Raw genomic sequence first — 47,804 nt, 5'->3', positions numbered from 1 at the left:
CGGCAACGCCAGTGGCACAGATAGCCGACCTGTCCGCAGCACCGGGAGACGGAGAAGTGGGCTTGACGTTTACCGCGGCGTCCGGAGCAACTTCCGTAACGGTGGAGCAGTCGTCCAACGGAGGCGCGACATGGAACACAGCGGCGACAGCGGAAACGCTGGATGCCAGCTCCACAAGCGCAACGGTAACGGGATTGACAAACGGAACGGGCTACAAGTTCCGTCTGGTCGTAACGGGCGGAGCGTATGCGGGCGAGTCGAATGAAGCGTCGGCAACGCCAGTGGCACAGATAGCCGACCTGTCCGCAGCACCGGGAGACGGAGAAGTGGGCTTGACGTTTACCGCGGCGTCCGGAGCAACTTCCGTAACGGTGGAGCAGTCGTCCAACGGAGGCGCAACATGGACCACAGCGGCGACAGTGGAAACACTGGATGCCAGCTCGACAAGCGCAACGGTAACGGGACTAAACAACGGACAAACGTATACGTTCAGACTGAAAATTTCAGGCGGACCACATGCAGGCATTTCAAATGAAGTTGCCTCCACTCCGGCTTCCAGACCGGTTCAGCCACAAGGGCCGATTAAGGAATATCTTCCAATAGTAGTAGACGGAGGAAACGATGATAATCAGCTTGCGAATCTCATGGTTGAACGCACGGTAAATTCAGACGGCTCAAAACATGATACTGTCACCTTTAATGTGGATAAAGCGTCGGCTACCATTCAGAAAGCAAAGGAGTCCAGCAAGAGCAAAATTCGTTTAGTAGTCCCAGATATTAAGGATGAAGTATCTCAACTCAACGTCGTTATTCCAAGAGCTACAGTGGATGCCATAGCTTCCGGAAAGGTCGATTTTGAGATTTATACGGATAACGCGCGTATTCTCGTTCCTTATTCTTCTTTTATTGGACTAGAAAAAGACATTTACTTCAGGCTGGTACCGATGAAAAAAGCCGGAGATCGAAAGATTATTGAAGAACGGGCGAGCAAAGAGGCTGTCGTTCAAAAAGAGGCTACTTCCGGAAAAGCCAAGGTCGTTGCCCGTCCGATCATCATCGAAACAAACCTTAACAGCCGGGCAGTATCCTTAGTCTTGCCGCTCAAAGATGTTGAGTTGCCATCCGATCCTGATGAGCGCGCTGCACTGCTGGCGCAATTAATTGTTTACATCGAGCATAGCGACGGTGAGCGCGCCATTGTGAAGCCGGAACCCGTTTCTTATCAAAACGGTGAGCAGGGCATTCAATTTTCGGTTTTAAAATTCAGTACGTTTACAATACTCAAAATAAACGGAAACCAGCATCAATCCTATATTAACGGTTATGCTGACCGCACTTTCCGTCCAGAAAGCTCCATTACAAGAGCCGAGATGGCGGCAATGATGACAAGATTAAATTTAGGTGCGGAACGCAGAAATACCGCGATTAGATATCTGGATGTTTTACCCGGTCACTGGGCGGAGGAAGCGATTCGTCATGTATCTTTAAACGGACTAATGAAGGGCTACTCTGTCAACTTGTTTGCTCCAGGCAAGGCGATTACCCGCGGAGAGCTGGCAACAATTATTACTAGGTTCCAAGGTTTAACGGATGCCGGTACTGCAACTGCTGTGGATATAAATGAGCATTGGGCCAACAAATCTATACTGTTGGTGCTGCAAGCGGGTTATATGACAACTGATTCACACGGCAACTTTCGTCCAAACGATCTTCTTACACGAGCAGAAGCTGTCACGGTGCTCAATCGAGTGTTGAAGCGCGGACCGGAAAAAGTAACAACTGATTTGTCTTGGATTGATGTCCCGGCTAGCCATTGGGCAAATGCCGACATCGCCGAGGCCTCACAGACGCATTTTTTCATGACAGATGCTGAGGGAAACGAAATTGTTCTGGAACAAAAATGAGACGTTTCAATAAATAAAAATGAGTAAAATCAAGCCTGTGACCAGATTCGTTCTTGTTTGAACGATATCCCGGTAACAGGCTCTTTTTGTTACGCATTTTCGCTAGTTATGCGGATTGTAGGCAACCCAACATCCATATTCGTTAGCGGAGAAGAAAAAATCTTGACCTTATCATTAGATCATACTTTAGTTCAAAAACGTCTTTCCTTGTTTGTATCTGCAATTTGCTGCTGTTCATCTGCCCGTAATTGAAGAATAATGTGGAAGTAATATCAGAAGTGGTTCTTGTCGGGCTTAATACGCTTTGCGGCTGTTGCAGTGTGGCCATTTTCGGGTTATGCGCTTGACCGGCTGTCCTTGTTCTCTCTGCTGCGGACAGCTGGACAGCGTTTGGGGCGGCGGCCGTCCTGTATGGCCTTTCCTTTGGATCGGCGCAGCCGTCCATTATGGCATGGACGGTCGGAAGGGTGTCGCCGGACCGACGCGGAGCCGCGAACAGCGCTTTTCTTATCGGCATGGACGGAGGTATCGCTGTTGGCTCGGTCTTGCTTGGAGGCGTTGTGCAGCTATTCGGCTATGCAGGAATCTTCCGCTATTCCATCGTGTTTCTGCTCTTGCTGCTCGTTGTTTTGGCAGTCGGCATGTTAAGGCGGGACAGTATGGTTTCCGTTGAGAAATGATAGATTTTGAGAGAGGCCGCGAAGCGGCTTCTTTTTTTTAAAAATGAGACGGCGGTCTTGAAGGGGGAATGTTAACTTGAATAAAATGGAAATTAGTAGTTGCCTTTGATAAAGTAGAAGTTGCACGGCTTTATGATATTGGGGGGTGATTGTGGAGACGGCTGGTTTGCATTTCCTTCTGCAGCAGTGGAGCGAAGCTCTGGCCTGGATTTCTGTGGTTTTCAACGTATATGCCATTCTCTATATGATTGCCCTGAACAATTCGTTTCGCTGTCTTCCGATTCTGCTAAAAGAAGATCGTCTAATCGTGCGTCTCGGATTTCAAAGCAGACTGGACATACCGCTGAGCAACATCGAATCTATCAGTCAGGCAAAGTCGGTCCTATTCGGAGAGAAAGCTTCGAAGGAAACATTTTTGGCTTACTTTCGAGTAGATACGCCTCAATTTGAAATTCGTTTGAAGAAGCCGCTACTGCTGAAGGGGGCTTGTGGAATGAAAAAAAGTATTTCGGCTGTAATTCTTCGTGTTGACCATCCTCATGAATTCGCAGCTGAGTTGAACCGGCGAATTGAATGAGTATCTTTTAAATAAATAAGATTTTAGGGAGGTTAAATTTAAAATGAGCCAATGGATGAAGTTGTTAATCAGTTCCTTAATGATCGGCTTTGCACTTATGGGGAGTAATACCGTGCAAGCGAAGGCACCAGCAGTCATTGTTAATGGAATTCAAAAGAATGATTCCATTACGATCAACGGCAAAACACTAATCAAATTGCGCGCACTGACCGATCCCGAGTGGCTGGTTTTTGCCTATGATCCTAAAACACGCGTAGCTATGTTTCATACGAAAGACGACAAAATTTACGTTTACTTGCGCGAAGGGGACAAAACAGCCACTGTAAACGGTAAAAAGGTTGCTGTCGGTGCAACGGTCGTAAATAAAAACGGCTTAACCTACGTACCGCTTCGTTTCATAAGCGAGACGCTCGGGGCCTACGTTAAATATGAGAAGGACAACAACCGCGTCATCGTTCGGACGCCTAATTATCAGGCTAAATTCATGACGTTAATGAAAGGAGATCTTACGGAAGCACGGAAAATTGCGCTTGATCTTCCCCAAAAAAGCAGTGCTCCGCCAGTTGAGTTTGGGGAGGGGTATCATTCCACGATGTATACCTTTCCAGAAGGAGAAGCCCTCCGTTTCATTATCAACACAGCCGGATATCAAGAGTATTATTATGAGGTGGACGAACAGGGCTTCGCCATACGAAAATGGCAGTTTGATCATGTAGGTAACCGGGAATGGGGAACGAAGCCTGTCTTTGAGCGCGCTTATTATTTCGACAGCTTATTCATGAGCGACTGGTATTATTATGGGACCGTAGACAGCAATGGCAAACAAGAGGAGTATGGGAGCTTTCGAACGAATAAAGGGTCGAAGCTGATTGTCCCCATTGAAGGGGAAGTTCGCAAGGACGCACGAAATTAATTGACCTTTGATGCTCACCAATTAAGATGAATTTAACAACATAGGAATACAAAGGAGCAAGGTATGGAACGCAACCTGCGTAACGGTTCATGGGGAAAATATCTGCTCGAAATTTTGGCCGTCTCCACCCGGCTTGGCTTGACCTCATTCGGAGGTCCGGCGGCGCATTTAGCGTATTTTCATGACGAATATGTTAAACGCCGCAAATGGCTGGACGAGCGCAGCTATGCGGATTTAATTGCGCTCTGCCAGTTTCTCCCCGGTCCGGCCAGCAGCCAGGCGGGCATCGGAATCGGCATCATGCGGGCGGGGCTCCTGGGCGGGCTGCTGGCGTTTATCGGGTTCACGCTTCCTTCGGTGCTCATTATGGCCTCATTCGCTCTCGTAATGGAAGGGCTGGACGTAAGCCGCGCAGGCTGGATTCATGGATTAAAGCTTGTTGCTGTGGCCATTGTCGCTCAAGCTGTATGGGGCATGGGACAAAAGCTGGCCCCGGACCGAAGCCGGGCAACGGTCGCTATTGGAGCGGCCGCGGCGGTGCTGCTATGGCAGACTCCGGTTAGCCAGATTGCCGTCATTATGGCGGCTGCTTTGCTTGGCTGGCTCTTTTATAAAGAAGCCAGACCTTCCGAGCTGCCTTATACAACGGTTCCGGTCTCAAAAACGACCGCTGCGGTTTGTCTCAGCCTGTTTTTCGGCTTGCTCGTTCTTCTCCCGGCTGCGGCAGAGATTACGGGCAGTAAATGGCTGGAGCTGTACGATATTTTTTACCGCTCCGGCTCGCTGGTGTTCGGCGGAGGCCATGTCGTGCTGCCGCTGCTGGAGCGGGAGCTGGTTCCTTCGGGAGTGGTCAGCGGGGAAGCTTTCCTTGCCGGATACGGCGCTGCGCAAGCTGTTCCGGGTCCGCTTTTCACGTTTGCCTCCTATCTCGGGGCAATAGCAGGGGGCTGGCAGGGAGCCATAGTTGCTACTGCAGCAATCTTTACTCCGGCTTTCCTGCTCGTCGTCGGAGCGCTCCCTTTCTGGGATTGTCTGCGGCGGGTTCCGTCCATCCAAGGCGTTTTGCATGGCGTTAATGCCGCTGTAGTTGGAATTCTCTTAGCCGCGTTATACGATCCGATTTGGACAAGCAGCGTTGCTTCCCCGGCAGATTTTGCGCTGGCGGCTGTACTGTTTATCGGGCTTGTATTCTGGAAGCTGCCGCCCTGGATTATTGTTGCTGCTGGTACCATTAGCGGAAGCCTCATAACTGTCTACTTATGAAGGAGCTGAATTCAGTTTGAAACCAAATCTGCTGCTCATTACCGTTGACCAAATGCGCTATGATTGCTTAAGCCTACTCGGCCATTCCGTAGTGGAAACGCCGAATCTGGACCGCTTGGCCCAATCGGGCGTTTTATTCCGCAACGCCTATTCTGCGACGCCAACCTGCATCCCGGCGCGGGCCGCTATTATGACGGGGATGAGCCAGCGCTCCCACGGAAGGGTCGGTTACCAGGACAAGGTGGCATGGAAGTACGAGCATACGATTGCCGGCGAGCTGGCTAAGGCCGGTTATCATACGCAGTGTGTTGGTAAAATGCATGTGTACCCGGCCCGCAATCTTTGCGGCTTCCATAATGTTGTTCTGCACGACGGGTATCTGCATCACAACCGCAGCAGATCTAACAATACGGTCAACGAGCATTTTGATCAGGCGGACGATTATTTGCAGTGGCTGAGACAGAATGCAGGCGTATCGCTCGATATTACCGATAACGGGCTGGACTGCAACGCCTCCACCGTCGGGCGGCCATGGCATCTCCCCGAAGCGCTTCATCCGACGAACTGGTGCGTCAGCCAGTCCATCGACTTTTTGCGCCGCCGCGACCCGGGCAAGCCGTTTTTTCTGTGGACGTCCTTTGTTCGCCCGCATTCGCCGCTTGACCCTCCGCAAGCCTATTTTGATATGTATAAGGATAGGGAGATGCCTGATCCGCCAATTGGAGATTGGGTGGACGAGGCTGCCGCGGCAAAAGGCGGCTACGACCCGGCAACGATTTTTGGCAGGGTGCCGAAGCGCCGGTTCGACCGCGCCCGTGCGGCTTATTACGCGCTCATTACACATCTGGACGATCAAATCGGCCGTCTGCTGAACGCATTATTCGAGTACGGCGTGTCAGGCAATACAATGGTGGTGTTCACATCCGATCATGGAGAATTAATGGGCGATCATCATTACTTCCGCAAGTCGCTTCCTTATGAGGGAAGCGCCAAAATACCATTTATACTGTACGATCCGACGGGCGGCTTTGGCTTCAAGGCGGGCAGCGAGGTGAACGAGGTTATCGAGCTGCGCGACATCATGCCGACCTTGCTGGACGCGGCTGGCGCAGAAATCCCGGCAAGCGTAGAGGGTCAGAGCCTGCTGCCTCTTTGCAGCGGGCGAGAAGTGCCTTGGCGTTCTTATGTGCATGGAGAGCATCTTGTCGGCCATCTTTCGAATCATTTTGCAACGAATGGTAAAGAAAAGTACATCTGGTATTCCCAAACGGGCGAGGAGCAGCTGTTTCAGCTGACCGAGGATCCAGAGGAGCTGCGCAATTTGGCTGCTGATCCGGCCTATAACGAGCAGCTGGCAAGCTGGAGAAACAAGGTTATATCGGAGCTGGAAGGCCGTGAGGAAGGATACGTGCAGGACGGCCGCCTCGTCGTGGGGCGCCAGGGCAAGCCTTGTTTGAGCCATATTTTGGCCTGACACACGGAAGGATCTGAATCTCAAGTTTGATTGAGATTGCCGGGCTGTGCATTTATAATAAAAATTCTCGTCTAAGGTTAAGCTTTAACCATAATTTAAGAGGCAAAGAGTCTCGATATAGAAAGGGATTTTGCATGAAAACATTAGTTATCGTGGCGCATCCGAATTTGGAGCAGTCGAAAGTTAACAAAGCATGGGCGGAGCGCCTGAAACAAGAAGAGACCGTAACGGTTCACAACCTGTATGCAGAATACCCGGACTTTAAAATTGACGTGGCTAAGGAGCAGCAGCTGCTTCTCGACCATGATCGCATCGTGTTTCAGTTCCCTTTTTACTGGTACAGCTCTCCTGCATTGCTCAAACAATGGCTGGACGACGTTTTGACCTATGGCTTCGCGTACGGCTCCTCCAGCAGCAAGCTGCAGGATAAAGAGCTGATGCTTGCGGTATCCACGGGCAGCCCGGCGGAGGCTTATGGCGACGGCGGCCGCAACCGCTATCCGATGGAGGAGCTGCTCCGTCCGTTTCAGGCAACGGCCAATCTGTGCGGAATGAGCTTCCTGCCTCCGTTTTTGCTGCAGGGGGTTATGGGTCTGGAAGAAGCCGGACTTCCGGAGAAAGCCGAGGCGTTTGTGGCTTATTTGCTGAATTCGGAGCTGCAGACGGCGAAGTGATCCGCAAGGTTTAATTTTCTTGTATCTGAAGTCCTATTGGGACTATCGTTAATGAGATAAATATTTCCTGGCATAAAATATTTCCAGCCCTTCTAAACACCCGCGAAGCCTTGCTGCTGCGCGGGTGTTTTTATTTTCCTCCGTTTTCTTTTCATAATTCTTTTATTCGCTGCAGGTACACTCATAGGGAAAAGCTCTGCATCGGTCTGTGAAAAAAGTCCTATACATAACCGATTGATAGACTAGGAGAAGTGTGGAGAGGGGATGTCTTACGATATGAAGAAACGTCCGGCAACAGCGTGGAACAGGCGGGCGCTCAGCATCATGCTAATCGTCAGCCTGCTGGCGGGCGTCATTGTGCCCGGGCTTGGGCAGTCTGGCCAAGCGGCAGCCGCTGCTGCGGGCTCTAGCGCAGCAGCGGATATATCCGGCCATTGGGCCGAGAAGCAGCTCAAGGAATGGATTGGGCTGAGCTACATAAAGGGGTTTCAGGACGGGAGCTTCCGTCCTGATGCGGCGATTTCGCGGGTGGAATTCATTGCGCTTGTGAATCGGCTGTTTGCTTATGATGGCGAGGCCGCGGCCGGCTTCAGCGATGTTTCGGCTGAAGCGTGGTTTGCGCCCCAAGTGGGAGCGGCGGTACAGGCCGGTTACGTCAAAGGCTTCCCGGACGGCACCTTTCGGCCGAATAAGCCGCTCAACCGGACAGAAGCCGCAGTCATGCTGGCGGGGCTCGTCCCGGCTCTGTTGAAGGATGGAGATAACCCTCTTCAGCCCTTCCGGGATGCCGGCCTTGTGCCGGGTTACGGCCGTGAGGCGCTCGGCGCTCTTTTGTCTGACGGGTATATGACCGGTTTTCCAAACGGGACGGTCGGACCGGTCAAACAGCTCACGCGCGCGGAAGCCGTTGTGCTGCTGGACCGCATTCGGAAGCGGTCGGCCGCAGAAACGGACGGAGGGATATTGCTTCCGGCAAAAACGATTGCTGCGGCAGGCATATACGGCCCGGCCACGGGCGTTTATACCGTTGGAGGAGACCTGACGATTCAGGCTCCGGGCACAACGCTGCGTAATGTGGTTGTCAAAGGGAATCTGGTCATCGGCGCAGAGGTCGGGAACGGGGATGTCACTCTCGACCATGTGACGGTGCTGGGCAGCACATCCATTAACGGAGGCGGCCCGAACAGCATTCACCTGAACAATTCGCAGCTTGAGGCGGTCACGGTAGACCGGCAGGACGGTGTTGTGCGCGTTGTCGTCGGCAGCAGGACGATTGTGAAGCGGCTTGACGTTAAATCAAGCGCGTCCATTCAGTCCAGTCCGGGAGAGGATGAGGGGACCGGCATTCAAGGCGTGGTCATTTCCTCTACCGGCGAGGTCTCTCTGACGGGGGAATTCGGCGTTGTAGAAATAAAGAGCAGCGTGCAGGTTAAGGTGCTTTCCGGCGCTGTCGCCAACCTGATCGTTCAGGAGGGGGTAGCTTCAGCGAAGATTGAGCTGAGCGAGGGTGTGCTGGTGAACCAGCTGGAGCTGCACGGAACGACCCGTATCGAAGGCAAAGGGCAGATTACAAAAGCGCTTGTAGACGCTGCGGGAGTTGTTTTCGCAACAAAACCGGATCAGGTGGAGCAGACCGAGCGCGGCGAATATATTGTCGAAGCGCCTTCCATCGGAGGCGGAGGCGGGGGCTTTCCGGGCGGAATCGGCGGCGGAGGCGGCGGAATAATGACACCGCCGCCGACCGTAACGCCACCGCCAACAGAGCAGGTGGAGGCGGCGGTATCCCAGCCGTCAACGGCAGGTTTCCTGCTCGGCTTCGGCGTGCCGGTAGCGAATGTAACGGCTGCGGATCTGTCGCTTGCCGATGCGTCAGGCCGGGTCGTGGCGCTCACGGTCGCCGGCACGCTGAACGAAGGCCGTTCATACCGGATCGCAGCTGTGCTGCAGGAAGGGGAAGCCTACACGGTTACCCTTGCCAAAGCAGGTTACGCCTTTGGAGCGCCGATTACGTTCAACGTTGCGGCAGCTCCGCCGATTGAAGACATCGCCGTAACCTATACGGTGCAGGATGCGGGCGTATCAGGCTTCCGAATCCTTTTTAACAAGCCGGTGCCGGGATTGCAGCCGTCTCACTTCCAGCTGCTGAACAGCGGCACAGGCGAGTCGGCAGCAGTTAGCAGCGCGGCTTCCAGTGGCGATGGGACCTCCTATCGCATATCCGCAGCGCTTCAGGAGGGCGCGGTTTACTCGCTCTCCGTTATGAAGAAGGGCTACAGCTTCAGCGGCGCGGGAGAGGTTCTCGTTCCGGTCATTGACCCCGAAGCGGTGCCGGTTTCCGCTTCCGTGTATGGCATCGGCGAGTCAGGGTTTCGGGTTGCGCTGGCCCCTGCGGTAGCGGGGCTGACGGCCTCGGATTTTACGCTGATTGAGAGAGGCGCCGGAACGGTTCCGATTGCCGAGGCGGAGACGGCGGATGAAGGCGGAACGTATGCCGTTGCAGCTGCGCTGCGTCCCGGCGGCGTGTATACGCTCGTCATTGAGCGGAGCGGCTTCAGCTTTGGAGCGGCTTTGGAGGTGACGGTGCCGGGTGACCGGGCCGTAACGCCAAGCGTTGCCGATGTATCCGCCAGCGGCTTTACGGTTGCGCTGAATCAGCCGGTTCCCGGTCTGACGGCGGAACATTTTAATCTGCTGGATAGAAATGGAGCAGCGGTTGACGTTGACCTCGCTGTAACCGCAGATGCGGGAAGCACCTACGTCATTTCGGCAAAGCTGGTCGAGGAAGAGAGCTACTCGCTCCTTATTCAGCAAACGGGGTATACGTTTGGCGCGCCGCTTTCCGTGACGGTACCGGCGGCAGAGGAGATCCAGGTTCATCCAACGGTCCGCAAGGTACGCACGTACGGATTTATCGTTACGCTGGATCAGGCCGTTCCCGATCTGGACTCCTTGAACTTCCGTTTGCAGAACAGCTCCGGCGTCAGCGTCAGCATCGATATGCTGAATACAGTCGTTGCCGGCAAGGAATTTGAGGTATGGGCGGCGCTGGATAAAAACGAAACGTACGAGCTGGTCTTGGATAAGGAAGGCTATACGTTCGCGGAACCATTGGATATTGCCGTACAGCCAGAGGAAATTGCGGCATCGGCAGGCTTCCTAACACGGAGCGGGTTCCAGCTTAAGTTCCAGCAGCTGATTCCCAATATTAATCCGGATGAGATTACGCTGCAAAGTCCGAGCGGCAGCGCCGTTCATGTCGATGCGGCCAGTCTGGGCCAGGATGGCTTAACGCTTTCTGTGAAGGCGAGTCTCGCCGAAGCAGGCGGGTATTCGTATCGGATCGACCTGTCTGACGGCCGGTTTGCTCAAGGCACAATTACCGTGCCGGAACTAATCGAGCTGGGCAAATATACGGCGTTTAATGGTTATCCCGGAGGATACACCGGGCTGACGGTTCAGTTCGGCATGAAGCTTCCGGGGCTGCAGGCGTCGGCCTTCGAGCTGCTCAATGCAAACGGAGAGACCGTAGCGATCGACTCCGCAGTGACCTCCGATGAAGGCGGCAGCTACGTGCTTAGCTCGGCAGGCCGGAACGCTGGCGGACCGTTTACGCTTAGCATTACAGCGCCGGGCTACAGCTTCGGCCCGCCAGCCAAGCTGGTGAACGCTACGCTGAACTTGTGGAACGCGGGCCGGAAGCCGACCCAGTTCATGGCGGGACTGAATCCCGGCGTTGCAAATTTGACCAAGCATAATTTCACGGTCAAGGACGCGGCGGGCAACGCCGTTGCGGTGACCGATGCCGTCTGGGACTCCGGGCAGCGAATCTATGTTGTAACGTTTGACGGTTCGGGGGGCCAAAGCTACTTTGTGTCGGTTCAGGCCGATGGGTATGATTTTGGAGCGCCGAAGAAGATTCATGTGTACTCCCAAAATGCAGTTGTTGACGCGTCATATACCGGCTTCACTCTGGTCATGTCGCCTCCGCTGAAAATCAACACGCAGTTCGGCTTTAAGCTGAAAACTGCGTTTGAAGGAACGGAGGTGCCGATCGGACACGTCGTCATGAACGACGACGCGGGAGCAAGTTACGCCATATCCGCAGCGCTTAAGCCGGGTTATTATAGCCTGGAGCTGGATGCGGACACCGATAAGAACATCATTTCCTTCGAGGTTCCTGTCGTAGCGACGGTATCGGTGGACGAGATATCGAATAACGGTTTGACCGCCAAGCTGAGTTACGCGGTTGACGGCCTCGACGCGGCAAGTTTTGTCCTCTTGGATACAGGAACAGGAGAACAGGCTGGTCTCTCAGCTGCGGTCACTGCCGATGGAGGAAAAACATACCGCCTGTTGGCGCAGCTGCCGGGGGGCAGCTACAGATTGAAGCTGAACGGCCATTTGCCGGCGGAGGGCGTCGAGTTTGAGGTCGCTCCGACAACGAATGCTGGAGCAACGACCATTTCCGGCGTAACCCATACAGGTTTTGAGCTGCGTTTTGAGCATCCTGTGCCGGGCTTGCTGCCCGCTCATATTTTCGTTAAGGACTCGCAGGGCCGCAGGCTGAGCGGATTGTCCTTATCCACAGCGGACGGCGGACAAACGTACGGGGTGCGCGTCGCGCTGATGAGCAATGCGGATTACACCGTGGAGCTGGTCAAGGAATTTATTGTGTTCCAATCGCCGGTATCTTTCCATGTGAACCGCACTATTGCCGCGAGCGTGGCGGACGTCACCAAAGACGGATATTTTACGCTCAAGTTCAGCCCGGCTTTTCCCGAAATCGAGAATTATTTGGGCTTATCCATTACGGATGCGGCGGGAACGGTCTATTATCCGAATCTGTTTGAGTCGGAGGACGGCGGGACTAGCTACCGGATCGGAGTTCCCGGCAATCAGCTTAAGCCGGGCCATGCGTACACGATCCAATTGAACAAGGATGAGTTCGCGATGAGCCCGCTTTCCTTCATGCTGCCGCCAGTGCTGAGCGTAGTTGAAGCGAACGCCTCCGTGTTGAGGCTTGCGCTGGATGCGCCGGTTCCCGGCCTTGGCAAACGGAATTTTATCGTCAAAAACGCCTCCGGCGAGTCGGTTGCGCTGGCTTCGGCAGCCACGGCCGATGGCGGAGCAAGTTATGAATTGACCGGCAGTTTTACAGGCGGTCAAACGTACACGGTGCAGATCAAGCCGGATGTCCCGTACCAGATTAATGAGCCGGTTTCATTCCCGGTATCCAAAAACGTAACGGCAGCGATCAGCAATATTACGGTGGAAGGCTTCAAGGTGCAGTTCGGAGCCAAGGTGGCGGGCTTGACGGCGCGTCAGGTTATTTTGCTCGATCCAAACGGCAACCGCCTCCCGGAAGCCAGCTATTCGCTTTATACAGCGGACAATGGGCTGACCTACCGGGTCACGTTAAACGGCGTCATGCCAGGGAAGGGTTACTCGTTTGATTTGGCGAGGGACGAGTTCAAGCTGGCGGCCCCGGTTGCGTTCGATATTACGCCTGCGGCTTCTCTGCATTTGGTGGGAGCCGTGCTCAATAAAATAATTGTGTCGGTATCTCCGCTGCTGGAGGAGCTGACCGCTGCTAACTTTGCCCTGTTCGACAGCAAAGGCCGCAAGGTGGCATTCACGCTCGAATACCAAGGAAACGGCAGCTCCATGTACAACCTGTTGGGGCAGTTCGATCCGGAGGAGACGTTTACGCTGCAGGCAAATGTTCCGGGTTATTTGTTCGGAACTGCTCTGACAATCGGGTTCAAAGTATCGGTGGACACGGTCGTATACGCCGAGTCCCAAAAGGGGTTTAAGCTGGCGATGATGCCGGCGGTGCCGGGTCTGGCTGCATCGGATATTACGATTACGGATGACGAGGGCGGAACAGTGCCGGTGCAATCCCTGATTGCAGCGAACGCTGGAGGAAGTTATACGGTGCTGGCGCCGCTTACTGGCGGGAAAACATACTCGGTGGCAATCGCCGACAAAGGACCGTATCGCTTTGGCACGCTGGACTCCTTTACGCTGAATGCATTGTCGGCGTTTGTAGACGGGCAGTCCGTGAAGGGCTTCACGCTGAACGTGTCGTCGCCGATTCATTTTGCGGCTGGAAGCCTGCTGCTGACTGACGATGAAGGCAGGCCCGTCCGCATCGCAACGCTGGTAAGCTCCGACGGCGGGCGCACCTACGAGGTAGGGGCGTCGTTAACCGCAGGAGCTGCCTACTCGTTAAGCTTCAATGTTCATGGCTACGACGCCGGTGCGGCAATTCCGGTATTCGTGCAGCCGGTTAACGCTGTTTTTGAAGGAATGGAGAGCGGCAGCAGCAGCGCGTTCACGATCCGGTTCGATCATGCCGTGCCGGACATGCGGCCAAGTGATTTCCGCCTGCAGCAGGAGGGCTTCCTGACTACATTCCCGGCGGAGAATGCGGTCACGGAGGATGGCGGCTACAGCTATAAGGTTGAAGCGAATTTTTACGGAGCGGAGCAATACACAGTAATACTTGCCAAAGAAGGGTACGATTTCGGCGAACCGCTCGTCATCGATGTGCCGGTTGTCGTCCGTACCGCTGTTCTGAACAAAGGAGCCTCCTTTGTGGAAATTGGCTTGAGTCCGTCTGTTCCGGGACTGGCAGCGAACAATTACATCGTTAAGGACAGCACCGGCCTCCTTGTGTCCGTCTCGTCCGTCGTTGCGGCGGATGCGGGAGCGGTTTACCGGATTATGGCACCTTTTAATGGGGGCGAAACGTATACGATTTCCCTGTCGCTCGCCGGCTACAACTTCGGGGATGAGCTGGAGGCACAACTGCCAAGCGCCGCCTCCGCCTCCATTGGAGCTGTGAATGAACAGGGAATGACCATCATGCTGTCTCCTGCAATTGGCGGTCTGCAAGCGGAAGGTTTCATCGTCCGCGATTCGGAAGGCCAATCCGTAACGCTCGACTCCGTCACGGAATTAAGCGGCGGGGCCGGGTACCGGCTTGAGGCGAACTTGGAGGAAGGCGCGTCCTACACCGTAACGTTGGCGGCGGCGGGATATGATTTCGGTTCTCCGCTGGCGGCCGTTGTGCCGGTTCCGATTGGCATTTCCTATGGGACGATTGACGGGAACGGGCTGACGGTTAAGCTGAGCCGGGCTGTTTCCGGCTTAAGCGCCGCAAGCTTTAAGCTTCTGGACGCAGAAGGGGAGCCGATCGCTATTGCATCGGCAGCGGCAATCGGCGGAGGCGAGGAATACGCGCTTGGGGCCAGTTTGCTCTATGGCGCAGCCTACAGCCTGAGCATCTCCAGGGAAGGATTTGATTTTGGAGCGGGGCTGCCCTTCACTGTGCTGCGGCCTATAGCTTCATCCGTCGAAGCGCTGTCCAAATCAGGCTTCACCCTGCGGCTGCAAACCGCTGTGGCCGAGTTGAAGACAAACGCCATCATGCTGACGGATTCAAATGGGGAAGCCGTAACGATTGATTCACTGACGACAGCCGACGGCGGCGTTACGTACCGTGCTGCGGCGAAGCTGACGGAAGGGGCGGCCTACCGCCTCGCGCTATCCGCTCAAGGGTATGATTTTGGCCCGTCCGTCCATCTGGATGTGCTGCCGATGCTGGAGCTGACAGCGGCTGGAATTCATTCAAGCGGTTTTACGCTGAGCCTGAGCGCGGCACTGCCGGGCCTGAGTCCGGCGTCGGTTCGATTAACCGGACCTGACGGGATTATTGCGCTGAATGGAGGCAAGTTCTACGACGTCAGTCCGGGAACGGCGGATGCGGGCAAAGCCTACTATGTCCGCATTCCGATTGAAGCAGGCCAAACCTACACACTGGCGCTGCTTGATCCGGCGCAGCCGACCGACGGACCGCTAGAAGTGATGCTTCCAATTGCGGTAAGCGTTCAGGTGACGGAGACTGATGTGAACGGCATCAAGCTGAAGCTTGGACAAACGGGCATCCTGCTGGAAGCCGGGGACGTTAAGCTCGCCACAGCGGCGGGAGAACCGATCGCGGTCACGGCTGTTGTTCCCGGTTCGGCTGCAGGAGAGTTTATGATTCAAGCACCGCTCGTCGAAGGGGGCAGCTATACGCTTCGTTTGAGCAAAAAAGGCTACGACTTTGGAGCAGCCGCAGAGATCTATGCAGCTTACCGTGTAACGGGCAGCATCTCGGGCATTAGCGAGAACGGGTTTACGCTCAGCCTGAGCGCGCCGGTTGCGGATCTGAGCCTGACGCTGCTCGATGCCGGAGTTCCCGTAGCGCTGGATTCCGTTACAACCATGGACTATGGCGCGACCTACAGGGTAACAGCGAATCTGTCCTACAATAAGGAATTTAAGCTGCGCCTTAATAAGTCGGGCTATGAGTTTGGAGGAGAGCTCTCCGTCAACCATATTAGCGCCCCGCCGCAGCTGATCGATGCCTCGACCAACGAAAGCGGAACGGAAATCATGCTGACCTTTGATAAACCGTTGGCAAACGTCACGACCTATTCCAGCTTTTCCGTCAAATTCGACGGCAGATGGCAGAGCTCGGTCGCAGCTGCTTTGATGGGCGATAACACCCGGGTCAAGCTGACCTGGACAAGCAGCGGACAGCTGATTGGCACATCCTCCGCTGTAGCGGTTGCGTACACGGGCGTGAACCGGGTTAAGGCCAGAAACGGAACCTACCTGGCGACCTTTAACGAAGTTCCCGTTGCCAACACGACCACACTGACCGGTTTTGCAGGCAGTTATGTCTATTTAAACGACGCTGCCACTCTGGCTCGCGTGTTTCATAACCAGTACGGCAAAACAGCGATTGAAACGGCCCGTCTGCTGAGAGACAGCGGATTTAAGGCGGCCAATTATTACCGGGCTGTATATGTTGAGTATGGGATGGAGTTCCGCGAGCTGGCTCCGCTGCTGTATGCGATGGATGCGGACGCCTTGACGGTATATGAGGTTTACAAATCGCTGGGCAATTCCTACACGTCGTTTTATCTGCAAGCAGCAGGCCAGCTGCTTGCGGCAGGTTACACAACGGCTGACCTTGGACCAGCTTGGCGGAAGCTCGGCATTCCCGGCAGGGAGCTGTCGGTCTATTTGAAAAATCTCGGCGTCTCCGCCGGCGAAACGGTACGGATACTGAAGCTGAGCTACAGCGAGTCCGAAGAGAGCGCCGCAGGGCTGCTCGTGCTTGCCGGATACGGCCGCAGCGCAATTGCCGGGGCCATCCAGGCTGAGTACGGCTTGAGCCAAGCAGCCGCGCTAGCTGCGCTGGCTGCCGGCAAGCTGTCGGCCGGTGATGCGGCAGCAACGGCTAAAGAGCTTTATGGAGCCGATGCCGTGACGGCCGCAGGCTGGCTGAGCAAGGCCGGCTACCCGGCAAGCGAGGTTGGCGGCGCCATTGCGCAGCAGTACAGCTTCGCGAGCGCGGCAGAGGCAATAGACGCCTTCTTTGGCGCAGGATTTACGGTGTCGTACACGTATGCGCTGCTGCGCAGAGAATACGCGCAGACCGAGGCGGCAGGCGCGCTGCTGGACGCCGGCGTTTCCGCCAGAGAAACGGCGGAGGCGGTCAAATCTGCCGGAGACGGAGCCTCCGTCATCATTAGCGCTATGAAGCTTGGCGGCTACGATACCGCTGGCATCTCCATTCTCGTTCAAGATCTGTGGCTGTCTGCAGGCGTGCCGCTCAGCGATGTGCTGAGCCAGTTTGCCGCCAGCGGATTTACTGCGGCGGAGCAAGTAGTGCTGCTGCGGGAGCAGTTCGGCGCGGATATCGGCACGGCCATTGCGGCGCTGTATCCGGGCTTTACGTTCAATCAACGCAACGGAATGCTGAAGTATTTGCTGGATGGCGGGTATGATTCCGCAGAGCTGGCGAAGTATTACCTGAAACAGGGTATGAACCGGTATGAGCTGTTCCGGCAATTGCGGTCTGCCGGGCGTACCTCCGTTCAATCGGTGCAAAGCCTGCAAGGCGCGCTTGTCCAGCTTGGAGAGGCGTTTGCTCCTAGCGATGCGGTTCAGCTGTTCTATCGCGATTATAACTATCGCTACGAGGCGGCGGATGTGCTGAACGCGCTTCGCACCGCGTTTGCCGGCGATCCTCAGATCGGCGCGGCAGAGCTGGCGGCAGCGATGAGCAATTCCCAGCTGTGGGAAAAGCTTGTCATCGGCAAAGCGCTGGTCAAAGGGATGGGCGTTACGATGCAGGACTGGGTGGAGCTGGAGCGGACGGGCGCATTTTCCCGGTTCGGCTGCCCGTGCGATGTAGGGACGATTGTAAAGGATACCCGGTACCTGTTCACCGGCTCCGATCTTCCGGACATTACGGTCGCCATGAGCTTGTCCAGCCTGTACACGCTTGATTCGATTATTGAAGGAACGATTAACCTGTATCCGTCCGGCGGGGTGAGAGCAAACGCTATGCCGTACCTGATGTCTTCGCTGAAAAATGCCGGCTACTCCTTCGAGGAGGTCGCTGCCGCGTTTGACGGCAAAGGCTGGAGCGAATGGATTGCCGTTTTCAGCAAGTACGGCATCGCGGCAAGCGATGTGGTGGCTTACTTGGACAGTAAAGGTCTGGATATGGAGCAGATTCTGGATAAGCTATCTCCGTATTCGCTGCGGGATCGCGCGCTTGTGCTCCGCGAATCCTATCGTCTTGATGCTGGAGCTGCGGCGGCGCTGCTGCTTCAGCGCACGAATGAAGATCAGGAGGATATTAGCCGTGCGGTCGCTTGGGCTTACGGAGGCGATCCTGTCGCGCTGTGGATTGCGACGCTGCGGGCGCAGGGCGCTTCAGCTTCCTCCGTCATCAATACGCTGGCTGCAAGATACCGTGACTATTGGGATTCGCAAAAGGTGGGGCCGGCGCTAATCCAGGGCGGATTCAGCCAGGAAGAAGTCATGAAAGGGCTGCTTATTCACGCTAATGCACGCAATAATTTGCAGGAAACCATTCGGCTGCTGCAGTCGCTTTACGGCCAACAGCAAGTAACGATCGCTCAGCTGCTGAGCGCAGGTTCGATTCAGTCGCCTGAGGCGGGGCTGCAGTTTCTGCAGCGCGGCGGTTATAAGCTGCCGGACATCGCGCGCGCCCTGAAGGATTATTACGGGCTGACGGCCGGGCAATCGGCAAAGCTGCTGACGGCGGCTTATCCGAACAGTCAAAGCATGATTTTATCCGGGCTGGCCTCGGTATATGGGCAGACGGTAGGCTCAACGGTAACGGAAGCTTTGCAGGAGAAGGGCATCACCGAAGTGAACGCCGCGCTGGACTACTTATGGAATGCCGGATTTTCACCGAAGGAGATTGCGGCTGCGGCTAAAGACTCCTTTGGTCAGTCGGTGGGCCAGGCTGCGCTGATTTTCCAGCAGAAAAATTTCATCACGGATTGGAACGTGCTGATTACAACGATGGCGTCCGTATATGGCGAGTCCGTCGAAAAGACGATTCGAGCGCTGCTTGTCCAGCAGGGCCGAATGTCCTTCTCTGATGCGATCACGTTTGTGTTCCAGGCCAGATTCAGTCTGTCCAGCAGCATCAAGCTGGCGAAAACGGAATACGGGCTGTCGTCGGGGGATGCGCTGCATGCTCTTACAAGCTCCATGCTTTACCGCGAAGCGGATATCATCGCTGGCATTAACGACATTTACCAAACCTCGGCGCGGGACAGCATCATTGATTCCTTGACGGCCCAAGGGCTTGTGACGCTGCGTTCGGCTGTGCTGTTCCTGCTCAACATGAAGTTTGACCTGAACGGAATGGTGCGGGTCGGCAAGGAGCACTACGGACTGGAGGCCGGGGAGACGGCGGCGGAACTGCTGGCGGACGGCACGTTTGGCCAAAATGACATCCAAAACGCCGTAGCCTATGTGTACGGACAGACGCTTACTCAGACGGCGCTGGATACACTGACCGCGCTTGGCATTACCGGGTTTGGCGCTGCCGTGCCGCAGCTGAAGACGGCTGGACTGACACTTCCTGAGCTGGTGCTCGCAGGCAAACAATACTATGGACTGTCCGCCGGTAAAACGACGTATGATCTGCTGCAGTCCGGTTTATACCGGACGCCGGAAATTTTGGCGGCTGTGGCAGAACTGTACGGCAAACCGACCGAGGTCAGCCTGGAGGAGCTGCTGAGGAGCAGCGGCATCGCAACAATTGGCGATGCTGCGCCATATCTGCGTTCCATGGGATACAGCCTGCAGGATGTAGTGGAAATTTCCAAAGGTTACTACGGGAATTCGGCATTGGCAACGGCGGAAACGCTGAATGCTCTGCAATTTGCAGAAAGCAGCATCGTGGAGTGGACCATCCAGCAGGTTTATGACGCCGGTAACGGTTCCGCTGACGGTACGCCGCAGGCATTGCTGCAGGAAGCGGGCATTACCGATATCGGAGAGGCGATCGCTCATTTATGGGCAGCGGGCTTCCCGCTCTACGATATCGTCAAAATGCTGAAAGAATACAACGGCAAATCGGCTGCGGAAACGGCGGAACTGCTGCTCGCGGCAGGCTCCTTCGACGCTTCGGCGCTGCTGAGCGGAATAAGCGCTGTATATGGCGCGGATTATGATTCGGCGTTAATCGAAGCGTTCAAGAGCAAGGGAGTTTTCGCCAGCGCGGATAACGCGGCGCTTCAATTAAGCCGCGGCGGTTACCGGCTGTCGCTCATTGCCGAAATGCTTAAGAAGAGCTACGGCAAGACGGAAGCGGAGGCCAAGGCGCTGCTGGGAGGTCTCGGCATCTACGCGGCCGAAGCGGTTCAAGCGGCGGTTGACGGCGTGTATTTCTCGGTAGGCACTTCTTCCGGCACGCTTCAGCAGGTGCTTGATCTGTACGGGATTACGACCGCCGAAGGAGCGGCAGCGCTGCTGCACAAGCAGAACGCTCCCGTTGCGGATATCGTTCAGTACATGAAAGACGCGTACCGGCTGGGCGCCGATGAAGCAATGGCGCTGCTGGCCCCTTATTACAAGGGTTCGGAGCTAGGCTTGGCCGTTACGCTCGTTTATTACAGCGGCACGAACATCGCCTATCTGGCCAAGACGATTCCGGACGGGTACGCGGGATCTCCGGGTACGGTAGCGAATTATATGAAATCCAAATTTACGGATACCGATATTGTGCTTGCGCTGAAAGTCATCTTTAATCTGGATGCGCTTGGCATCCAGGATGCGATCACCTCGGCGATCATGCCGGCGGAGCGCGTCCGCAAGGCGGTAACAGCGGTATTTGGGAACGATCCGCTGTTGGCGTACCTGCAGCGTATGAAGGATCGCGGCGCAAACGCCAACGATATTAGCGCCGAGCTGGAGCAGAGAGGCCTGCTGGAGCTTGCCCCGGCTCAGTATCTGATCGATACGCTGCTCGCTCTCGGCTATGATAACGCCAGCATATTGAAGATGCGCTATCAATACTTTAACGTATCGCGCCGGAATGCCGGTACGGAGCAGGAACAGGGAGTGCAGCTTGCGGCGCTTGGGATGGACACGCCGTCCGGCATTGTGCAGCTCCTGAGAAAATGGAGCCTGAATCCCTATCAGCTCATCGTCATCATTCAGGCCGGCCTGCCAAACGCCCCCATCAAGGATGTCGCTCTTGCTCTGCGGGAGCACGGCTACAGCGGCTCTGCTATTTTTGGAGCGTTGAACCTCGCTGGCGAAGAGGGCGATTCTATTGCCGCCATCCTGAAGCAGCTGGGCTTGTCCGCAGGCGAGGCAGTCACCTTCCTTCGCAATCGTTCCTCGGATGAGGAGATGCTGTGGCTCGTCCGCAACGGCTATGAGCCGAGAGAATACCTCCAGTATCGGGACGTTCTCGGAGACAATACGATTGCGGTTTTGAGGCAGCAGGGCATGTCGGCGAACGAGATTGCCAAGCTGCTTGTTGAATACAAAAGAGGCATGGGCTACTACTCCATTGCCAAAGCGCTCTATGAAGGAGGTTTCACCGCTGTTAGCGACGTTGCCGGGGCTTTGATAACGGCGCGGTACCGTCCGGTATGGATTCCCGGTATTCTTGTCGGCATCGGCGGATGGACGCTGAAAGATGTCGCCCAGGGCATGCTGGATTCTGGCCTGATCTCGCTCGTGGAGCTGGTTGATGCGATTCAGATGGCCAACGGCGGCGTGTTAAAGCAAACTTACACGATTATCCGCGATATTTCCGGCAAGGAGCAGGAGCAGTTCTACGATGGTCTCGATTCCACGGAGCGCAAGCTGCTGGACAACAAAGAGATTGCGATGATCATCGCCGTTTCCGCTCTGCGCAACGCATCGATTAATCTGGATTCGATTACGAATCAGCTGAAGGTAACGGAAACGATCCAGCCCGAGGATGCGCTGAAGGTGCTGATCGTGTCCGGCGTGAACGCTTACGATTCCGCAGGCTCCGTATGGGATGTGTACCGGGATTACATCGGCGCTATGATCGTGATTAAAATGCTAGAAAAGGCGGCGGGGAACTATATCTCCGACTTCAAAAACTATTACAAGCTCGTTAAGCTGGTCGCGAGAATCGTTTACAAGCTGACTAGCTAGGCATAAGCGAGACAGATTGGCCGGCCCGGCACCGGGCTGGCCTTTCTCTTTTTCGGAAAGGAGAATCGGCGTGGACACCTCATAGGCTTGATGCTATTCTAGCGTAGAACAATTTGTCGAATTTCCTCGATATGGGGAAGCCGGGCATTGCTTAGTTGAAGGTCAGGGGAGACGCGCGGATATGGACATTAAATATGGCATGTCGATTATGCTTTTTGCCGCTACGGCGCTTATGCTGTTTGTCTCTTTCCTGTCCTACCGCAAGCGCCGGCTGCCTGTTGCCAGAACGATGGTGCTCATCATGCTGGCGGCGGCTTTTTATTCGTTCGGATACGGTCTGGAGGTGCTGAGCGGCACCCTCGGCGGAGTGAAGCTGGCCCTTCAGATTCAATATATCGGGATTCCTTTTGTATGCACGCTTTGGCTGTATCAGGTCATTCAATTTACCGGAGCGGCCCCCCGCTGGCGAAAAAGACTGGCCGTGCTGCTTTTTGCCCTCCCCTTCCTTGTGTTCCTCCTTCATCTCACCAACGATTGGCATCATCTGGTTTACGAGCAGTATTACCTGAATGAGGAATCTCCCTTGTCCTTGTATAACACGGTGAAAGGGCCGTGGTACAACATTCATGCCGCGTACAGTTACGCCGTGTTAATAACCGGAATCGCGCTGTTTATTCCGATGTATATCCGGGCGCTTCCGGTAGTGCGCAAACAAATTGGGGTGCTGCTGCTTGGCGCGGTAGCACCGATGCTGCTCAATCTGATTTTGTGGACAGGGACGAGCATCGACTTTACGCCATTCGGCTTTGCAATATCGGGAGCCGCATACGCCTGGGGCATACTCCGTTTTAATCTGCTTCGCCTTACGCCGCTGGCGATGGCCCGCGTCTTTGAGACGATTCGGGACGGCGTTATCCTGCTTGATTACGATAATGGGATCGTCAGCTACAATCGGGCCGCGGAGCAGGTCATGCCGGAGCTTGCGCAGAACAAGCGGTATCCGGCTCCGATGGCCGATGTGCTGCCGGACAGCCAGGAGCTGCTTCGGCTTGCGCTGGCGGACGGCGTCTCCGGCGAGCGGTTTCCGTTCAGCCGAAAGCGGGGTGAGCGGCAGATGTATTATACATGCAGCCTCTCTCTCATCTATGACAACGGAAACACGCCGATCGGCAAAATAATTTTGTTCAACGATATTACGGAGCTGAAGGAGAGCGAGGCACGCCTGCGCGAGAACGCTCGCCAGCTGTCCGAGCTGAACGCGTTCAAAGACAAGCTGTTCACCATTGTCGCCCATGATATCCGTGATCCTATCGCTCTGCTGGTCAGTCTGACGGAGCTGCTGGAGGATGAGCTGTCCGCTGCGGATGCTGAGCATACGGAGCTGGTTCGCGAGCTGAAAGGCCAGGTGCAGAGCACCTTCCAGCTGGTAGAGAATTTGCTGGACTGGTACCGCAGCCAGAATGGCAAAGTGTCCTTTCATCCGCAGGGCTGGAACGTGCATCAGGTTGTGCGTCAAGCTTTGATGCTGTCCGGCGCAAAAGCTGCCATGAAAACGATTCATTTGGCGGATCAAATCAACGAGCATTTGACCGTGCAGGCCGACAAAGAAATGCTGGATCTGATTCTGCGCAATCTGCTGTCCAACGCAATCAAATATACCGGCATTGGAGGCAGCGTTCTCATCAGTGCTGAGCGCAAAGACGGCATGATTGTTGTGTCCGTGCGCGACAATGGCATCGGCATCGACGACCGTACGGCGGAGCTGCTGCTGCTGGAGGAGCCGATTCTTAAAGCTCCTGTACCTGGGGACGACGCGGCCGATACGCGATTCGGCCTTGCGTTGACCCGTGAGTTTATCCGCATTCAAGGCGGCCGGTTGTGGTTCACAAGCGAGCCCGGTCAGGGCACCGTCTTTTATTTCTCCTTGCCGGAGGCGGCGGGGTATAACGATTCGGAAGGAAAGGAGGAGAGAGATGAAGGTTATTCTGATTGACGATGAGCGGGCTATGCATCTCATTATGAGCAAGATGCTGCTGAAGCTTCCCGAAATCGAGATTGCAGGCGCGTTTACGAATACATCATCCGCCGCCGCTTTTTTGAGCGAGAATCCCGATGTGGAGCTGGCGTTTGTGGATTTGTCCATGCCGGGCGAGACGGGGATGGAGTTCGCGGCGCGGATGGAGGCAGCCGGTTGTGCGGCGCAGCTCGTATTCGTGACCTCGCATAAAGAGTACGCCCTGGAAGCGTACGACTTATCCGTGCTGGACTATTTGGTGAAGCCGGTTACCCAGGAAAGGCTGCAGCGTGCAGTCTCCCGTGCGCTCAAACACCGGAGAATTCCATCTCGCACGGAAGAGACGGTGAAGGACTCCGGCTTGCAGGCCGGCACGCCCACCGTCATCTTAACGATGCTGGGGGATGTTGCCGTAAGCACCGAGGCTGGGCGCGTCAAATGGATTTCCCGCAAATGCACGGAGCTGTTTGCCTACCTGCTGCTGCACCGGGGCAAAAGAATTCCCCGCTCCCGGCTGGTCGCCGATATTTTTGCTGGGAGCGGCGCAGACAGCTATCTGAATACGACCGTTTATCAGCTGCGCAAGTCATTGGAGCCGCTAGGTCTGCGGGATGCGCTGCGCTCGGAAAATGACGGCTATGCGCTTGAGCTGCAGCATGAGCCAGCCACGGATTATATGGAATTTGCAAGAAAGACAGGCGAGCTGCGCGTCATTCACGAGGGTAATATAGAGGCGGCTCTGCAGGCGGAACGGTTGTACACCGGTGAGCTTTTTGGTGATAGAGCCTATGTGTGGGCGATTCATGAGACCGAGCGTTACTCGGCTATGCACGCCTCCTTCGTCCTTAGACTTGCGGAAGCGCTGATCGAAATGAAGGATACGGTAACCGCCTCCCGGCTGCTGCTTAAGCTGAATGAACGCAATCCATTGGACGAAAATGCTGTTCGTATGCTCATGGCGATCCATGCCTGCAATGGAGACAAGAAGGGGCTGAACGCCGTCTACACCGGGTTCGTCAAGGTGCTTGGCCGGGAATTGGGCATCCGTCCTTCGAGCGAGCTGATCTTGTTTTTTGATTCTCAACTCAAACAGGTATCGGAAAAACGTTAAAAATCAAAATTGTCCGGGTCCGGGCCTACGCGCAAATGCTGGTCCAGCGCGTTAATTGCGGCCATTTCCGCTTCCGACAGAGAGAAATCGTACAGCTCCGAGTTGGAACGGATGCGCTCGGGATGAACCGACTTCGGAATCGTCGCCCAGCCGCTTTGCAGCTGCCAGCGAAGAACAACCTGAGCGGCCGATTTGCCCTTGGCGGCGGCAATAGCCTGAACAGTCGGCTCGTCCAGAATTTGGCCCTGCATCAGCGGAGCCCAAGCGACAGCGGCAATGCCGTTCCGGTCCATATAATCCTTCAGCTCGTTCTGCACCAGCCTTGGATGGCGCTCTACCTGATTGATTGCCGGTTTCACCATGGCGTTAACAAGCAGCTTTTCCAGATGATGAATGTGGAAGTTGCTCACCCCGATAGCGCCGACGCGCCCTTTGTTGTAGAGATGCTCCAGCGCTCGCCAGCTGTCCGGAAATTTGGCTTCAACAGGCCAGTGGATTAAGTAGAGGTCAAGACGGTCCAGTCCCAGCTTCCGAACGCTTGTCTCGTACGCGGCAAGCGCGCTGTCATAGCCTTGATCCGCATTCCAGAGCTTGGATGTTATATATAAGTCCTCGCGTTTAATTCCAGTGCGCTCCAGCCCGCGGCGGATGCCTTCACCGACTCCTTCTTCATTGTCGTAAATGGCGGCGGTGTCGATATGGCGGTATCCAAGCACGATGGCCTCCTCGACGGCCTTAATGACCGTATCGCCATCCTCTACCTGGAACACGCCAAGGCCTAGTCTTGGAAAAGGTTTGCCGTGGTTCAGCGCAATTGTATCTTGAAGTGATTTCATCGGTTAGTACCTCCTGAATAAATGGTTATTTGCCATGCGGCTGATAATGCGGCAGCACATACTCGCCCAGCTCGTGAATCACTTCACCGGCGGGCCGCTCGCTGTCAAATAGCGCAAAAAAGAGATGATTTACGCCGATTCCTTTGTACTTCTCCAGCATGCATCGGCATCGAGAACGGCCGGAATGCCGTCTTGTTTTGCGCGGCAGCGGAGTCCCGCCAAGCCTGAATCAGTTCGGCTTGCCGGAGCGTGCCTTGCGGATAGTACATCCAGCCGTCGCCGTTGCGGCCAAGCCACTCCATATTCTGCTGGGCCATGCCGGTAATCATCGTCGGAATTTTTTGCTGCAGCTTCGGCACAAGCGTGGCTTGCTCCAGCTTCCCGTACCGGGAATCAATGAACGGATAATGCTCGTACAGCGCTTTTTCCAAAAAAGCCAGCGCCTCGCGGAACTGCTCTCCCCGGCTCGGATGATCAACGCCCAGCCCTTTGAAGTCGGCTTGCCGGTCCCCGGACGAAACGCCCATGATGAGCCTTTCGGGAAACAGCGCCTCTATCGTTGCAATCTCTTTGGCAAGCCGCAGCGGATGGCGGAGCGGAAGCACAAGCGCAGATGTGCCGATCGCGATTTTTTCGGTCTGGCTGAGCAAAAGAGTCGCATAGATGAGAATGTCATATATCTGGCCAACGGCCGGATCCCCAAAATGGGGGTCCTCCAGAATGACATCGCGCAGCCATAATGCGGTGAAGCCGTAGCCATCTGCTGCCCGCGCCAGCTCAACCGTATCCTGCATCGTCGGTGTGTTCATCCGGTAATTTTCCAGCGGAATATGCAGACCAAGCGTCAGTTCGCCTTCCTTGTACGTCCGTCCGTAAGTCTGATGCTGCTCAAACATGGACATCAAACTCCTTCCTAAACCTTTTATTTACTCCGTTTAGCGGAGATTCCGGCTAGCACAACCGCCAGGATAACCATAATTCCGCCGATCCAAGGCGTATGCACAAGTCCGATGGAGTCAATGACGGCCCCGCCGACAAGCGAGCCGACAGCAATGCCGACATTAAAGGCGGCAATGTTCAGAGCGGAAGCAACGTCAACTGCGGAAGGAACATATTTTTCGGCTAGCTGAACAATATACAATTGCAGGCCAGGCACGTTCATGAAGGCGAAGACGCCCATCAGCAGAATGCCGATGATGCCGGCTACTTTAAACGGAATCAGGAATGTGAGCAAAATCAGAACCGCAGCTTGCACAACGAACATCCAGAACAGAGCGCGGATCGGATTCCCGTTGGCCAGCTTGCCGCCGACAGAGTTACCAAAGGCCACGGCAACGCCGTATGCAATGAGCAGAACGTTGACAAAACCAGAGCTAAGGCCCGTCACATCTTCCAGCAGCGGAGTGAGGTAAGTGAATGCGACAAACGTTCCGCCGTAACCAAGAGCGGTAATCAGAAAACCGAGAACAAGAGGACCGTTGGAAAGAATGCGGATCATGTCCGAGAACTTTGCCGGCGGAGACTGTTTAAGGTTTTTTGGAATCAAAATGAACAGAGCCATAATCGAAATGACGCCAAGCAGGGCTACGCCCCAGAAGGTTGCTCTCCAGCCGAAGGCTTGGCCGATAAAGGTACCGAGCGGTACGCCAGTTACTGTAGCAATCGTCAAACCGGTAAACATCATCGCAATGGCGCTGCCCTTTTTCTCAGGCGCGACCAGCTGAACGGCAATTGTTGCACCGATGGAGAAGAAGACGCCGTGTGAAAAGGCGGTTATAAAACGCGCCACGATTAACAGCTCAAATGTAGGAGCTATAGCTGCAATGATATTGCCGATGATGAAAACGACCATGAGCGACATTAGCAGCGTTTTGCGGCTTATGCGGTTGGTCAACGCGGTCAGAATCGGAGCGCCGACCGCTACGCCGATGGCATAACCGGAAATGAGCAGACCGGCTAATGTAATGCCGATATTCAGGTCGTCTGCAACCGATGCAAGCAACCCGACAGGCACAAATTCCGTTGTACCGATACCGAAAGCGCTGATTGCAAGAGCAATTAATGACCATATTCCTTTCTTTGGATTTTCTTTTGTTTTAGTGGCGGATAATGCGGCTGACTGACTCATAATAATCCTCCCTATATAAATGATTATTGATTTGTAATTAACTTTACTTTTTGCTTACGAGTGTTATTATAAAACCATTCATACGAATTTGATAAGTACGTACTTTCAAGTAACGTAGGTACTAAAAAGTAACTATGAACGGAGGAGGGGCTTTAATGGGGTATGCGATTCCCGTCGGGGCTACGCTTGATGTGATCGGAGGCAAGTGGAAGGTCGTTCTTATGTGTCATTTAATTGATGGAGAAAAACGGACTGGCGAGCTGAAAAAGCTTGTGCCCGGAATTACGCAAAAAATGCTTACCCAGCAGCTTCGCGAGCTGGAGCAGGACAATGTGGTTAGAAGGGAAATAATTGAGCAGATTCCGCCAAAGGTCATTTATTCGCTTACTGATTATGGCTGGTCGCTTCGGCCCGTCCTGGACGCTATGCGCGTTTGGGGAGAGCAGCATATAGATCTTTCTGCCTCTGAAAAGGCTCAATAACAATAAAGAGCCCTCGCCGTCCATTTGGATGACGAGGGCTTTGGCAATGCAATTAAAGCTGCCGGTAGAGCGATGAGAGCAGGAGCAGCAGTTTTTTGGCATTCCGCGAGGAGATGCGGCCGCTACACAGCAATGCTTGAACGCGCTTTTTCATCAATCTAATCGTCGTTTTAGCGCTGCTGCATTTGCCGAATTTAATTTGCGCAACCAATTTGTCAGATTCATAGGTCAGAAACTGGAGAGAGGCTGTCGGCATTGGCGTAATTCGAATCGAATTACGAAGCTCGATTGCACGCCGGAGCCCGCAAGGATTGGAGACCGGTCTTAAAGGCTCGCGGCAAGGAATTGGTCTTTTTGGATGGCATGTTTTTCTGGGGGCGGTGTGGTTGAAGCTATTGTTGATGTTGATAATGTTGTAATTAATGACTTGACCGTCTCCTTGAGGCCCCGTCGCGCCTGTAGCCCCAGGGGCTCCGGTTGCGCCTGTCGCTCCGGTGGGCCCCGGCACTCCCTGCGATGGGGGACCGGTTGGTCCGGCCGGTCCGGTCGCTCCTGTTACACCCAGCCCAGCAGGACCGGTTGCGCCAGTCGCACCGGGATCACCTGACGGTCCCGTCGGCCCGGTTGGTCCTGATCCGGAAGCGCCTGTTGGCCCTGTCGGTCCGGTAACGCCTGCTCCTGCTGTCCCGGTTGCACCTGTTGCGCCTGTCGGTCCTGCAATACCGGTGCCGCCTGTTGGTCCGGTAACCCCAGTGACGCCAGTAGACGGTCCCGTTGGTCCGGTAACGCCGGTTGCGCCGGTGCTGCCCGTTGCGCCTGTCGGGCTAGTGATTCCGGTTGGGCCTGTTGGCCCGGTATTTCCCGTAACACCTGCCGCTCCAGTAGACCCGGTAACACCGCTGCTTCCCGTTGCTCCTGTTGCACCGGTAGCTCCAGCGATACCCGTCGCACCAGTATCCCCCGTGAGCCCAGTACTGCCTGTTGCTCCTGAAACGCCTGTCGTACCTGTAACGCCAGACGCGCCGGTTGTTCCAGTCACGCCGGTAGCGCCAGTAACTCCGGTTGCGCCGGTTGCTCCGGTCCCGCCAGTAGCACCTGTAAAGCCCGTCGACCCTGTCACCCCGGTAAAACCAGTCGCTCCCGTTGGCCCCGTAAAGCCGGTGTCGCCCGTAGATCCGGTAACGCCAGTAGCACCTGTAAAGCCCGTCGCTCCTGTAACGCCAGTAGCTCCAGTAATCCCCGTTAAACCTGTCGCTCCCGTAATACCTGTACTACCCGTTGCTCCTGTTGCCCCCGTGCTGCCCGTTGCTCCTGTTGCCCCCGTGCTGCCCGTAGCGCCAGTTGGTCCTGTAGTTCCAGTAGGCACAACAGCAGTATCGAGAATTTTGGATACAAAAGCATCGCCATTTCCGCTATAAGTCGGTTGAAAGGCATTCAAGACGGGAAAGTTTGAGGATGAAGTCTGGCCCGTTATATAGGCGCTGCCTGCCGAATCGGAGGCAATGCCGAAGGCCCGATCAAAATTCGATCCTCCCAGATAGGTGGAGTAAATAAATGTTCCAAAAGAGGTCATTTTGGTGACGAAAACATCGCCCGAACCGGAATAGCCTTGAATAGAGTCTACTACGGGGAAATCCGCTGACTGCGTAACGCCCGTGATATAGGCGTTTCCTACTGTATCCGTCGCTATGCCAAAGCCTTCATCGCTTCCGGAGCCGCCCAGATAAGTTGAATAGATGAAAGACGTTCCGGATGGATTGAGTTTAGTTACAAACACATCATCCGACCCGGCCAGAGCAGATTGAACGGGATTAAACGTAGGAAAGTCCGCGGAGTCCGTTGAGCCCGTAATGTAAGCATTCGTAAAAGAATCTACGGCAATGCTCTCGCCAATTTCACCGCCGCTGCCTCCAATATAGGTACAGTAAACAAGAGCGGAACCGGCAACGTTGAACTTGGCCACATAAGCATCCAGGTTTCCGCCGCCGTAAACAGGCTGAACCGCGTTTGCGGAAGTGGGCAATCCGCCACTGGTCGATCCCATAAGATATGCTTGTTGGAAGCCGTCTACGGCAACGTCGGTGCCATAACTGAGGGTGCCAAACGGACCGCTAAAATAGGTGGAGAATACGAGCGTATTGCCGGCAGGACTAAACTTGGTCAAAAATGCCGCTTGACTGATATAGGTGGATTGAAAGGCGTTTAGTATGGGAAAGTCAGAGGAAGTGGTAACTCCGGCTACATATGCGTTTCCCAGCGAATCCACGGCAATGCCGAAGCCTTCGTCAACAAACTCTCCACCCAGATAAGTGGAATAAAGCGGCAGATTGCCGGCAGGATTTAGCTTAAACACAAATGCATTACCGTTGGGCGGCGCGACGTTTTGAAAAGCGTTAATCGTGGGGAAGTTGCCGGAGCCCGTGGTCCCCGTCACATAAACATTACCCGCTGCATCGACTGCGATGGCATTACCCGAGTCGTTTCCGGTGCCGCCTAGATAGGTGGAATAAATCAACGTATTTCCCGCGGGGCTCAGCTTTGTTATAAACACATCTCCATTACCGGCATTGCTTGGCTGAAGAGCTGCCTGGGTCGGGAAGTCCATGGAAAATGTTTGACCGGTCACATAGGCATTCCCGCTTGAGTCGACGGCAATCGCATTTCCATCGTCTAATGAAGAGCCGCCTAAGTAAGTGGAGTAAGCCAGTACGGGGTCGATAACGAGAGGGAGAGCCGCATTATATTCTTCGGTTAATTTGAAGCCGACTTGATTTCCTTCCAGGAGCACGTACTGTCCGTTCAACTGCTGTTTTCCATCTGGCAAACTCTGATAAATAAAAGGCATTTGCAATGTTATCGGATGGCCGTTAGCGGTGACGACAAGATTCCCGCCCTCTTCAATCTCAATGGAATCGGCGCCTTCGAAATTCAGCGCAATGTTTGCCGGATTTCCTCCGGGAGCAACGATAAAGTCAAACTCCAGCAAGTTTTCGTTTCCATAAAAAACCATATCTATTCCCGGATAGATACCGGTGTATTTCACTTTTTCAAAAGTGGGAATGTCGGTATGCCACTCTGAAAAATCGTCGCCGAGGATATAGTTCTTCGTGCCGGGCAGCAGCTCGAGGCCGTTTATGGCGGGTTCGGAATCTGAGCCTGAGAAAAACATCCGCAGCCCCCAGCTCTCGCACCGTTTCTTTTTGTCACCGGCCTCAGCCTCAATCGGCTTGGCAAACATCATTGCAACATGAGACGGCGTGAAAAAAAAGGTTGCCCCCCGGGCTTTCATCAGATAAGCGACTTGGGAATCCGACTGGCCCGCATTTAACTCGAAATGAATCGGAATTTTTCCATATGACTGGGCTAGACGTTTATGTTCCAGTCCTAACGCTCTAGACATAGCCCCACCTCCTGCAAATATTCTTTGGGTATGATTTGATATATTCCTTGGGACAGTATCCAGTAAGGGCAAATATCCAGAGCCGCTTAATTTAGGTGTTTGTACGTAGGGATTTACGTTAGAAAAAGCGGATCGGCGATTGCAATCATAGAGCCCGTCTTATATCCTAATCCCGCAGCGTCGTCGAACTGGCATTTGTATCGGTTCGGCTTGTTAGGCACGCCGTCTATGAGCAGAGGCGGCAAATCTTTGCTCACGCATCGGCAAATTGTTGAGGAGGATATTCATTGAACGGAGCATACTGGTTAACGAATGTGAAGCTGGAAACCGGATATGAGGTTGAGGAAAACAACGTGACGGGCACTTTGACCGAGTTGTTTCATATCCGCATCGGAGACGGGAAAATTCAAGAAATTGAGGCGGGCAGCGCCGTAATTGCAGACGAGCTTCCGCAGTATGACGCCAAAGGTTTGCTGCTGCTGCCCTCCTTTAAAGACGCGCATATTCATTTGGACAAAACGTTTTATGGCGGCCCGTGGAAGGCCGTTCGCCCGGCCCGGACGATATTTGACCGGCTGCAGCAAGAACGGGAGCTGCTTCCAGAGCTGATTTCGGTGTCCCGGGAACGGGCCGAGAAGCTGCTTGAACTGCTGCTGTCGCATGGCTCAACCCATGTCAGATCCCACGTTAATATCGATCCGGTGAGCGGGCTTCGTTTGCTGGAAGCGACCAAAGCCGCCCTCTCCAGCTATGAGGGCAAAGTAACAGCGGAGCTGGTGGCGTTCCCCCAGCACGGGCTGTTATTGTCCGATTCTGCTGCTAGCGTGAAGGAAGCCGTTTTAAACGGAGCGGATTTTGTCGGTTCGGTTGATCCTGCCACAATTGACGGGGATATCGAGCGCTCGTTGCAAAAGCTGTTTGATATCGCGGTCGAAACGGGAGCCGGCGTTGACCTGCATGTTCATGATTCAGGGGAAGCAGGATTAAACACGCTTAAACGGGTCGCGGATTTAACGGATGGAGCCGGCTGGCAGGGGAGAGTTACCGTCAGCCATGCGTTTGCGTTTGCCGCCAATCCGCAAGAAGAGATCCAGGCGCTTTCACAGCGTTTCGGCAAGCTAGGCATCAGCGTCGCTTCCGCTCTGCCGATCGGAAAGCTGCACATGCCGATTCCGATGCTAACCGCCGACGGCGTGCGGGTTGAGCTCGGCACGGACAGCGTTACGGATCACTGGTCTCCATTCGGCAACGGCGACAATTTGGAAAAGGTCGGCAGGCTGGCGGAGCTGTATGGCCGCAGCAATGAGCTTGGCTTGTCTCAGTCGCTTCAATACATTACACGCGGTATTACGCCGCTTGATGCTCAGGGAAACCAGGTGTGGCCTGCAGCCGGGGATGAAGCCAGCATCGTTCTTGTGAAAGCCAGCTGTTCGGCGGAGGCTGTAGCAAGAAGAGCGGAACGGGTGGCGGTTATTCATAAGGGTACGCTTGCCTGGGGAACGATCTGAATTATGCTGGAGGCCGCGAGCCGAGCTCGCGGCTTTACCAAAAAAACATGTGAAGGGTTGTCAAATGAAGTGACAAGGTTTATACTGACCACAATGACATTCCTGAAAGCGATATCATGAACAAATTGCAATCTGGTATCGATTCCAGTATGTTGTAATGATGGTAAGCAGATGATAAGTGTTCTTTTTTTCAGTTGTTCTGGTATCGATTCCAGAAAGTTGTCGCATACGGATCTTGTTGTCAAATCATACTAACGGAACATCCCAAGGGTGGTGGTGAAGTTTTTAGGCAAGTCGCATAAAAGACATTGGAAGTTTGCTCCGAGATTGGCCGAGAACCTTATGTGGTACTTATTTCTAATCTTTAAGAAACCGGGGGAAAACAACATGAAGCGTAAACGTCTATCCGTCGCCCTGCTGGCACTTAGTCTTGTTCTGGTCGTATCTGCTTGCGGCAAATCCACATCAAACAACTCAGCTGGTAATGAAAGCGCTGACGGAAAAATAAAACTCAAATTCTGGTATTGGAACGGTGCGGTCTCGGATTCCACGATTGAAGCCGCCAAAGAGAAATTCCCGAACATTGATCTTCAAGCCGAGAAGCTCCCATCTGGCGGAGACTTCCTGACGAAGCTGAAAACGACCATTACCGGCGGCGGAAGCGGTCCGGACATCGTTACGATGGACGGCTGGATTTCCACCATGCTGAGCTATAAGGAAAAGTTCGTTAACCTGTATGATCAAGGCGCGCGTGATATCCAGCCTCAATATCTGGATTGGAAATGGAAGCTCGGCACTTCCGCCGATGACAAGTATATGATCGGATTGCCAATTGACGTTGCTCCGGTTGTCATGTACTACCGCAGCGACTTGTTTGAACAAGCCGGTGTGCCTAGCAAGCCCGAAGAGCTGAAGGAGCAAGTGAAAACCTGGGATGATTATTTCAACATCCTGAAGCAAATCAAAGACAAAACCGGCGCCACGACAACTTCGATTGTCGACGTATTCAGCAGCATTGTGGGACAAAGCCCTCAAACCTATTTTGATACTGAGGGGAACTACATCGGAGATCAGGCTCACGTCAAAGCCGCTTGGGACCAAGCAGTAAAAGCTTACCAAATGGGCATCACGTTCCCGTTCTCCAGCGATTCCGAGCGTAATGCGGCCATCAACAACGGCGAAATTGCAACCTTCCCTGGCGCATCTTGGGCTGTAGGCGATCTCGCTTCGGCCGCGCCGGACACCAAAGGCAAATGGAACATTGCTTATCCGCCGGGCGGCGTAGGCAACCAAGGCGGCTCGTTCATCGGCATTCTGAAGTCTACGAAGCATCCTCAAGAAGCTTACGAAGTGATCAAGTTCCTGACAAGCCCGGACAACCTGGTCAAAGGCTACAAGGAATTCGGCAACTATCCGTCCACGCCGGAGGTTTACTCCAAGCCTGAGATGGAAAACAAAAATGAGTTTTTCGCGAATCAGGATCTGAGCGTTGTATTCGGAGAAGCGGCTAAAGACGTTAAGGTCGCTCATACCGATCCGCGCGACGATATGGTTATTACGACGCTCACCAAATCGCTTGGCTCGGTCGACGCTCAGAAAAAAGATTCCGAGAAAGCATGGGCGGAAGCTCAAGAGCAGATTAAACGCCAACTGTCCCGTTAATTCAAGTCAACGACAGCTAGAATAACACTTAATTCAGGATGGGGCGGGAAGCGAGCAATCGCCTCGCCCCAACCGATTTAACGGAGGAATAATATGGGGAACATGCTTAAGGAAATATACAAGAACAGAGCGTTGTATCTGTTTATTTCTCCATTTTTTATTTTGTTTCTGACCTTTTCGGTATTTCCCATCTTTTTCTCGATGTATTTATCTGTGCAAAAGTGGGACGGGCTAGGAGAAATGACGTTTGTCGGATTCAAAAACTTTTCGTACATGTTCAGCGATCCGAATTTTTGGCAGGCTCTAGTTAATAACGTTGCCATTTGGCTGCTGGCCAACGGTCCTATGCTCATGGTTGCGCTTGTTCTTGCCTTTGTAATCAACCTGTCCATCGTTAAATTTAAAAGCTTTTTCCGAATCGCTTTTTTCCTGCCGAATATTACGGCTATGGTCGCTGTCGTTATCATCTTTCAATCGATGTTCGGCAACGAATACGGCCTGATTAATTATTTTCTTGTGCAGCTTGGCCTCGATAAAGTCGCTTGGCTGAACTCCAGCACCGGAGTTCGCGTTGTTATCGCGGCGATGATTTCGTGGAGATACTTAGGTTATAACGCGATCATTTTTCTGTCCGGACTGCAGCGGATTCCTAAAGATCTCTACGAAGCCGCTGAGCTTGACGGAGCGACAACGGCGCAAACCTTTTTCAAAATTACGCTTCCGATGCTTCGTCCTATTATCCTGTTCACGGTTATGATGTCGACGATCGGCGGGTTTCAAATCTTTACGGAGCCGCAAGTGCTGGCGGGCAATCAATCGCCTTATCCGGGTTCCGAGACCATTGTGCTTTACATGTTCCGCGAAGGCTTCGTTTACCAGAACTACGGATATGCGGCTGCCGTCTCATGGGTACTGTTTTTCATCATCGGATTAATCTCCATTCTTAACTGGAAAGTGTTCAACAAATCGGAGGATTAATCAAAAGGAGCCTGGAAAGATGACAGCTAAGAAGATATTCGTGCATACTTTTTTGGTGATCGGTGTTATATTTTCAATATTCCCGTTTTATTGGCTCGTCGTTATGTCGACCAACGATACAAGCGCGATTTTTGCTTCTCCTCCGAGACTTACCTTTGGCGGGGAATTCATAACAAACTATAAAAAAGTTATGGATAATATTGATTTTTATCGCGCTCTTCTTAATACTTTATTTATCGTTGTTGTCAGTACAACGCTGCAGCTGTTTTTCAACTCGCTGACTGGCTTTACGTTTTCAAAGTTTAAGTTCCCCGGGTCCAAGGTGCTATTTTACCTCATGATGGCGACGATGATGATTCCCGCCCAAATGCTCCTTGTGCCTCAATTTCTTATCATTAAAGAACTGGGATGGCTGGGAAGTTATAAAGCGCTCATTATTCCTGGCATATCTACCGCATTCGGAATTTTCTGGATAAGACAATATGCGCTTGCCATTCACAATGATTTGCTTGAAGCGGCAACGATTGACGGCTGCAACAAATTTGGTCTTTACTGGCGTGTCGCTCTGCCGATTTTACGGCCGGCGCTCGCATTTCTGGCGATTACAACGTTCATGGGCGTGTGGGAGGATTATCTGTGGCCGCTCATCGTACTGACGGATGCGGAGAAATTTACTCTGATGCTCACGTTGCAACAGCTCAAATCCGTTCATACCGGCGATTATTCCATGGTTATGACAGGGACCTTACTCTCAACGATTCCGCTGATTGTGATGTTTCTCGTCTTCAGCCGCCAATTTATTGCGGGAATTATGGAAGGAGCGGTTAAGAGCTAATATAATTAACATCATAAGGTTCAGTTGAAAAGGCAGGGTGACGATGATGGCGCCGAAGATTAAGGATGTCGCCAAGCACGCGGGGGTGTCCGTGACAACGGTCTCAAGGGTGCTCAACGGCGAGAAATACGTCAAAGACGATTTAAGGGCCCGGGTTCAACGCGCGATTGACGAGCTGGGTTATTCGCCTAGCCATATTGCAAGAAGTCTCGTGCGGCAAAAAACGAATCTGATCGGCGTAATCGTGCCCGACGTGACGTCGAGCTTCTATTCGACGATTTTGAGCACAATTGAGAAAACCGCGAGTTTGAACGACTATAATCTGCTAGTGTGCAACATCATCGAGGATATCGATAAAGAGTTGAAGTATTTACAGGTTTTCCAGCAAATGCGCGTGGACGGAATTATCATCATGCACGAAAAAATCAACGATGACATTCGCGAATTTATCGGCAAGCTGGATATTCCAATTATTTTCTCCAGCGTTAAGCCTGTGGAACAAAGGTTTGTCTCTGTTATTATCGATGATTACGCGGCGGCTTACGACGCTACGCGTCATCTGATTGACCTCGGCCACACCCGAATCGGCTTTCTTGGCGGGGATATGCGGGACATCACCTCCGGTCAGAACCGTTACATCGGCTACAGCCATGCGCTTGCTGATCGCGGCATTAAGACGGAGGAGACTTTCATTCAATTCGGCGATTACAAAACGCAGAGCGGATATGATTTGATGAAAGTGATGCTGGATCAGGAAACGATTCCTACAGCCATTTTTGCGGTCAGCGACGATATGGCGGTTGGCGCGATGAACTGTATTCATGACCATGGCTTTAAAGTTCCGCAGGATATTTCAGTCATTGGATTTGACGGAAGCCAATTGACGGAGCAGGTGCGTCCGCGCTTGTCCTCCATGGAACAGCCGATTTTGGAAATGGGCAAGGTGACGGTAGACAAGCTTCTCGATTTAATTACCGGCAGCGAAAATTCTCCCAAGAAGGACGTTATTTTACAGCATAGGCTGGTCGTTCGGGACAGCTGCAGAACCTACCCGGATGATATAAAAGCTTGAATTTACAATATATATAACTGGGAGAGGGAGAAGAAGTTGAGAATTTTTGACGCAGTAGTGATTGGCGATGTTAATATTGATCTTGTGGTGGAAGGATGCAGCGAGGTTCCTCATCCCGGCCAGGAACTTTTTGTTGACCGCATGACGATGCATGTTGGCGGAGGAGCCGCTCTGTTTGCGGTTTCTCTTGCTAAGCTCGGCATTCGCGTAGCCTTTAACGGCGTTCTCGGCGACGACGGTTACGGCCGTTATATACGGGAACGTTTCGCCGAATATGGTATCGATTCCAGAATGATTCGTACTAGCAATGCTAGCAATACTGGCATTTCAATAGCATTTAACCCGGATACGGATCGTTCCTTTATCTCTTATGCAGGTTCCAATGCGGAGCTGCGCATGGAAGAGGTGAACCTGGAGCAGGTGGCTCAAGGGCGTCATGTTCATATAACCGGCTACAGGGGCAGAAGAAACCACGATGCGTACATGTCGGTTGTAAAAAGATTGAAGGCGCTGGGCGTAACAATCTCCTGCGACGTAGGCTGGGACGACTCCGGGGAGTGGGACAAAAGCGTTTTTGAACTGATGCGCTACATCGATGTTTTTCTGATGAACGAGACGGAGGCTCTGCACTACACGGGCTGCAGCCGGGTTGATGAAGCCATTCGGTATATGGGCCAATACGGCTCGCATGTCGTCGTAAAGCTGGGTAAAGACGGCGCTGTCGCGCTTCGCAGCGGAGTGCTGACACGCATGGCTGGTTACCCGGTTGAAGCGGTTGATACGACGGGAGCCGGAGATTCGTTCAATGCAGGTTACCTGTTTGGCTTCCTGTCCGGCAACGACGTGGAAATGTGCCTCATGTACGGCAACGCTTGCGGCGCTTTGTCGGTTAGCGCATTAGGCGGCAGCACCGGTACGCCGGATCAGGAAGGCTTAAAGGCCTTCCTTCGCGAGCGGCGGCAAACTCAAGAGGTTTGATGCCGCTCGCGGCGGCGAGCCCGCCAATGCGGGCAGCGGCGGGTGCACTGCGCCGCTGGGCGGGCCGGGTATGCGGGGATAAGGCCGTGAAACGGCCATATTGGCCGCATGTCGGCCTTGAAGGGCAGGAAATAAGGCCGAAAATGGCCTTTTCGGAGCCTGGCGGCCTTGAAGGGCGGAAATAAGGCCGAAAAAGGCCTTAATGCGTGCCCAACGGCCGGAAAAGGCGGAAATAAGGCCAAAAAAGGCCTTAATCGGCGCCCAGCGGCCGGAAAAGGCGAAAATAAGGCCAAAAAAGGCCTTAATCGGCGCCCAGCGGCCTGAAACGGCAGAAATAAGGCCAAAAATGGCCTTATTGCGTGCCTAATGGCCTGAAACGGCAGAAATAAGGCCGAAAAAGGCCTTAATCGGCGCCCAGCGGCCTGAAACGGCGAAAATAAGGCCCAAAATGGCCTTATTGCGTGCCCAACGGCCTGAAACGGCAGAAATAAGGCCGAAAAAGGCCTTAATCGGTGCCCAACGGCCTGAAACGGCAGGAAAAAAGCGCGAAACGCCCTTATTCGCCTCCCACCGGCCACGAAAGGCCTGCCCGGCAAAGCGCTTTAGCGCTGATTAGCCGGCTTGCCGTTGCAGTGGAGCTTTAAATTACCGTGATGGAAGAGCGGAGGCAAAGGTTGAGCCTGGAGAAGCGTCAGCGTTCGCCTTTGACGTCGGAATTTCACCTCTATGGGAGGTTGAATTCAAAAAATTCCGAGGTCAACAGCGATCGGAGGGCCAGCCTTTGGCGCAGCGGCACAATCACGAACGCATTTTCACCGAAATCTTACCAATAGTTGAACGGCTTTAACGGAGGGAATAAGGAGATGATCACCACGATGAAGCTTCCCCAATCGGTAGACCAGCTGCTTAAAGAGGCGGAAACGGAGCTGGCAGTCCATCCGAAGCTGCTGGATATGTTCCAAAAATGTTACCCGAACACGCTAGAGACAACGACCAAAGTGCTGGAGGATGGCTCCACCTTTGTCATTACCGGCGATATTCCAGCGATGTGGCTTCGGGACTCAACGGCGCAGGTGAGGCATTACTTGCCGCTCGCATCCGGCGACGAGGATTTGCAGCGTCTGCTGGAAGGGCTGATCCGCCGGCAAATCGCATTTATCCATATCGATCCTTACGCAAACGCCTTTAATGAGGAGCCGAACGACAGCCGGTACGATTGGGACGATACGGACCTGAACCCATGGATTTGGGAGCGCAAGTACGAGATTGACTCACTTTGTTATCCGATTCAGCTAGCCTATCTCTACTGGAAAGAAACCGGGAAGAACGAAGTGTTCGACGATTCCTTCCGTGAAGCCGTCCGCAAGATCATCTCCCTTTGGAAAACAGAGCAGCGTCACTTTGAGAAGTCCCCGTACCGGTTCGCCCGCACGGACTGCCCGCCAAGCGACACGCTGCGCAACGACCGCATGGGCATGCCGGTGAACTACACCGGTATGACCTGGTCGGCTTTCCGGCCAAGCGACGATGCCTGCACGTTCGGCTATCTGATTCCGTCCAACATGTTCGCTGTCGTCGTTCTGCGCTATATCGTGGAAATTGCAGAGAAAGTTTGGGAAGACGCCGAACTGGCAAGGCTTGCGGACGGGCTGCGCGAGGAAATCGACTTTGGCATTCAGAATTACGGAACGGTTATGCATCCGACATACGGCCGGATTTATGCGTATGAAACGGACGGCTACGGTAACTTTAATTTGATGGACGACGCCAACGTGCCAAGCCTGCTGTCCATTCCTTATTTGGGCTATGCCGACCACAACGATCCGGTTTACCAAAACACGCGCAGATTCGTGCTGAGCACTGACAATCCATATTTTAAGCAAGGACAATATGCAAAAGGCATCGGCAGCCCGCACACGCCGCCGGGTTACATTTGGCACATCAGCCTTTCGATGCAGGGACTCACTTCGCAGGACGACGCCGAAATCCGCGAGCTGCTCGATATGCTGCAGCGCACCGACGCAGGTACAGGCTATATGCATGAAGGCTTCGATCCTGATGCACCGGAGAATTACACCCGTCCTTGGTTTGCCTGGTCAAACAGCCTGTTTGCCGAACTGATTCATCGCTTGATGGGCAAAGGGTTTTTCGGTTCTGAATATTCGAAATGAAACTTAAGGCGCAATAAGGACGGCTCAGCCGTTTCAGCTTGATTAATACCATTTGGGAGGAATTGTAAATGCAATACACCCATATCCAAGGCGTCGACAAAAAGATTTCCCGTCTGTTCATGGGAACAGGGGATCTTCGCACAATGGAAGAGCCGCAGCGTTTAATGCTGGAAGCTTACATTGCAGCCGGCGGCAATGCTTTTGACACTGCACACCAATACCGCGGCCGCGAGCAGGTGCTCGGCCAATGGCTGGCGGAAGAGGGCCTTCGTGACAAAGTAGTCATCATGACCAAAGGCGCGCATCATGACGACGGAGAGCCGGGTCCGCGCGTAAGGCCGGATGCGATCCGCAAGGATTTGACGGAAAGCCTGGAGCGCCTCGGCACCGACTATGTCGATCTGTACGCGCTGCACCGCGACGATCCGACTGTTCCCGTAGGACCGATCATGGAGGAACTGAACGAGCATTTGCAGGCAAAACGCATTCATGCCATCGGCGCGTCCAACTGGTCTTGGCAGCGCATCAGCGAAGCAAACGACTATGCCGCAGCAAATGGCTTGACGGGTTTTGTGTTCAACAGCCCGAACCTGAGCCTGGCGAAGCCGAACGAGGCAAGATGGGCAGGTACGGTGTCGGCGGACGCGGAAATGTGCGACTGGCATGAACGGACAGGACTGCCGCTGCTGTCCTGGTCCGCTCAAGCGGGCGGATTTTTCTCCGGCCATTTCAGCCCGGACAATCACGCCGATGCCGAAATGGTGCGGGTGTACTACAGCGACAACAACTGGGAAAGATACCGCCGTGCTGTGAAGCTGGGCGAAGAGAAAGGCGTAACGGCGATTCAAATTGCGCTGTCCTATGTTCTCTATCAGCGGTTCCCGACCTGCGCAATTATCGGTCCCCGCAATTCGGATGAGTTCCAGTCGTCCATCGAGGCGATGAATCTGGAGCTTACGCCGGCAGAAGTAGAGTGGCTGGATCTCAAAAGAGAGGCGGTAAACCAATGATCAGATCAAAACTGGCTGCACAAATGCACACCCTGAGAAATGAAGCGAGACAGGATTTTGAGGGCGTGCTCCGCGACGTGAGCAAAATGGGCTGGACGGCTGTGCAAATCGACGGTCTTCACGGCAATCCGGCAAAGGATATTGCCGCTATTTTGAAGGAAACGGGCCTAAAGGTTGCGGGCATGCACGTTGGCCTGGAGCGGATGAAAAACGATCTGCCTGCTGTGCTGGAAGAGGCCGATCTGTTTGATACGCGCGATTTTATTTGCCACTCCCTGCCGGACGGTCTGCAAACGCCGGAAGGTTATGTAAGCGTGAAGAAGGATCTTCTGGCAGTTGCCGCTAAAGTTAAAGGAACGAAATACCGCGCTGGTTATCATAACCATGATTTTGAATTCCATACACGGATTGGCGACCAGTTCGCGCTTGAATATTTGCTGGACGATCCCGCAATTTATGCGGAAATCGATACGTACTGGGTGCTGAAGGGCGGTCAAGACCCGCTTGGCTTCATCAGCAACTATGCTAACCGCATGCCGATTCTGCATCTGAAAGACATGACCTCCGACGGACGCGAGTATTTTGCCGAGATTGGCACGGGGCTGATCAATTTTGCTCCAATTCTGCAATGGGGGCTGGATCATGGGGTCGAGTGGTTTGCCGTTGAACAGGACTATTGCCCGGGCAGCCCGCTGGACAGCCTCGCTTTAAGTCTGGACAATCTGTTGAAGCTGGAAAAACAACTGAAAGCATAGAAGCATAGAAGTCATATTCCGGGAAAAAAGGTGAGGCTAACATGTTGTTTACGGAAAAAAAGCTGGAGGCGAGACTTCGCCAACTAAGCGAAACCCGCTATCGAGACGCCATTCAACTGGAAAGCTTCGCCGCCACCGAGGACGCGGCCGGAGCGACGGGAGCGCGCCCGCCAGAGGGCGCTTCCGAGTTCGAGCTGAAAACAGGCGATACGTGGAAAGGACGCGACCGTTATATTTGGCTATCCCGAACCGTTGAAGTTCCGGCGGAATGGTCGGGCCGGGCGGTTTTGGGCCGGTTTGATTTTGGCGAAACGGGCGGCGGCAACAACGAGGGATTTGAATCGCTGCTCTATTGGAACGGCGTGCCTTTCCAGGGCGTCGATTCCAACCATCAGGAGGTATTCCTTCCTGAGGAATCCGCCGGCAAGGCGGGACGGCTGGATTTCCGGCTTTGGTCGGGACTCGACGGCGGCGGCAAACCGCGCGATATGAAACATACGGTGAACCGGGCCGAGCTGTGCTGGCTGGACGAGCGGATCGACGATTTCTTTTATACGGGCCGCGCCGTGCTGGATACGGTCAAGGTGCTTGGTGAAGATCACCCCGACCGCGCTGGTCTATTGAAAGCGCTTGACCGGGCCTTCCTTCAGGTCGATTGGTCCGAGCCGGAATCGGAAGGCTTCCGCGAGTCGGTATACGCGGCGCGCGAGCTGCTGCTGTCGGAGCTGAGCGGTTTTGAAAAGCGTCATCCCGTTACCGTTACTGCGGTTGGCCATACGCATATCGACGTAGCTTGGCTGTGGCGCCTGAAGCATACGCGGGAGAAATGCGCCCGCTCGTTTTCGACCGTACTGCGCCTGATGGAGCGTTTCCCGGATTATGTTTTCCTGCAAACCCAGCCTCAGCTTTATGCCTATATCAAGCAGGACTACCCGGAAATTTACGAGCAGATTCGCGAGCGTGTACGCGAAGGCCGCTGGGAAATCGGCGGCGGCATGTGGCTGGAAGCCGACTGCAACCTGACGAGCGGAGAATCGCTGGTTCGCCAATTCCTGTTCGGCACCCGTTTTATGCGCGAGGAGTTTGGCGTGGAAAGCACGTATTTGTGGCTTCCGGACGTGTTCGGTTACAGCTGGGCGCTGCCGCAGATTTTGCAAAAATCGGGCTTTGATACGTTCATGACGACCAAGATCAGCTGGAACCAGTTCAACCGAATGCCGCATGACACGTTCCGCTGGCGGGGCATCGACGGCTCCGAGGTGCTGACGCATTTCATTACGACGCCGGATGACTGGGAAGAAGCGAACGCCTTTTTCTACACGTACAACGGCCTTGTGTCGGCAGATACGGTCAAGGGCGCTTGGGACGGCTATCAGGAAAAAGAAGTGAACCAGGAGCTGCTGCTCTCCTTCGGTTACGGAGACGGCGGAGGCGGCGTCAACCGCGACATGCTGGAGATGCGCCGCAGGCTGGACGATATGCCGGGCCTGCCGAATGTAAAACCGGGCCGTGCGGACGACTACTTCAAGCGGCTGCAGGATACGTTCAACAGCACGGATCGTTATGTGCATACTTGGGACGGCGAGCTTTATCTGGAGTATCACCGCGGCACGTACACGAGCCAGGCTTACAACAAGCGAATGAACCGCAAGCTGGAGCTGCTTTACCGCGAAACGGAATGGCTGAGCGCGCTTGTCGGCGCGGCAGGCGGAGACTGGAGCGGGTATCGCCAGCAGCAGCTTAACGAAGGCTGGACGATCATCCTGCGCAACCAGTTCCACGACATCATTCCAGGCTCCTCGATCAAGGAAGTGTACGAGGATAGCCGCGAGGAATACGCTGAGGCGGAAGCAATTGCGACGAACGCATGGGACGCGGCAGCAGCTGCGGCAACCGGCGGCGAAGCGGACGGTTCCGTTACTGTGTTCAACAGCTCCACCTGGGAGCGCAGCGACTTGCTTCGCGTTGATGGAGCCGGCATTCCGGAAAATAGCGTTTGGAGCGGCTCCGGCGGTCAACCGCTGGCGGCTCAGCGTTTGCAGGACGGAGACTGGCTCGTATCCGTGGAGGAGATTCCTTCGCTCGGCGTAAGCTCCGTGCAATACAGGGCTGGAAATGCGGCTGTTGAAGCTGCGTCGGTTCCTTTTGAACAAGAGGGCAGCACGCTGCGGACGCCGCATTACGAAATTCAATGGAACGAGTCCGGGCAGCTGACCCGCATCTATGATCTGGACCATGGCCGGAACGTGCTGGCTCCCGATGCGCGCGGCAACGTGCTGCAAGTATTTGAGGACAAGCCGATGCATTTCGACGCTTGGGACATCGATATTTTCTATCAGGAAAAGATGAAGGAAGTATCGGAGCTTGTATCCGTGGAGCTGGCCGAAGCGGGCCCATTGAGCGCTTCCGTGGCATTCAAATGGCGCTACGCCAAGTCCGTCATCACGCAGTATATGACTGTGTATGCGGATAGCAGACGCATCGACTTCCGTACGGAGATCGACTGGCAGGAGCATCAGCAGCTGCTGAAGGTTGCTTTCCCGGTGGACGTCCGTTCGACGGAAGCGACCTACGACATTCAGTTCGGCAACGTAAAACGTCCAACGCACTGGAACACGAGCTGGGACTGGGCGCGCTTCGAGTCCGTCGGCCATCAATGGGCCGATCTGTCCGAGCGCGGCTACGGCGTCAGCCTTCTGAACGATTGCAAATACGGCTATGACATCAAGGACAACGTGATTCGCCTGTCGCTGCTCAAGTCGGCGATCAGCCCGGACCCGGATGCGGATATCGGTGCGCATGAGTTCACCTACTCGCTCTTCCCGCATGAAGGCGACTGGTATGCTGCCGGCACGGTAAACGAGGCGTGGCAGCTCAACAATCCGCTCACGTCCCGCAAAGGAGCTCCGCTCAAGGACGGCTTCTCGCTGTTCCGCTTCTCCGCTCCGAACGTTATGGCAGATGCGGTTAAAAAGGCGGAGGACGGCGAGTCCATCGTGCTTCGTGTTCATGAATTCGCGGGATTGCGTTCCTCCGTCAAGCTCGGCAGCGATTTGAAGCTGGCTTCCGTTCAGGAATGCAATATGATGGAGAATCCGACCGGTGAGGTACTGGATGCCGCCAATGTTGAGTTCGAGCTCAAGCCGTATGAGGTTAAAACGTTCCTTATTCGCGTTTAACTTGGATCGGAGCGATGGCGGGGAACCTGTTGAGGTGTCGCTAGGTAGCGAAGCGGTCTGCAAGAGGGACGAAGCAGGTAACCGTCGTCAAAAGGCCGCGAACGATCTTCAAGAATGACGAAGCGGGTAACCGTCATTAAAAGTTCGCGGGCCGATCTGCAAGAAATTCGGGTTAGTTTAGCCTAGCATCCGCAGTGTCGTCAAACGATCTGAAGAAATTCGAAGCCCGCAAGCCCAGCAAGGTTTGCGGGCTTCTCTATACCGCTTGATCAGGTTTCTTAAGCCGTACGTCACGGAGAGCGTTGAGAGGCTTGTTCGCGAAGCGTACGTCTTCAGTAGTGCTATTCGCGAAGCGTACATCTTCAGCAGTGCTTGTTCGCGAAGCGCACCGCCCCCAGTAGTGCTAGCGCAACTGAGGCGCGTTATTTCGGTAATATGGCTTGTTTCCGAGCTTTAGCAACTGAGAAGCGCTATTTGCTAACTTTGTGGGTGATTTAGCGTTTATAGAGCCAAATAAGTTGCGTTACATTTTAAAATGGGCGGATTGAGGCTAAATAAGCTCGCTCAGTTGCGTTAGACTTCAAAAGTCGCCAAAACGCTCATGGCAGATAAGAAGCTCGGTGGCGGATTCGCTGTAAGCTGAAGCCTGAATTTGGCTTACTGGCCATTTTATCAGTCAACGATTCACTATAATCGCATCATCCAAACTTAATAGAGCCGAGGTTTTGTTATGACAACGATTCGATTAACGATGGCGCAGGCTTTGCTGAGATTTCTCGATCAGCAGTATATATCCGTGGACGGAGTGGAAACGAAGTTTGTCCGCGGCGTAATGGGCATTTTTGGCCACGGCAACGTGACCGGTCTCGGCGAGGCGCTGGAGCGCGAGTCAGGCGAGCTGGAATTCCTGCAGGGGAAAAACGAGCAGGGCATGGTCCATGCTGCAGCGGCATTCGCCAAGCAGAAAAACCGCAGGCAAATTTTTGCCTGCACAACTTCAATCGGTCCAGGCGCTTTGAATATGGTGACCGGAGCCGCAACCGCCACAGTGAACCGCATTCCGGTCCTGCTGCTGCCGGGCGACAACTTTGCTTCCCGCCAGCCGGACCCGGTGCTGCAGCAGCTTGAAGTGCAGAGCGACTACTCCATCTCCGCGAACGATCCGTTCAAGCCCGTCAGCAAGTTCTGGGACCGCATCGTCCGCCCGGAGCAGCTGATGACGTCGCTGCTGCAGGCGATGCGCGTGCTGACCGATCCGGCGGATACCGGCGCGGTCACGCTTGCGCTGCCGCAGGATGTGCAGGCGGAAGCATTTGATTACCCGGAGGCGTTTTTCGCCCGGCGGGTGCATGTGATCGACCGCCGTCCCGCTGCGCCAGCCGCGCTTGCAAGAGCGGCCGAGCTTCTGCTCGGACGGAAAAAACCGCTGCTGATCGCAGGCGGCGGCGTACATTATTCCGGCGCAACGGCCGAGCTAATTCAGTTTGCCGAGGCTTTTGGCATCCCGGTTGCGGAAACGCAGGCCGGAAAAAGCGCGATGCCGTGGAATCATCCGCTCAGCGTAGGCGGCGTTGGCACGACGGGCACGCTCGCAGCAAACCGTCTCGCTGCTGAAGCGGATCTGATTATCGGCGTCGGCACCCGTTACTCCGACTTTACGACCGCTTCCAA

At 54.2% G+C, this 47,804-nt stretch carries 24 protein-coding genes and 2 pseudogenes (1 of these 26 only partly in view); 22 read left to right on the top strand and 4 right to left on the bottom strand.

What is annotated here, in order from left to right:
* The 10 genes and pseudogenes from M3223_RS20920 to M3223_RS20875 all read left to right on the top strand — a co-directional run.
* A partial coding sequence (locus M3223_RS20920; protein ID WP_251565234.1) for an S-layer homology domain-containing protein occupies window positions 1-1,904 on the top strand: 1,904 nt, incomplete at its 5' end.
* Window positions 1,905-2,275: 371 nt separating this feature from the next.
* A pseudogene (locus M3223_RS20915) lies at window positions 2,276-2,584 on the top strand (MFS transporter); the annotation flags it as partial.
* A gap of 151 nt (window positions 2,585-2,735) precedes the next feature.
* Window positions 2,736-3,161, top strand: coding sequence for a hypothetical protein (locus M3223_RS20910; protein WP_251565230.1), 426 nt, complete (start codon window positions 2,736-2,738; stop codon window positions 3,159-3,161).
* Window positions 3,162-3,204: 43 nt separating this feature from the next.
* Window positions 3,205-4,074, top strand: coding sequence for a copper amine oxidase N-terminal domain-containing protein (locus tag M3223_RS20905; RefSeq protein ID WP_251565228.1), 870 nt, complete (start codon window positions 3,205-3,207; stop codon window positions 4,072-4,074).
* Between the two features lie 63 nt (window positions 4,075-4,137).
* On the top strand, window positions 4,138-5,337 hold the full coding sequence (locus M3223_RS20900; RefSeq protein WP_251565226.1) for a chromate transporter: 1,200 nt from the start codon (window positions 4,138-4,140) through the stop codon (window positions 5,335-5,337).
* Window positions 5,338-5,353: 16 nt separating this feature from the next.
* Window positions 5,354-6,811 carry an arylsulfatase gene (locus tag M3223_RS20895; protein WP_251565224.1) on the top strand — a complete coding sequence of 486 codons (1,458 nt, stop codon included), beginning with the start codon at window positions 5,354-5,356 and terminating at the stop codon, window positions 6,809-6,811.
* Window positions 6,812-6,945: 134 nt separating this feature from the next.
* Window positions 6,946-7,485 (top strand): NAD(P)H-dependent oxidoreductase, encoded by a 540-nt coding sequence (locus tag M3223_RS20890; RefSeq protein WP_251565222.1) that lies wholly within the window; start codon window positions 6,946-6,948, stop codon window positions 7,483-7,485.
* A gap of 276 nt (window positions 7,486-7,761) precedes the next feature.
* Window positions 7,762-22,014 (top strand): S-layer homology domain-containing protein, encoded by a 14,253-nt coding sequence (locus tag M3223_RS20885; protein ID WP_251565220.1) that lies wholly within the window; start codon window positions 7,762-7,764, stop codon window positions 22,012-22,014.
* 181 nt (window positions 22,015-22,195) lie between these two features.
* A complete protein-coding gene (locus tag M3223_RS20880; protein WP_251565218.1) occupies window positions 22,196-24,007 on the top strand; it encodes a sensor histidine kinase in 1,812 nt (603 codons plus the stop codon).
* Window positions 23,988-25,139 carry a response regulator gene (locus M3223_RS20875; RefSeq protein ID WP_251565216.1) on the top strand — a complete coding sequence of 384 codons (1,152 nt, stop codon included), beginning with the start codon at window positions 23,988-23,990 and terminating at the stop codon, window positions 25,137-25,139. The genes M3223_RS20880 and M3223_RS20875 overlap by 20 nt, the downstream gene beginning before the upstream one ends.
* On the opposite strand, the gene M3223_RS20870 is transcribed toward M3223_RS20875, so the two are convergent.
* The 3 genes and pseudogenes from M3223_RS20870 to M3223_RS20860 form a co-directional block, all read right to left on the bottom strand.
* Entirely contained in the window at window positions 25,136-25,975 is an 840-nt protein-coding gene (locus M3223_RS20870) for an aldo/keto reductase (RefSeq protein ID WP_251565214.1), read from the bottom strand. The genes M3223_RS20875 and M3223_RS20870 overlap by 4 nt on opposite strands.
* 25 nt (window positions 25,976-26,000) lie before the next feature.
* Window positions 26,001-26,877, bottom strand: a pseudogene (locus M3223_RS20865) (LLM class flavin-dependent oxidoreductase).
* Between the two features lie 20 nt (window positions 26,878-26,897).
* Window positions 26,898-28,103 carry an MFS transporter gene (locus M3223_RS20860; protein ID WP_251565212.1) on the bottom strand — a complete coding sequence of 402 codons (1,206 nt, stop codon included), beginning with the start codon at window positions 28,101-28,103 and terminating at the stop codon, window positions 26,898-26,900.
* 155 nt (window positions 28,104-28,258) lie between these two features.
* Here M3223_RS20860 and M3223_RS20855 point away from each other — a divergent pair, with 155 nt between their 5' ends.
* Window positions 28,259-28,585, top strand: a complete 327-nt coding sequence (locus tag M3223_RS20855) for a winged helix-turn-helix transcriptional regulator (protein WP_251565210.1) — start codon at window positions 28,259-28,261, stop codon at window positions 28,583-28,585.
* A gap of 52 nt (window positions 28,586-28,637) precedes the next feature.
* Here M3223_RS20855 and M3223_RS24365 read toward each other — a convergent pair whose 3' ends face one another.
* Window positions 28,638-31,985 carry an SBBP repeat-containing protein gene (locus M3223_RS24365; protein WP_285891391.1) on the bottom strand — a complete coding sequence of 1,116 codons (3,348 nt, stop codon included), beginning with the start codon at window positions 31,983-31,985 and terminating at the stop codon, window positions 28,638-28,640.
* Window positions 31,986-32,272: 287 nt separating this feature from the next.
* On the opposite strand from M3223_RS24365, the gene M3223_RS20840 reads away from it, so the two are divergent.
* From M3223_RS20840 to iolD, 11 genes are all read left to right on the top strand, one after another.
* Window positions 32,273-33,493, top strand: coding sequence for an amidohydrolase (locus M3223_RS20840; RefSeq protein WP_251565208.1), 1,221 nt, complete (start codon window positions 32,273-32,275; stop codon window positions 33,491-33,493).
* A 387-nt stretch (window positions 33,494-33,880) separates the two neighbouring features.
* Window positions 33,881-35,155 (top strand): ABC transporter substrate-binding protein, encoded by a 1,275-nt coding sequence (locus M3223_RS20835; protein ID WP_251565206.1) that lies wholly within the window; start codon window positions 33,881-33,883, stop codon window positions 35,153-35,155.
* Window positions 35,156-35,248: 93 nt separating this feature from the next.
* Window positions 35,249-36,133, top strand: coding sequence for a carbohydrate ABC transporter permease (locus M3223_RS20830; RefSeq protein WP_251565204.1), 885 nt, complete (start codon window positions 35,249-35,251; stop codon window positions 36,131-36,133).
* Window positions 36,134-36,152: 19 nt separating this feature from the next.
* Window positions 36,153-36,968 carry a carbohydrate ABC transporter permease gene (locus tag M3223_RS20825; protein ID WP_251565203.1) on the top strand — a complete coding sequence of 272 codons (816 nt, stop codon included), beginning with the start codon at window positions 36,153-36,155 and terminating at the stop codon, window positions 36,966-36,968.
* 46 nt (window positions 36,969-37,014) lie between these two features.
* Window positions 37,015-38,040 (top strand): LacI family DNA-binding transcriptional regulator, encoded by a 1,026-nt coding sequence (locus tag M3223_RS20820; RefSeq protein ID WP_251565201.1) that lies wholly within the window; start codon window positions 37,015-37,017, stop codon window positions 38,038-38,040.
* A gap of 36 nt (window positions 38,041-38,076) precedes the next feature.
* Window positions 38,077-39,018 carry a carbohydrate kinase family protein gene (locus tag M3223_RS20815; protein ID WP_251565199.1) on the top strand — a complete coding sequence of 314 codons (942 nt, stop codon included), beginning with the start codon at window positions 38,077-38,079 and terminating at the stop codon, window positions 39,016-39,018.
* Between the two features lie 863 nt (window positions 39,019-39,881).
* Complete coding sequence (locus M3223_RS20810) at window positions 39,882-41,189, top strand: glycoside hydrolase family 125 protein (RefSeq protein WP_251565197.1); 1,308 nt, start codon at window positions 39,882-39,884, stop codon at window positions 41,187-41,189.
* Between the two features lie 68 nt (window positions 41,190-41,257).
* Window positions 41,258-42,199, top strand: a complete 942-nt coding sequence (locus M3223_RS20805) for an aldo/keto reductase (protein WP_251565195.1) — start codon at window positions 41,258-41,260, stop codon at window positions 42,197-42,199.
* On the top strand, window positions 42,196-42,954 hold the full coding sequence (locus tag M3223_RS20800; protein WP_251565193.1) for a sugar phosphate isomerase/epimerase family protein: 759 nt from the start codon (window positions 42,196-42,198) through the stop codon (window positions 42,952-42,954). The genes M3223_RS20805 and M3223_RS20800 overlap by 4 nt, the downstream gene beginning before the upstream one ends.
* A gap of 41 nt (window positions 42,955-42,995) precedes the next feature.
* Window positions 42,996-46,133 (top strand): alpha-mannosidase, encoded by a 3,138-nt coding sequence (locus M3223_RS20795; protein ID WP_251565191.1) that lies wholly within the window; start codon window positions 42,996-42,998, stop codon window positions 46,131-46,133.
* Between the two features lie 730 nt (window positions 46,134-46,863).
* Window positions 46,864-47,804, top strand: the 5' portion of a protein-coding gene (gene iolD, locus M3223_RS20790; RefSeq protein ID WP_251565189.1) for a 3D-(3,5/4)-trihydroxycyclohexane-1,2-dione acylhydrolase (decyclizing). 925 nt of this gene lie beyond the right edge of the window; 941 of the gene's 1,866 nt are visible here — the first part of the coding sequence; its start codon is at window positions 46,864-46,866; its stop codon lies beyond the right edge, outside the window.

Source organism: Paenibacillus pasadenensis, assembly GCF_023715725.1.
Taxonomy (GTDB): domain Bacteria; phylum Bacillota; class Bacilli; order Paenibacillales; family Paenibacillaceae; genus Paenibacillus_O; species Paenibacillus_O pasadenensis_A.
Note: the sequence above shows the minus strand (reverse complement) of the source record. Positions and strands in the feature narration are given on the sequence as shown.

What these genes read in the sequence shown, in the direction of transcription:
- M3223_RS20905 (WP_251565228.1), top strand. Translation starts at nt 3,205, where the DNA reads ATGAGCCAATGGATGAAGTTGTTAATCAGTTCCTTAATGATCGGCTTT.
- M3223_RS20900 (WP_251565226.1), top strand. Translation starts at nt 4,138, where the DNA reads ATGGAACGCAACCTGCGTAACGGTTCATGGGGAAAATATCTGCTCGAA.
- M3223_RS20890 (WP_251565222.1), top strand. Translation starts at nt 6,946, where the DNA reads ATGAAAACATTAGTTATCGTGGCGCATCCGAATTTGGAGCAGTCGAAA.
- M3223_RS20885 (WP_251565220.1), top strand. Translation starts at nt 7,762, where the DNA reads ATGAAGAAACGTCCGGCAACAGCGTGGAACAGGCGGGCGCTCAGCATC.
- M3223_RS20880 (WP_251565218.1), top strand. Translation starts at nt 22,196, where the DNA reads ATGGACATTAAATATGGCATGTCGATTATGCTTTTTGCCGCTACGGCG.
- M3223_RS20875 (WP_251565216.1), top strand. Translation starts at nt 23,988, where the DNA reads ATGAAGGTTATTCTGATTGACGATGAGCGGGCTATGCATCTCATTATG.
- M3223_RS20870 (WP_251565214.1), bottom strand. Translation starts at nt 25,975, where the DNA reads ATGAAATCACTTCAAGATACAATTGCGCTGAACCACGGCAAACCTTTT.
- M3223_RS20860 (WP_251565212.1), bottom strand. Translation starts at nt 28,103, where the DNA reads ATGAGTCAGTCAGCCGCATTATCCGCCACTAAAACAAAAGAAAATCCA.
- M3223_RS20855 (WP_251565210.1), top strand. Translation starts at nt 28,259, where the DNA reads ATGGGGTATGCGATTCCCGTCGGGGCTACGCTTGATGTGATCGGAGGC.
- M3223_RS24365 (WP_285891391.1), bottom strand. Translation starts at nt 31,985, where the DNA reads ATGTCTAGAGCGTTAGGACTGGAACATAAACGTCTAGCCCAGTCATAT.
- M3223_RS20835 (WP_251565206.1), top strand. Translation starts at nt 33,881, where the DNA reads ATGAAGCGTAAACGTCTATCCGTCGCCCTGCTGGCACTTAGTCTTGTT.
- M3223_RS20830 (WP_251565204.1), top strand. Translation starts at nt 35,249, where the DNA reads ATGGGGAACATGCTTAAGGAAATATACAAGAACAGAGCGTTGTATCTG.
- M3223_RS20825 (WP_251565203.1), top strand. Translation starts at nt 36,153, where the DNA reads ATGACAGCTAAGAAGATATTCGTGCATACTTTTTTGGTGATCGGTGTT.
- M3223_RS20820 (WP_251565201.1), top strand. Translation starts at nt 37,015, where the DNA reads ATGGCGCCGAAGATTAAGGATGTCGCCAAGCACGCGGGGGTGTCCGTG.
- M3223_RS20810 (WP_251565197.1), top strand. Translation starts at nt 39,882, where the DNA reads ATGATCACCACGATGAAGCTTCCCCAATCGGTAGACCAGCTGCTTAAA.
- M3223_RS20805 (WP_251565195.1), top strand. Translation starts at nt 41,258, where the DNA reads ATGCAATACACCCATATCCAAGGCGTCGACAAAAAGATTTCCCGTCTG.
- M3223_RS20800 (WP_251565193.1), top strand. Translation starts at nt 42,196, where the DNA reads ATGATCAGATCAAAACTGGCTGCACAAATGCACACCCTGAGAAATGAA.
- M3223_RS20795 (WP_251565191.1), top strand. Translation starts at nt 42,996, where the DNA reads ATGTTGTTTACGGAAAAAAAGCTGGAGGCGAGACTTCGCCAACTAAGC.